The organism is Paraburkholderia ferrariae NBRC 106233 (assembly GCF_000685035.1).
Lineage (GTDB): Bacteria > Pseudomonadota > Gammaproteobacteria > Burkholderiales > Burkholderiaceae > Paraburkholderia > Paraburkholderia ferrariae.
Map to the genome: position 1 here is coordinate 55,779 of NZ_BAYB01000014.1, position 57,428 is coordinate 113,206.

A 57,428-nucleotide genomic window follows, 5' to 3' on the forward strand; every position below is an offset into this window, starting at 1 on the left:
CTTGCTTGAGCGTGGCCATGACCTGGTCGCTCTGCTGCGCGGAGCTCAGGCCCTGCTTGATCGGCAGGCGGATCAGCACGTCGCGCGAGGTGCCGAAGTTCTGCACCTGGGCGTCGCCGTAGCCGATCTTGCCGAGCGAGTCGCGCACCGGCTGGAGGTCGAGCGCATGCGGATACTGCACTTCGATCACCGTGCCGCCCGTGAACTCGATCGACAGGTGCAGGCCGCGGTGCACGAGGAAGAACACCGCCGCGATGAAGGTTATGAACGAGATCGCGTTGAAGATCAACGCGCGCTTCATGAACGGGATGTCCTTGCGGATGCGGAAAAATTCCATGATCTTGACTCCGTATCAGCGGGACGAACCCGGGTTGCCGGGACCGTTTCTGCGGCGCACGACAGGCTTCGCGCGCGCCGCACCCTTGGCGTTTTGCGCCGCGGCCTGAGCCTTTTCGCGCGGCTTCGCGGCATTGCCGGCGAGGGCGCGGCCCGTGTCGGTGCGGGCGTCGTCGTTTTCGAGCGCGGCCGTGCCGCCCGCGCCCGCGAGTTCCGGCTCCGGACGCCACACCTGGCCCACCGCCAGCGACTTGAGCTTCTTCTTGCCGCCGTACCAGAGGTTCACGAGGCCGCGCGAGAAGAACACGGCCGAGAACATCGAGGTGAGAATGCCGATGCAGTGCACGATCGCGAAGCCGCGCACCGGGCCCGAGCCGAACGCGAGCAGCGCGAGGCCGGCGATGAGCGTGGTCACGTTCGAGTCGAGAATCGTGGCCCAGGCGTGCGCATAGCCGTTCTGGATCGCCAGTTGCGGCGGCGCGCCGTGGCGCAGTTCTTCGCGCACGCGCTCGTTGATCAGCACGTTCGCGTCGATCGCCATACCGAGCGCGAGCGCAATCGCCGCGATGCCGGGCAGCGTGAGCGTGGCCTGCAGCATCGAGAGCACCGCGATGAGCAGCAGCAGGTTCACGGACAGGCCGATCATCGAGATCAGGCCGAACAGCATGTAGTAGGCGATCATGAACACGGCGATGGCGGCAAAGCCGTAGATCACCGAGTCGAAGCCCTTCTTGATGTTCTCCGCGCCGAGGCTCGGTCCGACCGTGCGTTCCTCGATGATGTCCATCGGGGCCGCGAGCGAGCCCGCGCGCAGCAGCAGCGCGAGGTCGGCGGCGGCTTGCGGCGTGGGCTGGCCGGTGATCTGGAAGCGGTCGCCCAGTTCCGACTGGATCGTCGCCACCGTCAGCACTTCGCCCTTGCCCTTCTCGAACAGCACCATCGCCATCGGCTTGCCGATGTTGTCGCGCGAGACGCTGCGCACCGAGCGGCCGCCCGCCGAATCGAGGCGGATGTTGACCGACGGGCGGTTATGCTCGTCGAAGCCCGCCGAGGCGTCGATAATGCGGTCGCCCGTGAAGATCACCTGCTTCTTGAGCCACACCGGGGCCTGGTTGCCCTGGGTGAAGAGCTCGTCGCCCGGCGGCACCGGCGCGCCGGGGTCCGGATGCAGGCCGAGCGGGTCGGCAAGACGCGCTTCGAGCGTTGCCGTGCGGCCGATGATGTCCTTCGCCTTCGCCGTGTCCTGCACGCCCGGCAGTTCGACCACGATGCGGTCGTCGCCTTGCTGCTGGATCACGGGCTCGGACACGCCCAGTTCGTTCACGCGGTTATGCAGCGTCTGGATGTTCTGCTTGAGCGCCGCTTCCTGAACCGCCTTCTTCACGGCCGGCGTGAAGGTGCCCACGAGCTGCACGCCGCCTTCGGGCGCATTCTGCGTGGACCACTGGAGCTCGCTCACGCCGGTGGCGAGCGCCTTCTGCGCGTCGGCGGCCACCGCCGGATCGGCGAAATTGATCACGACCGACTGATCGACGCGGTTCACGCCGCCGTCGCGGATGGTCTTGTCGCGCAGGAGCGTGCGGGCGTCCGAAGCGTCGGAGTCGAGCTTCTTGTCGAGCGCGCCGTTCATGTCCACCTGGAGCAGGAAGTGCACGCCGCCGCGCAGGTCGAGACCGAGGTACATCGGCAGCGCGTGCAGGGCCGTCAGCCAGTTCGGCGAGGCGCTCTGCAGGTTCAGCGCGACCACGTAGGCGGGGTCGCTCGGGTCGGGATTGAGCGCTTTGGTGAGCGCGTCTTTCAGGCGCAGCTGGGTGTCTTCGTCGGCAACGCGCACGCGGATGTTCGCGTTCATCTGCGAGTTATCGAACGTGACGTCGTCGGCCTTGATGTTGTTCGCGGCGAGCGCGGCTTCGACCTGCGCGAGCGTGTCGCTGTCGAGCCTGACAGTGGCCTTGCCGCTCAACACCTGGACCGCGGGCGCTTCGCCGAAGAAATTGGGCAATGTGTACACGAGGCCGATGGCGAGCGCCACGACCATCACGACATATTTCCAGAGGGGATAACGGTTCATTGGTTGGCCCAACGGGGGAGGGGAATGGCCTTCTCGATACGGGCGCGCGGAGCGGGAGCCCTGCGCGCGAGGCCGCCCGGTGCTGGCGGCGGCCCTCTCGGTGCGCTCGCGAGGGCTTACAGCGACTTGATCGTGCCCTTCGGCAGGATCGTCGAAACCGACGACTTCTGCACGGTGATTTCGGTGCCGTCCGAGATTTCGACGCCGACATACGCTTCGCCGACCTTCGTGATCTTGCCGACGATGCCGCCGCTGGTGATGACTTCGTCGCCCTTGGCCATGGCCGAGAGCATGTTGCGGTGTTCCTTCTGACGCTTCATCTGCGGACGGATCATGATGAAGTACAGCACTGCGAACATCAGGATCAGCGGCAGAAATTGCATCAGGCTGGATTCTGCGCTGCCTGCTGCGGAACCTTGTGCGAAGGCACTGGAAATGAACGACACGTTGGTCTCTCCGTTTATACGATCGGTACGATCAAAAATCGAGCCGGTTATTCTACCACCGGCGCCAGTCGGGACGGCGACACAAAATATGCTTTCCGATCAAGCTCTTAATGTAGCGCTGCCAGGTTCGGCGCTCGATCTCGAAGGGTTCGTCGGGGCGGTTGCGGCCGCATCCGACAGTACTCGTGCCGCCGTCATCGAAGGCAAATTGTAAGTTTTATTGCGCCGCCCGGTGCCTGCGGCTTCAATCCACCCCGCGCGCGCGGTTCTCGTGGAAGCGCTGGCGGAACGCCGCGAACGACTTCGTTTCGATCGCCGTGCGGATCTCGCTCATGAGCTCCAGGTAGTAGTGCAGGTTGTGGATCGTGTTGAGCTGCGCGCCGAGAATCTCGCCCACGCGGTGCAGGTGGTGCAGATAGCCGCGCGTGAAGTTGCGGCAGGTGTAGCAGCCGCACTGCTCGTCGAGCGGGCGCAGCGAGTTGCGGTGCGTCGCGTTGCGGATCTTGATGTCGCCGAAGCGCGTGAAGATCCAGCCGTTGCGCGCGTTGCGCGTGGGCATCACGCAGTCGAACATGTCCACGCCCGCAGCCACGCCCGCCACCAGATCCTCCGGCGTGCCCACGCCCATCAGGTAGTGCGGTTTGTCGGCGGGCAGCTTCGGCGCGATGTGTTCGAGCACGCGCATCATGTCTTCCTTGGGCTCGCCCACCGAAAGGCCGCCGATGGCGAAGCCGTGGAACGGCATTGCCGCGAGGCCGGCGAGCGATTCGTCGCGCAGGTCCTCGAACATGCCGCCCTGCACGATGCCGAACAGCGCATTCGGATTGCCGAGGCGCTGGAACTCGTCGATCGAGCGCTTTGCCCAGCGCATCGACATGCGCATGGAATCGGCGGCTTCCTGGTGGGTGGTCGGCACGCCGTTGGTCGCATAGGGCGTGCATTCGTCGAACTGCATGACGATGTCGGAATTCAGCACCTTCTGGATCTGCATCGACACTTCGGGCGAGAGAAACAGCTTGTCGCCGTTCACGGGCGAGGCGAAGCGCACGCCGTCTTCGGCGATCTTGCGCAGCTCGCCGAGCGAGAACACCTGGAAGCCGCCCGAATCGGTGAGGATGGGGCGGTTCCAGCCCATGAAGCGGTGCAGGCCGCCGTGCGCCTCGATCGTCTCCAGCCCCGGGCGCAGCCAGAGGTGGAAGGTGTTGCCGAGGATGATCTGCGCGTGCATTTCTTCGAGCTCGCGCGGCTGGGTGGCCTTGACCGTGCCGTAGGTGCCCACCGGCATGAAGATCGGCGTTTCGACCACGCCGTGGTTCAGCGTGACGCGGCCGCGGCGGGCGAGGCCGTCGGTGCCGAGGAGTTCGAATTTCAGGCCGTTTTGCGGGCGCTCGCCCAGGTAGGCGCCATGTTCGGCGCGTGCGTTGCTTTGATGACCGTCGGTCATGCGGGGACTCCTGTGCCACCGGAAAGTGCTTTGCATGGGACCGGAGTATGCGCTAAAGCGCCGACTCCGGATCGACAAGTCCGGCGCAGATGATGAAACGCCGTCGCGTTCGGCACGCGGCGGCGGGGAAAGCGTGCGCGGCAGGCCGTGCCGCGCACCGGTGCGTCAGTGCTTCAGCGATTCAGGGCGTCGTCGGTTCGGGTGAGCAGCATGGCGTCGCCGTAGCTGAAGAACCGGTAGCGCGCTTCGATCGCATGACGATACGCCGCGCGGATCGTCTCGATGCCCGCGAAGGCCGAAACGAGCATCAAGAGCGTCGATTTCGGCAGGTGGAAGTTCGTTACGAGCCGGTCCACCACACGGAACCGGTAGCCCGGCGTGATGAAGATGTCGGTTTCCGCCGAGGTGGCCGCGAGCGCGCGGCCCGCGTTTTCCGCGTCGCGCGCGGCCGCTTCGAGCGCGCGCATCGAGGTCGTGCCCACCGCGATCACGCGGCCGCCGCGCGCACGCGTGGCCGCGATCTTGTCCACGAGCGACTGCGGCAGTCGATACCACTCGCTGTGCATCTTGTGCTCGTCGATGTTCTCCACGCGCACCGGCTGGAACGTGCCCGCGCCGACGTGCAGCGTGAGCGTCGCGCGTTCGACGCCCATCGCGTCGAGCTGCGCGAGCAGCGCATCGTCGAAATGCAGGCCCGCCGTGGGGGCGGCAACCGCGCCGGGATTCTGCGCGAACACGGTCTGGTAGCGCGTTTCGTCGGTCGCGTCGGCGTCGTGCGTGATGTAGGGCGGCAGCGGCAGACGGCCGAACTGCTCGATGAGCGTGAGGCAGTCGTCGGGGAAATGCAGCGTGTAGAAGGGTTCCACGCGCTCGCCCACGGTGACGTCGAAGGCGTCGGCGAGGCGCAGCACCGTGCCCGGCGCGGGGCTCTTGCTCGCGCGGATCTGCGCGAGCGCCGTGCGCGCGCCGGTGAGGCGCTCGACGAGCACTTCGATCTTGCCGCCGCTCGCCTTCTGGCCGAAGAAGCGCGCCTTGAGCACCTTGGTGTCGTTGAAGACGAGCAGGTCGCCCGGGGCGATGCATCCGGGCAGCTCGGCGAAGCGGCGGTCGATGAGGCGCGGCGGTTGGCCCGGCAACGCACCCGGCGCGCCGGTATCGACTTCCAGCAGGCGGCTTGCGGTGCGCTCGGGCAGCGCGGTCTGCGCGATCAGCTCGGCGGGGAGGTCGAAATCGAAATCGGAAAGCTTGAACATGCGGCTGATAAAACGGAAAGGCGTGGGGGCCGGAATGGCCGCCGCGGTCTTGCGCGGCTATGATGGCGGGACGGCTCCCGCCGCAGCGGCAAGCGGTGCCCGTGCGGCGGCGCTGCCGGGCGGCTTGCCCATGGCATGCCGCGCCACGCCGGAAAGCCGTTATTGTACTTGTGAAGCTGCCTATGCCCCCAGCCGCCCGTTTGAAGTCCGAAACCGCAACGCCCGACGATCCGCGCGAGCGCGCCGCCGTGCGCGAAGCGGAGCAGGGCGCAACGGCGCGCAAGCGGGGGCCGTGCGCGGTGGGGGCGAAAGAGGGCGAAGCGGCGGGCGAGGCCGCGCCGGCCAGTGCCGGGGCGGCGCTGGAGCCGTCCGGGGGCAAGCAGAAGGGCAAACAGAAGAGCAAACAGAAGGGCAAGCAAAAAGAGCAGCAAAAGGACAAGCCCGCCGTCACGAAAACCGCCGACAAGCTCGCCAAACTCGGCCTCACACGCGACATCGACCTCGTGCTGCATCTGCCGATGCGCTACGAGGACGAGACTACGCTCACGCCCATCGGCGAACTCTTGCCCGGCGGCATCGCGCAAACCGAAGGCGTGGTGTTCGACAACGAAATCGCCTACCGCCCGCGCCGCCAGTTGCTGGTGAAGCTGCGCGACGACCATGGCGACGAGCTGATCCTGCGCTTCCTGAACTTCTACGGCTCGCAGGTCGCGCAGATGGCGCCGGGCAAGCGCCTGCGCGTGCGCGGCGACGTGCGCGGCGGCTTTTTCGGCATGGAGATGGTGCACCCGGCGGTGCGCGTGGTCGAGGACGACACGCCGCTGCCGCAGGCGCTCACGCCGGTCTACCCGTCCACGGCCGGCGTGACCCAGGCGTATCTGCGCAAGGCGATCGACAACGCGCTCTCCCGCGCGTCGCTGCCCGATCTGCTGCCCGAGGCCATCGCCCGCGAGTTCCTCGAACCGCTCGGGCTGCCGCCGCTCATGGAGTCGGTGAAGACGCTGCATCACCCGCCCATCGGCGCCGACGAAACCGGGCTCATGGACGGCACGGCTCCCGCGTGGACGCGCATCAAGTTCGAAGAACTGCTCGCGCAGCAGCTTTCGCTCAAGCGTGCGCATGCGGAGCGCCGCACGCGCGCCGCGCCGGCCATGCCCTTGCGCGCGACGGCGTTGGCCGGTGCCGAGGGTGCATCGGGCACCACCGCTGCCACCGATGCAACCGCTGCAACCACCTGCCCCGCTGCCCCGCTCGTCGAGCGGCTGCGCGCTTCGCTGCCGTTCCAGCTCACGAACGCGCAGCAGCGCGTCGTGGCCGAGATCGCGCGCGAGCTCGAACTGCCGCATCCGATGCAGCGGCTCCTGCAGGGCGACGTGGGCAGCGGCAAGACCGTGGTGGCGGCGCTCGCCGCCGCGCAGGCCATCGACGCCGGCTACCAGGCCGCGCTCATGGCGCCCACCGAAATCCTCGCCGAGCAGCACGCGCGCAAGCTGCGCGGCTGGCTCGAACCGCTCGGCGTGCAGGTGGCGTGGCTCGCGGGGAGCCTCAAGGCGAAGGAAAAGCGCGCGGCTATCGAAGCGGCCGCGCTCGGCACGGCGCAGCTCGTGATCGGCACCCACGCGATCATTCAGGACGCCGTCGAATTCGCGCGCCTCGGCCTCGTGATCGTGGACGAGCAGCACCGCTTCGGCGTCGAGCAGCGGCTCGCGCTGCGCGCGAAGGCGCAGAACGCGAAATCGGCCGAACATGGCGCGCGCGAGTTCCAGCCGCACCAGTTGATGATGTCGGCGACGCCCATCCCGCGCACGCTCGCAATGACCTATTACGCGGACCTCGACGTTTCCACCATCGACGAGTTGCCGCCCGGCCGCACGCCGATCCTCACGAAGCTCGTGTCCGACGCGCGCCGCGAAGAGGTGATCGCCCGCGTGCGCGCGGCGGCGCTCACGGGGCGCCAGGTGTACTGGGTGTGTCCGCTGATCGAGGAGAGCGAGACGCTGCAGTTGCAGACGGCCGTCGAGACCTATGAAACGCTCGTCGCCGCGCTGCCGGAACTGAGCGTGGGCCTCGTGCACGGCCGGCTTGCATCGACGGAGAAGGCCGCCGTCATGGACGCCTTCTCGCGCAACGAAGTGCAGTTGCTGGTGGCGACGACGGTGATCGAAGTGGGCGTGGACGTGCCCAATGCCTCGCTGATGGTGATCGAGCACGCCGAGCGCTTCGGCCTCGCGCAGCTTCACCAGTTGCGCGGCCGCGTGGGGCGGGGCAGCGCGGCTTCGGTGTGCGTGCTGCTTTACAGCGGGCCGCTCTCGCTCACCGGCCGCGCGCGTCTGCAAACCATGCGCGAGACCACGGACGGCTTCGAGATCGCGCGCCGCGACCTCGAGATCCGCGGCCCCGGCGAATTCCTCGGCGCGCGCCAGTCGGGCGCCGCGATGCTGCGCTTTGCCAACCTCGAAACCGACGGCTGGCTGATCGAACCGGCGCGCAGTGCGGCCGAGCGCCTGCTGCACGAGTGGCCGCACGTCGTCACGCAGCACCTGAACCGCTGGCTGGGCGCGCGCGAGCAGTATCTGAAGGCGTGAGCGAAAGGCGGGAACCTGCGCGCGCGGCAATCGTCTGAGCCATTCACTGTTCCCGCCCGAATATGGGCGTTGAATATTGGCGAATCGCCGCCATAGGTGTATAAGTACAAACTATTGATTCACCTTTTCTGATTGGTCCCTAAAGAAATGACGCTCACAGAACTGAAATACATTGTCGCGGTTGCCCGCGAGCGCCACTTCGGACGGGCCGCGGAAGCCTGTTTCGTGAGCCAGCCGACCCTCTCGGTGGCCATCAAGAAGCTCGAAGACGAACTGAACGTGCAGATTTTCGAGCGCGGCACGAGCGAAGTGAGCGTGACGCCCATCGGCGAGCAGATCGTCACCCAGGCGCAGCGCGTGCTCGAGCAGACCCTTGCCATCAAGGAAATCGCCAAGCAGGGCAAGGACCCGCTCGTCGGCCCCCTGCGCCTTGGCGTGATCTACACGATCGGGCCGTACCTGCTGCCTACGCTCGTCAAGCAGATGATCAAGCGCGTTCCGCAGATGCCGCTCATGCTGCAGGAGAACTACACGCTCAAGCTGATCGAACTGCTCAAGCAGGGCGAGATCGACGTGGCGATCATGGCGCTGCCCTTCCCCGAAACCGGCCTCACGCTGCGCCCGCTCTACGACGAACCCTTCGTGGTGGCGCTGCCCTCGGGCCACGCGTGGGAGCAGCGCGAGAAGATCGACCCGGACGATCTCAAGCAGGAAACCATGCTGCTGCTCGGCAGCGGCCACTGCTTCCGCGACCACGTGCTGGGCGTGTGCCCCGAACTCATGCGCTTCTCGCAGAACGCGGACGGCATCCAGAAGACCTTCGAAGGTTCGTCGCTGGAGACCATCCGCCATATGGTCGCGAGCGGCGTGGGCATTACCGTGCTGCCGCGCATGTCGGTGAGCGAGGTGAAGCCGCATGCGGGCGGCGCCGATTCGGGGCTGCTCTCGTACGTGCCGTTCGACGAACCGGTGCCCGACCGCCGCGTCGTGCTGGCCTGGCGCAAGAGCTTCACGCGCATGCCGGCAATCGAGGCGATTGTCGACGCCATCCACGCCTGCGAACTGCCGGGCGTGAGAAAGATCGAGGCGCCCGCCGAGGCGGCCTGACACACGCTTGCCCCAAGGCCGGCGCCGGTTTCCGACCGGCGCCGGCCGCCTTGCCTCTTTCCTGATCGACCATGGCTGGATTTTCGAGTCCGACCCTGAGAGTCAAAATCTATTCGATACATAAAATAAATCAAATTCTAGTTATCGATAGTCATTGATAAAGTCGCTTCTACCGACACCTAACGTGTTCATCTGGAGGAAGCGATGCAAACCAACGTTCCGAACGTCCCCTACGTTCCTTCTGCTGTGGCCCAGCCGGTCTCCTCCGCGCCTCTCGCTTTCGCCGGCCTGCGCACGGTGGCCTTTTCGCTGCTCGTCGATCGCGCGCTTTCGGCCTGACGCACCGCCGACGCCCCCGATTCGCTGCCACCGATCACAGAAACAAGGAATCCAGCATGTCCGAACGTACCCTCACCACGGCCTCAGGCGCCCCCGTCGTCGATAACCAGAACTCGCTGACGGCTGGTCCGCGCGGCCCCGTCATGCTCCAGGACGTGTGGCTCATCGAAAAGCTCGCGCACTTCGACCGCGAAGTGATCCCGGAGCGCCGCGTGCATGCCAAGGGCTCGGGCGCATTCGGCAAGCTCACGGTGACGCACGACATCTCGCGCTACACGAAGGCCCGCGTGTTTTCGGAAGTGGGCAAAGAAACGCCGCTCTTCATGCGCTTTTCGACGGTGGCGGGCGAGCGCGGCGCGGCCGACGCCGAGCGCGACGTGCGCGGCTTCTCGATCAAGTTCTATACGGAAGAGGGCAACTGGGACTTGGTGGGCAACAACACGCCCGTGTTTTTCATCCGCGATCCGCTCAAGTTCCCGGACTTCATCCACACGCAAAAACGCGATCCGCGCACGAACCTGCGCAACAACGTGGCCGCGTGGGACTTCTGGTCGCGTCATCCCGAGTCGCTGCATCAGGTCACGATTCTCATGAGCGACCGCGGGATTCCGAAGAACTATCGTCAGCAGCACGGCTTCGGCTCGCACACGTTCTCGTTCGTCAACGCCGCCAACGAGCGCTTCTACGTGAAGTTCCACTTCAAGTCGGCACAGGGCGTGGAGAACTACACCGACGCCGAAGCGGCGCAGGTGGTGGCGCAGGACCGCGAATCGGCGCAGCGCGATCTGTACGAGTCGATCGAGACCGGCAGCTTTCCGAAGTGGCATTTCCGCATCCAGGTGATGCCCGAAGCCGACGCCGCGAAGGTGCCGTACAACCCGTTCGACATCACGAAGGTGTGGCCGCACAAGGATTACCCGCTGATCGACGTCGGCACGATCGAACTCGACCGCAATCCGGAGAACTACTTCGCGGACGTCGAGCAGGCCGCCTTCACGCCGGCCAACGTGGTGCCGGGCATCGGTTTTTCGCCGGATCGCCTGTTGCAGGGACGCCTCTTTTCGTACGGCGACACGCAGCGCTATCGCCTGGGCGTGAACCATCACCAGATTCCGGTGAATGCGCCGCGCTGCCCGTTCCACTCGTTTCACCGCGACGGCGCATTGCGCACCGACGGCAACCTGGGCGGCACCGTGAACTACGAGCCGAGCCGCACCGGCGACTTCGCGCAGCGCCCGCAGGCCGGCGAGCCGCCGCTCGCGGCGGGTGCGGTCGATCACTACGATCACCGCGAAGACGACGACTACTACAGCCAGCCGGGCGCGCTCTTCAGGCTGTTCGACGCGGGCCAGCGCGAGCGGCTTTTCGCGAACGTCGCGCGCGCCATCGCGGGGGTGCCGCCGGAGATCGTGCAGCGTCAGATCGAGCATTTCCGCCGGGCCGATCCGGCCTACGCACAAGGCGTGATTGCGGCAATCGCGGAGCTTGCCGAAGCGAAGTAAGGCATGTGCGGCGTATTGCCGCGCAACGTTCATCCAACGAAGCAGGTAGGGCGGCGGGGCCGGTTCAGGGCGCCGCCGCCGTTCGAATCAAGGAGAGAGATCATGACCCGGGTAATGACGATGACGCTTCACGCAGCAGGCCTGGCCAGTGCGGACGATGCGGACAAGGCGCGCGCGCGCGCGACGTTCACGCTGCGCCGGGGCGCCGGTCTCGCCATCGCTGCGGGCGGCATCGCGGTGCTGATCCTGGAAGCGATCGTGCGACTTCACGGCGGCTGAACGCCGGGAACGCACGGCAGGTTTTCCATGTCCGACAGGCAGGGCCAGATGAACGGATCTGGACTGTTTTTCAAGATAAACTGACGGACATTCGAAGACCCGCGGGTCGCCGCAGGTGCGGGCGATGCAGCGGCATCTACGGTGCGTCTCACCGCTAACAAGGAGTGGTCATGGCCAAAAAAGCAACCGTGCAGCACGTGAATATCGGCATTAGCGACAAGGACCGCAAGAAGATCGCGGAAGGGCTCTCGCGCCTGCTCGCGGACACCTACACGCTGTATCTGAAGACCCACAATTTCCACTGGAACGTCACGGGGCCGATGTTCAATACGCTCCATCTAATGTTCGAGACGCAATACACCGAACTCGCGATGGCGGTGGACGCGATCGCCGAGCGCATTCGCGCGCTGGGCGTGGCAGCGCCCGGCAGCTACAAGGAGTTCGCGAAGCTCTCGTCGATTCCGGAGGCCGATGGCGTGCCGGCGGCGGAAGAGATGATCCGTCAGCTCGTGGAAGGCCAGGAAGCCGTGGTGCGCACTGCGCGGGCGATTTTCCCGGCAACCGAAGCTGCCCACGACGAGCCGACGGCCGACCTGCTCACGCAACGCATGCAGACGCACGAGAAGACGGCCTGGATGCTGCGCTCGATGCTGGCTTGAGCGGGCGGGGTTTGGGCGGGAGCCCGGCATGGCTGTAGCGGGGTTTGAAGGCTACGCGGCGCCGGGTCGCCGCGCTGGCCTACAATAGCGGCATCGTTTTTCCCGCCACGATCATGTTCGCCCGACTCCCGCTCTATTTGCGGCTCGTCCGCATGGACAAGCCGATCGGCAGCCTGCTGCTGCTGTGGCCGACGCTCAACGCACTCTGGATCGCCTCGAACGGCCATCCGTCGCTCTCGCTGCTCGTGATCTTCACCGTGGGCACCGTGCTGATGCGCTCGGCGGGCTGCGCGATCAACGACTACGCGGACCGCGATTTCGACCGCCACGTGAAGCGCACGGCCGAGCGGCCCATCACCTCGGGCCGCATTCGCGCCTGGGAGGCCGTGGCGATCGCGGCCGGCCTGGCGCTCGTTTCCTTCCTGCTGATCCTGCCGCTCAACACGCTCACGAAGCAGCTTTCGGTGGTGGCGTTGTTCGTGGCGGCGTCCTACCCGTTCACGAAGCGCTTTTTCGCCATTCCGCAGGCCTACCTCGGCATTGCGTTCGGTTTCGGCATTCCGATGGCCTTCGCCGCTGTGCAGGACCAGGTGCCGGCGCTCGCGTGGATCATGCTGATCGCGAACGTGTTCTGGTCGGTAGCCTACGACACCGAATACGCGATGGTCGATCGCGACGACGACATCAAGATCGGCATTCGCACCTCCGCGCTGACGTTTGGCCGCTTCGACGTGCTCGCCATCATGGTGTGCTACGCCGCCACGCTGGGCATCTACGTATGGGTTGGCGTCGCGCTGGGCTTCGGATTGCTTTACTGGATCGGCTGGGCGGCGGCAGCAGGCTGCGCCGTGTATCACTACACGCTGATCAAGGACCGCGAACGGATGCCGTGCTTCGCAGCGTTTCGCCACAACAACTGGCTGGGCGGCGCGCTGTTCGTCGGCATCGCCGCGCACTACGCTGTTGCGGCGATGTGAGGCGGCGCGGGCCGTTTCATTGGGCGCCGCATATGCCGCCGTACCTGCCGCCGCATCCGCCGCTTCACCGGCTGCTTCTCGGGCCGCTTCACCGGCTGCTTCTCAGGCCGCTTCTCCGGCTCGCTACTGCTTGCCGAACTCCTCGCCCATTTCCTTCGCGCGTTCGTCTGCGGCTAGTGCGCCGCGCACGATAGCGTCCTTGATGCCGGATGCCTCGAACGATGCGAGCGCCGCCGCCGTCGTGCCGCCCTTGGACGTCACGCGCTCGCGCAGCACCGAAGGCGGTTCGTCCGATTGCAGCGCGAGTTGCGCCGCGCCCGTGAACGTGGCGATGGCAAGCGCGCGGCCCTGCTTTTCGTCCATGCCGAGCTGGCGCGCGGCTTCTTCCAGCGCTTCGATGAAATAGAACACGTAGGCCGGCCCGCTGCCCGAGATGCCGGTGACCGCGTCGATCTTCGCTTCGTCGTCGAACCACACCGTCTGACCTACCGCGCCGAGCACGTCGGACGCCAGCTGGCGCCCCGCGGCATCGACGCCGCTGCTCGCGACGAGCCCCGTTGCCCCCATGCCGATCAGCGCGGGCGTATTGGGCATGGTGCGCACGATGCGCGCGTGGCCGCCCAGCCAGCGCGAGAGATCGTCGATACGAATGCCGGCCATGATGCTGATCACGACCTGATGCGGCGCGAGATGCGGCGCTAGCCCTTCGGCCACGGCCTTGGCGATTTGCGGCTTGACGGCGAGCAGCACCGCGTCGTATTGCGCGAGCGCCGCATCGGCGGCCGCACCCGTAGGCACTCCGAACTGATCGGCGTTGCGCTTGCGCACGTCTTCGTTCGGATCGACCGCGTACAGGTTGGCGGCGGGCACGCCTTTGCGGATCAGGCCGCCGATGAGTGCAGCGGCCATGTTGCCGCCGCCGATGAAGGCGATTTTCATGATGATGGAAAGAGTCCGGTTATCGAATGAGTGCGGGCAGTGCGATCCAGGTGGTGCAATCAGTGCGCGTAGTCGCGCGCACCGAAGATCGCGGTGCCGACACGCACGAGAGTAGCGCCTTCGAGCACGGCCGCTTCGAGGTCGGCCGACATGCCCATCGACAAGGTGTCCAGCGCGAGCCCGCCGGCGCGCAGCGTATCGAAGAGTTCGCGCAACTGCCGGTGGGGCGCGCGCTGGGCTTCGAGCGTGGCCTCCGGTTCGGGGATCGACATCAGTCCGCGCAGCCGCAGATTGGGCAGGGCCGCGATCGCCCGCGCGATCTGTGCGGCTTCCTCGGGCGCGACGCCGCTCTTGGTGTCTTCGCCGCTCACGTTCACCTGCAGGCAGACATTGAGCGGCGCCATGCCCGCGGGCCGTTGCTCCGAGAGACGCTGTGCGATCTTCAGGCGATCGACCGAATGCACCCAGTCGAAGCGCTCTGCCACGGGCCGTGTCTTGTTCGACTGCAGCGGCCCGATGAAATGCCATTCGAGGCTCGCGCGCAGGTCGGCGAGCGCCTCGATCTTCTCGATCGCTTCCTGCACGTAGTTTTCGCCGAAGGCGCGCTGGCCGGCGGCATGCGCCGCCCGCACGTTTTCTGCGGGAAAGGTTTTCGAGACCGCGAGCAGCGCGACCGAGTCCGGCTCGCGCCCGGCACTGCGGGCGGCGGCGGCGATACGCTGGCGTACGGCTTCGAGGTTGTGGGCGAGATCGGTCATGGGAGCGGCGGACACGGAAAACGAACCAGAAGGAACGAAGGCAATTATACGGATTGCGCCTCGCGCGAAACATAGGCCGAACGGCCAGCTATTTGCGCGCGGCGCATTTCGCTACGCTGGATTCGTGTTCGATTCCTGCGCGCCTAGTTCGCGGCCAGCATATGTTCCACGAGTTCGATCCAGTGCGTGACCGGCAGCGTCGTGCCGCTTTGCAGGTGCGCGATGCAGCCGATATTCGCGGAAACGATCAGTTGCGGCTCGAGTGCCTTGAGGCGGTCGAGCTTCTGGTTGCGCAGCGTGTAGGACAGGCGCGGCTGCGTGATCGAATAAGTGCCGGCCGAACCGCAGCACAGATGGCTGTCCGCGGGCAGGCGCACGTCGAGGCCCAGCGCGCCCAGCATCTTTTCCACGCCGCCGCGCAGTTGCTGGCCGTGCTGCAGCGTGCAGGGCGGATGCCACGCCACGGTATGGATGCCGCGCCGGCGCGTGGCGGCCACGAGTTGCTCTTCGAAGGCGGGCAGGATTTCCGAGAGATCGCGCGTGAGCGCCGCGATGCGTTGCGCCTTTTCCGCATAGGCCGGATCGTTGCGCAGCAGGTGGGCATATTCCTTCACCGTTGCGCCGCAGCCCGAGGCGTTCATCACGATCGCCTCCACGCCCTGTTCGACGTAGGGCCACCAGGCGTCGATGTTGGCGCGCACGTCGCCGAGCGCTTCGTCCACGTAGCCCATGTGCAGGCGAATCGCGCCGCAGCAGCCGGCCTCGGGCGCGACTACCGTCTGGACGCCGAGCGCATCGAGCACGCGCGCCGTCGCCACGTTGATGTTGGGCATCATCGAAGGCTGCACGCAGCCCGCGAGCATCAGCATCTTGCGCGCGTGTTGTGCGGTTGGCCAGGCGAGGGGGCGCTGGCGTACCGGCACCTTGTCGCGCAGTCGGCGCGGCAGGAGCGGGCGGATCTGCTGGCCAATGCGCATGGCGGGCGAGAACAGCGCGCGCCGCGGCAGGACGCTTGCGAGCAGCCGCCGCACGATCTTCTGGCGCAGCGGCCGCGACACCGTTTCTTCCGCGTGCTTGCGGCCGATCTCGACAAGCCGCCCGTATTGCACGCCCGAGGGGCAGGTCGTTTCGCAACTGCGGCAGGTGAGGCAGCGGTCCAGATGCGTGAGCGTGCTCTTCGTTACGGCCGCCCCTTCCACCATCTGTTTGATGAGGTAGATGCGCCCGCGCGGGCCGTCCAGTTCGTCGCCGAGCAACTGGTAAGTCGGGCAGGTGGCCGTGCAGAAGCCGCAATGCACGCACTTGCGCAGGATCGCGTCGGCTTCGTCGCCGTCTGCCGTGTTCCGGATGAAGTCCGCGAGGTTCGTCTGCATTGCCGCGTGCCGGTGAGATCAGAAGTCGGAATACAAGCGGCCGCGATTGAAGATGCGGGCCGGGTCGAACGCGGCCTTCAGGCCGCGGTGGATTTTCATGAGCGGCGCCGGCAGCGGCGTGAACACGCCGGCGCTGCGGTCGTACTCGCGGCCGGTGCGGAATATCGTTGCGTGGCCGCCGGCTTGTTTTGCCGTAATGCGCACGGTTTGCGCATCGGTTTCGGTGATCCACCAGCGCTGCGCGCCGCCCCATTCCATGAGCTGGGCGCCGGGCAACTGCAACGGCTCGGCGATCGAGGGCAGCGAGAGGCGCCAGAGCGCTGCGTTGGGCGCGATGGCCGCAAAGAACGGATCGGTCTGTTCGCGCAGGCCGGCCCAGAAGCGCTCGGCCTCCACCGCGTCCACCACTTCGCCGCCGAGCGAGGCGCGCGCGGACTTCACGGCCGCTTCCGCGCCCGCGAGGCGCACGGCCAGTGTGCCGTTGCGCCACGCGCTCGCCGTCATGGGCAACGGCCGGCCGCCCCATTCATTGAGCTTGCGCACGGCATCCGTGCCGTTCATGTCGAATTTGAGCGTCGTTTCGGCCTGGGGCGCGGGAAGCACCTTGACCGAGAGTTCGAGCATGAGCCCGAGCGTACCGAGCGATCCCGCGAGAAGGCGCGCCACGTCGTAGCCGGCGACGTTTTTCACCACCTGGCCGCCGAAGTGCAGCACTTCGCCGTGTCCGTTCATGATCGCGGCGCCCAGCACGAAGTCGCGCGCGGCGCCGGCGAATGCCCGGCGCGGCCCGGCAATGCCCGCGGCGATGCAGCCGCCGAGCGTGGCCGGCGGGCCGAAATGCGGCGGTTCGAACGCCAGCACCTGGTCGTGGGCGGCGAGCGCCGCCTCGATTTCGAGGAGCGGCGTGCCGGCGCGCGCCGTGATCACGAGCTCGGCCGGGTCGTAGGCCACGATGCCCCGGTGCGCGCGGGTGTCGAGGATCTCGCCTTCGAGGGCTTGCCCATACCAGTCTTTCGTGCCGCCGCCGCGCAGGCGCAATGGGCGTCCGTCGGCACTCGCCGCGCGTATGCGGTCGGACCAGACGGCGACGATATCGTCCTCTTCCATGGCTTGATTGTCGTTGTCGTTCGCTCGATTGTACCGGCCGGCTCCTTGCTGGCAACCCGGAGCGGACCCGTATCGCGCCCCGGGCGGAGGATTCGCCGGGGCGCGCCGATAAAGCCCGGAAGCATCCAGAAGCGATCAGAAGCGCGGCAGCTCGGGGTGGGGCAGCAGGTTGCCGCGCACGTGCATCTTGCCGTACTCGGCGCAGCGGGCCCGGGTGGGGATGCCCTTGTCGGGGTTGAGGAGGCCGGAGGGGTCGAACGCGCGTTTCACCGCGTGGAACGCATCGCGCTCCTGCGGCGAGAACTGCACGCACATCGAGTTGATTTTCTCGATGCCCACGCCGTGCTCGCCCGTCACCGTGCCGCCGAACTCGACGCAGGTTTCGAGAATATCGGCGCCGAAGGCCTCGGCGCGGTGCCATTCGTCGAGATCGTTGCCGTTGAAGAGAATGAGCGGGTGCATGTTGCCGTCGCCCGCGTGGAACACGTTGATGCAGCGCAGCCGGTAAAGCGCCTCCATCTCGTGAATGCGCGCGAGCAGGGGGCCGATGCTGCGGCGCGGCACGGTGCCGTCCATGCAGTAGTAGTCGGGCGAGATGCGGCCCGCGGCCGGAAATGCGTTCTTGCGCCCGGACCAGAAGCGCAGCCGCTCTTCCTCGGTGCGCGAGATCTGGATGCGCGTCGCACCGTGCTCGCGCAGCACGAGCACCGTGCGCGCGATCTCGTCGGCCACCTCCTCGGGCGTGCCGTCGGACTCGCACAGCAGGATGGCGGCGGCATCGAGGTCGTAGCCCGCCTTCACGAACTCTTCCACGGCTTGCGTCGCCGGCTTGTCCATCATTTCGAGGCCGGCCGGAATGATGCCCGCCGCGATGATGCCCGCTACGGCGTCGCCGCCTTTCACCACGTCGTCGAAGCTCGCCATGATGACCTGGGCGGTCTGCGGTCGCGGGATCAGCTTGACGGTGACTTCGGTCACGATCGCGAACATGCCTTCGCTGCCGATCATCACGGCAAGCAGATCGAGGCCCGGTGTATCGGGCGCGAGCGAGCCGAACTCGACGACCTCGCCGTCCATTGTCACGGCGCGCACGCGCAGGACGTTATGCACGGTGAGGCCGTACTTGAGGCAATGCACGCCACCCGAATTCTCGGACACATTGCCGCCGATCGTGCAGGCGATCTGCGAGGACGGGTCGGGCGCGTAGTAGAGGCCAAAGGGCGCGGCCGCTTCGGATACGGCGAGATTGCGCACGCCTGGCTGAACCGTGGCAGTGCGCGCGTAGGGATCGACTTCGAGAATGCGGCGAAAGCGGGCGAGCGACAGCACGATCCCGTGCCGGATCGGCATGGCGCCGCCGGAGAGGCCCGTGCCCGCGCCGCGCGGCACGATCGGCACGTCGAGGCGGCGGCAGATCTGCACGATGCGCTGGACCTGCGATTCGGTTTCGGGCAGCGCGACCGCGAGCGGCAGGCGCCGGTAAGCGGCGAGGCCGTCGCACTCGTAGGCGACAGTATCTTCTTCCCGATGCAGCAGGCAGTGCGCAGGCAGTACCGCCATCAAGGCCTGCACCACTTCGCGCTGGCGCTGCGCAAGCACTTCCGGCGACATCTCGGCCGGTGCGTTCATGTGTCCTCCCGCTCGTCTGCGCTGGTTGGGATACTGCGTCGGTGTGGGCGGGCGGCGCGCTTCAGGCCGCCGGGTTGGCGGCCGGCGCGCGTGCGCCGCGTGTATCACGTCCCGGCAATACGCTCATGCCGCCCACGAAAAGATCTTGCCCGGATTCATGAGGTTGTGCGGATCGAGGGCGTGCTTGATCGCGCGCATCGTATCGACGGTATCGGCGCCGTGTTCTTCCACGAGGAAGTCCATCTTGTGCAGCCCCACGCCATGCTCGCCCGTGCAGGTGCCGTCCATGGCCAGCGCGCGTTCGACGATGCGGCGGTTCAGGCGCTCCGCTTCTTCGATCTCCTCGGGCTTGCCCGCGTCGATCAGCATGGCCACGTGGAAATTGCCGTCGCCCACGTGCCCGACGATCGGGCAGGGCAAGGGCGACGCCTTGAGATCCGCTTCCGTTTCGACCACGCACTCGGCGAGGCGCGAAATGGGCACGCAGACGTCCGTCGTCACCGCCCGGCAGCCGGGCCTCAACTGCAGCATGGCGAAATACGCGTTGTGGCGCGCGTTCCACAGGCGGCTACGGTCTTCGGGGCGCGTCGCCCATTCGAAGCCTTCGCCGCCGTTTTGCGCGGCGAGTTCCTGCACGAGCTGCGCCTGTTCCTGCACACCCGCTTCGGTGCCGTGGAACTCGAAGAAGAGCGTGGGCGCTTCGCGCAGCGTGAGGTTCGAATGGCGGTTGATCGCGCGCACGGCGAGCGAATCGATGAATTCCACGCGTGCGATCGGCACGCCCATCTGGATCGTCTCGATCACGGTCCGCACGGCTTCGGCCATCGAATGAAACGTGCAGACGGCGGCCGAGACCGCTTCCGGCTGGGGATAGAGGCGCACGGTGATCTCGGTGATCACGCCGAGCGTTCCCTCGGAGCCCACGAAGAGCCGCGTGAGGTCATAGCCCGCCGAAGACTTGCGCGCACGCGTGCCGGTCTTGATGACGCGGCCGTCGGCCAGTACCGCGGTGAGGCCGAGCACGTTCTCGCGCATGGTGCCGTAGCGCACGGCGTTGGTGCCCGAAGCGCGCGTTGCGGACATGCCGCCGATGCTTGCATCCGCACCCGGATCGATCGGGAAGAAGAGGCCGGTGTCGCGCAGCGCCTCGTTGAGCGCCTTGCGCGAGATGCCGGGCTCGACGGTGGCGGTGAGGTCCTCGGCGTTGATCGAGAGCACGCGGTTCATCTGCGAAAGATCGATCGAGACGCCGCCCTGCACGGCCAGCAGGTGGCCTTCGAGCGACGACCCATTGCCATAGGGAATGATGGGTACGCCATATTGCGCGCACAGCTTCACGATGGCCTGGACCTCGGCGGCGCTCTGCGCGTAGACGACGGCGTCGGGCAATTGCGGATCGAAGCGCGACTCGTCGCGGCCATGATGGGCGCGCACGGCTTCGGAGGTGGAGACGCGCTCGCCGAACGCGCGCTCCAGATGGTCGAGGAGTTCCGGGGGAAACGGGCGGCGGGTGACAGTCGGCGGCGCGGGGTGATTCACGCGGGGTCTCCTTCATGTAGGCATGTCGTGCTGTGCGGCCCATTTTACGCTGAAGGATGGCAGCGGGGCGCGCGGCCCCGGGGAAGCCGCACCTGGGCCGCGCCTGCGCTGCCTGCGTAACTTTTTTGCCCGGTTTTGCTGCGTTGCATCAAACCTATAATGAGGCGCACGCGCCGCTGGTGCGCGACAGACCCGCTTCAGGAGGACACATCATGGGCAATCGGCTGAGCAGAATCGTCACGCGCACGGGCGACGACGGCACGACCGGTCTTGGCGACGGCAGCCGCGTGCGCAAGGACGGTTTGCGCATTGCGGCCATCGGCGACGTGGACGAGCTGAATTCCCAGATCGGCGTGCTGCTTTGCGAGACTTTGCCCGACGACGTGCGCGCGGCGCTCACGGCCATTCAGCACGACCTCTTCGATCTGGGCGGCGAGCTGTGCATGCCGGGGCAGACGGTCATGACCGATGCCCATCTGGCCCAGCTCGACGACTGGCTGGCCCACTACAACGCAACACTGCCGCCGCTCAAGGAGTTCATCCTGCCGGGCGGCTCGCGCGCGGCCGCGCTCGCGCACGTGTGCCGTACCGTCTGCCGGCGCGCGGAACGTGCCGTGGTGGCGCTGGGGGCGTCGGTGGCGCCCGGCGAGGCGCTGGCCGAAACGCCGAGGCGCTACGTGAATCGCCTGTCGGATCTGCTGTTCGTGCTTGCCCGCGTCCTCAACCGGGCGAACGGCGGCGACGACGTGTACTGGCGGCACGAGCGCGGGGCAAAGGCGCAGTAAAGGAGCCCTGACCGCGCGCCGGTGACGAAGGAAGTGCCCCGAATCCCCCGCACGAGGCCCATGCAAGCACCGGCCCGGCGGCGCCGACGTGGCAGCCCGCACCAGGGGCCAGAATACCGTCCCACCCGGTGCGACAAAATGCCTGGGCAGGTTCTCCGGCTCAAAGATGTATTGTTTGTGCATCTTTAAGCCGGAGAACCCGAATGACTGCGCTGACTCCCCAACAGATGGCCCTCGTCAAGGCCACGGCCCCCGTGTTCGCCGAACATGGCGCCACCATCACGACGCACTTTTACAAGCGCATGTTCAATGCGCACCCGGAACTCAAGAACCTCTTCAACCAGACGCATCAGCAAAGCGGCAGCCAGCCCGAAACGCTGGCGCGCGCCGTCTATGCCTACGCGGCGAACATCGACAATCTGGGCGTGCTGGGCGATGCGGTCGCGCACATCGCGCACAAGCACGCGAGCCTCAATATCCGTCCCGAGCACTATCCGATCGTGGGGCGCCATCTGCTGGGCGCGGTCGTCGATGTGCTGGGCGACGCGGTCGATCAGCCCACGCTCGACGCCTGGACCGTCGCCTACGGGCAGCTTGCGCAGATCCTGATCGGTGCGGAAGCGAAGCTGTATGACGCTGCGCCGTGGAGCGGCCTGCGGCCCTTCAAGGTGATCCGCAAGCAGGTGGAGAGCGCCGAAATCACTTCGTTCTATCTTGCACCCGCCGACGGCGCCCCGGCGGGCGGCTTTGAGCCGGGGCAATATGTGAGCGTCACGCGTTTCGTCGAGCGTCTCGGCGTCGATCAACCGCGTCAGTACAGTCTCTCGGATGCACCACATGGCCGCTGGCTGCGCATCTCGGTCAAGCGCGAAACGGGCCGTGACGAGGTGCAGCCGGGCCACGTCTCGAACCTGATGCACGATGGCGTCGAAGAAGGGGCGATCGTTCACGTGAGCGCGCCGATGGGCGAGTTCACGCTCGATCGCGGCAAGACCACACCGGTCGTGCTGATGAGCGGCGGCGTGGGCATTACGCCGATGGTGTCGATGCTTGCCACGCTGCTGGCGGCGCGCAGCGAACGCGCCGTGACCTTCGTCCATGCGTGCCGCGACGCGCGCGTGCATGCCTTCCGCGACTGGCTGCGCCGCACCGCTGCCGAGCATCCGAACCTGAAGCACGCGGTGTTCTACGAGCGCGTGGACGCGAGCGATCGCGCCGGCATCGACTACGACTTCGAAGGCCGTATCGACATCGGCCGCATCGAAGAGGCCGTGTTGCTGCCCGACGCCGATTACTACCTCTGCGGTCCGGTTGCATTCATGCGCGAACAGCGCGACGCGTTGCTCGCGCGCGGCGTCGACGAAGCGCGGATTCACACGGAGATCTTCGGCTCCGGCATGCTGTAACTCACGCGGGACCAACGCGTACGTGCCTCGCCGCGCGTGCCGCTTCGGCGCAGACGAGTCCTTACTCGCCCGGCCCGCGCCGGTTCACGGCACGATAGCCCGATGGCGATATCGACAGCCGGCGCCGGAAGATGCGCGCGAGCCGCTCGCCGCGCGGCACGCCGCAGCGTTGCGCGATCTCGCTGATCGGCAGGTTGGTCTGCGCGAGCAGCAGGCAGCTCGCGTCGAGCCGCGCGCGCAGCAGGTACTCGGAGGGCGTGAGGCCCGTATGCATCTTGAAGTGGCGCAGGAAGTTTCGCATGCTCATCTGCGCGACCCGTGCCGCATCCGCTACCGAGACCGGCTGGTGGTAGTTCTCGCGCAGCCAGTGCGCGGCGAGGCCGATCTTGCCATTGGCGCTGTCCGCCTCGCCGTCGTCGAGCATCGGGCCGAGGCGTCGCCACGCGCCCGGCATCGAGCCTTCGGAGACGCGCTGGGCCAGCGCGTCTCCGTGATTGCGCTTGACGACCTTGAGCGCCGCGACGAGCGCCTCGGGCGGCGCGACCACGGAAGCGCTCGCGTGACGCGCTTCGAGCGCACGGCGCAGACGCTGCGCCGAGGCGGCGGTGTTCAGGCCCATGCGCAGGAACGACACGTCCGCGGCGACGAGCAGCGCGCGCCCTTCGCCCAGCGCGCGGATCACCCGCACCTTCGGTGCGAGCGTCTGCAGGCGCGCGATGAGCCGCGCGTTGTCGCGGGCGTCGCTGGCGCCGGGGCCGCCGGCGATGAAAAGGGTATCGAAGCCGCTGCGCAACGGCCCGTAAAGGCTTTCTGTCCAGATGCGCAGCGCGCAGCTGCTGCTCACGCTGCCGCCCGCTTCGGAAAGCATCGCGACCGAGTAGGGGGGCGGTGCGCCAATGCTGGCGTCGTTGGCGAGACGAAACACGTCGGCAAGCAGGCTCACATCCCCGATCGGGAAGCCGTCGAAAACCAGAATGCCGATGCGCTTGGCCACGGGTCCGAACTTGAAGTGAACGCCGCGCGGCAGGAAGGCAGCTTGCCGGCAGACCACCCTATCGATGTGCATGGCCGGTTCCTCGCGCAGGAATGGATTTGCAGGAGTCCGTGACGTTCGCCATGAGGTCCAGGGCATACGCACGTATCTCGCCTGTGCGCTTCATCATAGGCCGCACGTTGCGAGCGGCAGGCGGCTCAGTCGGAAAATGCCGAGAAGTTGGCAGATTGGCTCGATATGCGCGCTGCCGAACGGTCATCGCGCTAGCGGAAGTAGTTCTTCGCGTTCTCATGCACGTCGTCGCGCGCGAGCAGCTCTTCCGGTGCGAGCCATGCATATTGGGAATGCTGGTCGAAGCGGCCCACCGGCACGGTGCTGTCCAGCGTCAAGGCGTAGGCCAGCACGACATAGTGCGTGCCGATGCCGTTCTCGGCGGCGAAGTTGTCGGGATACAGGTGCTCGTACACGCCGCAAAAGCGCGCCGCCGTCCGCTGCACGGCGGCGATGCCGAGCTCGGTTTCGACGATGCGGGTGAACGCGCTGTCCAGACGCTCGTCCTTGAGAATGCGCCCGCCCGGCACGAACCAGCTGCCGCGCGCGGGCCGGTTGCGCCGCCGGCCGACCAGCACGCGGCCATCGGCGTCCTCGACGATCAGGTCGATCGCGACGAGTGGCGCGAGCCGCACGACGTCGAGAAATTCCGTGGGCGACAGCATGGGCGGGCCCGTTCGTGGCAGGGAGAAAAGGTGGCCCGCGGCGCGGACGCGAATCACACGACGCACGCGGTGTACGCGAAAAACGGCGCACGAAGCAGCTTGCGCGTTCATGTGCAGTCTAGGCCGTGCGATATTGCACCGCACTGTCCTGAGCCGCCTAAGTCTCGCTGTCATGGGCCAAGATGTGCGCTGCGATGGGGCATGGCGGCGGTGGGAGCCTATAGTGATGGGGCCTCGGGGCGACGCTGCGAGGGGACGGCGCGAGCCGAAGAGGTCTTACGGCGCGACGTAGCCTGCCGGCGTGATGGCGTTGGCCTTGATGACGGCCGCGTTGCCCGAGACGACATAAACTGGCGATTCTGTCAGGTTGAGCGGCAGCGACCCGTCCTTGTAGGCCGTTTGGGTCTCGTTGCCCATCATGTCGAACACGCTGACCTCGCCCGAGCGGCCGCGAGCGTCCACGGGCAGCGTCCAGCTTGTGGCGCGCGTGGCGTCGAAGCCGGTCTTCGCGCTCCAGTGCGCGTTGTCGTGGCTCCATAGCGCGGTGATGACCTTGCCGTCGGGCCGCGCGAATGCATACGCGTAGACCCCTGGCGGCGTGCCGCGCAGCGGGCCGAGCGTAGCTGTCCCATCGATCAGGCGTGTCATGGCCGCGACCGCGAGCGCGGCCGGCTTCGGGCTGATGTTCGACGACCCATACGCCCCCTGCGGATGGTCGAGTTCGAAGAAGAGACCATAGCCCGGCGTGGTCTCCGGCATGTCCGCGCCATAGAAGACGAATGTGACGTTGGCACCCTCGCCGAGCAGGATCAGATGCGTGCGCGCCACGACCGCGCCCTGTGCGTAGAGCGTTTGCGCATCGGGATAGTGCGGACCGTAGGCGCTGCCGATGTCGTAGCTGATGCCGGTCTCCGTCACGAACAAGGGCGCGCCGGGTTTGAGCAGGTCGCGCATCGTCGCGCGCAGATCGCGCATGGCTTCGGGCAGCCCGGGCGTATTGCCCGGCGCATTGACGAGCCGCTCGGGAGGGTGCGAGGGGCTCGTGCCGAAGTCGTAATAGCCGTGAATGGTCACGCCGTCGAGATAGTGCGTAATGCCTAGTTGTGCGAAATGTTTGAGCCACTTCGTATTGTCGCCCACACCTGAATAGGTGAGTCCCATCACGACCGCGTTGGGATCGGTGGCATGAATGCCCTCCCAGACCGATCGATAGAGATCGACGAAATGGGCGTCGGTATCGCGCCAGGGCAGGCCGCCGTCCGGATCGGGTTCCCACGTGACCTGGTAATAGTTGCGCGACTGGCGCGGAAAAATCTTCGCACGCACGCGTGCCGAGTCGGTACCCACGCGCGTCATATAGTCGTGCAATGCTGCTTCGGAGACGGGCGCGTAGCTGTGCGTGTCCTGGCCGTTCGGGCTCGCCCACGACGGAATGCCGTCCAGCAGGATCAGCCGCATGATGTCGCCGGGGCGAAACCCGCTTGCGAGTTCGGCGGTGGCGGGCTCGAACGTGTTCGGGCCTTTCGGCTCTTCGATGTACCAGTTGCGGTTGTCGTTGGCCCACGCGAGACCGAGATCGGTATAGAGCGGGCGGAAGCCGTCGCCGCCGCAGCAGTGCTGCCCGGGCGCGAGGTAGGCGGTGCCCTGGCCGCCGAAGCGGTGCAGATCCTGGCGTGCGAAAGCCGGCGGCGGCAGGGCGGGCGAAACATCGGGCAGCACGCCGAAGGTGGCAATGCCCACCGGGCGCGTGCCGCGCTGGGGCAGCGTTGCCGCCGGCTGCGAAGCGAGCGAGGCCGAGAACGCGAAATAGCCGGCCTGCGGTATCGTGCAGGTGAGCGACGTGACGTGCGCACCGGCTGTCACCGGGAAGCTGCCGCTCGCTTGCGGGCGGCTCCAGGTATCGGCGATCTGCCATTGCACCTTGTCGTCGGCATGGGTTCGCGTGACGACTTCGATGCGTACGCTGCGGCCATGCGGGAAGAGGCGCGTGCCGTCGCTGCCCGGCGTGTCGGCCGAAATGGGCGAGTCGCCGGCGCCTGCGCCGTCGCGGCTCGCCGCGTTATGGCAGACGGCGTCGTCGGCGGCGTGGCAAGGGGCCGAGGCAAGCAGCGACGCGAGCAGCACGCCGGCCGCGCGCGCAGCGAACGCGAGGCGAGCGCTGCCCCGGGGCTTCGATGCGGAAGCAACGGTGGCGGGCGGAATCATCGGCGCGGTTACGGTTACGAGAGGATGAAAAGGCCAGACTAGTAGTTTTCGGCCTTCGCGTCGCGCCAGGGTCCAGTCTTTTCGCGCAATGCCAGGCAATGCCAGGCCTGCCGGGTGCGTGCGATTCCCCGCGACTCCCCGTGCGCGCGCATGCGGCCATTCTTATAAACGCATGCATACCTTATTTGATTTTGTGCGATGCAAAATTCCTTTAGGAGATTTAATATCTGTATTGCGCGCACCGGAACGGCGCTTAAACCTGCTTTAACGTCTTTTGATCAGACGAATGGGGGCGCCGTTTTCTCCCTTCCCTATCATCCGTTTCTTCTTTCATCCTGAAAAAAATGCACTGATCGAAAGGCAGTCCGGAATTCATCGTATTAAAGCCGAAAATACTGATCGGGCCGTATCGACGGGCAGTTTTGTCTCATCAAAGTAATCGAATGATTTGCGGTTTTCAATCAATTGCTTTTTGGTGCAAACCGTAACGTGCGTGCTTCAAAATGGTCCGCGACCGGACTGAATGCGCCAATGTCTCGGCAGTTTCGGTCAGTCGTCGCTACGCCGGATTTTATACGCATATGATGCACTGCACACGGAATGCTATTACCAGGACTTTTCACTTTGGACGGGGGACGTTTAGGGGAAAAGCATGGCGTACGCAAGTCTGGATTTGCCATCGTTCACTCACCCGCATCTCGTCACCGCGGGCATTAGTCGGGAGATTCGTCATATCGCAATTCTCTTGTTCGACGGTTGTTCGCTGCTTGGGGCAGGAATCGTGGCCGAAGTCTTTCATATGGCCAATGAACTTTCGTCGGACACAGATCGCCGTTTTCCCTATGACGTAAGCATTCTTTCCGCCGATGGCGGCAATGTCACATGCTCGTCATCGGTCAGGGTCTGGACGGACGGACTTGATGCGCGTCACTACGTCGGCTTCGACGCGCTGTTTGTAGCAGGTGGCAAGGGCGCTTTCGCGGCCGCCAACGACGAGCGCCTGATCGCGTGGCTTCGTCATGTGCATGCGAATACCGGCACGATCCGCCCGATCGGCGAAGGACGTTCGCTGCTGGAGGCCGCGAGTCTTTGCGGCCAGCGCGTGCCGCGCGAATTCGGCACTTACGGAATGGCCGGCATGCCCAACGGGCGCGAGGATGCCGTTGGCGACTCCGGCGACCGGCTCGAATCGATGAAAAGTGCGCTGACTCTCGTCAAGCGCGACCTGGGTGTCGATGTGGCGCGCGCGGTGACCGAACGGCTGATGCCCGACTCGGGCGGCAACCTGATGCCGTTTCTGGGCGACGCGCTGGGCAGCGCACCGGCCGACAAGGTGCGGGCTGCCGCGCGCTGGCTGCAGGAAAACTGCCAGCGTGCCATTTCGATCGCGGACGCCGCGCAGGTCGCCGCGATGAGCGAGCGTAATTTTCTGCGCCGTTTCAAACTGGAGATGGGCATTACGCCTTCGGATTACCTCCTGCACGCGCGCCTCGCGATTACGTGCAGTCTGCTGGCCGATTCGGAATTGCCAGTGGACAAGATCGCGCGCCGCACCGGCATGGGCAATGGCGACCGCCTTGCCAAGATCTTCCGCAAGCGCATGATGATTTCACCCACCGAGTATCGCGAGCAAAGCCGGCGCGAAGCCGGCGCCTGAGGGCGCCGCTTCGCAGGACCTGGGGGTCGTGTATCGAAAGACAGGCGATCTGTCGCGATATGAAGGAGTGCTAACATGATTGAAAAATCTGCGTTACCGCCACAAGATCCGCTCCCGCGTGCGGCGGAACAGGAAGGGGCCAAGGCGTCGGCCTGCACGCGTATCGTGCCGGTCGTGCTGGCGGGCGGGTCCGGTACGCGGCTGTGGCCGATGTCCCGCGAGCATTTCCCCAAACAGCTAATTGGCGTGGTGGGTTCCGACACGCTGCTGCAGGCCACGGTCCGGCGGCTCGACGGGTTTGCCCCCGAGTGGCAGGTAGCGGGTGCGCCTGTCGTCGTATGCGGAGAGGAGCACCGCTTCGTCATTGCCGAGCAGTTGCGTGCGAGCGGCGTGGAAGCCCGGCTCGTGGTCGAGCCGGCGCGGCGCGATACGGCGCCGGCCCTCACGCTTGCCGCGGCGCATGCCTGCGCCAACGGCGACGATGCGATCCTCGTCGTGATGCCTTCCGACCACGCCATTGCGGATATCGACGCCTTGCAGCGTGCGCTCGAATGCGCGGCCCGCCACGCGCAGCGCGGTGCGATCGTCACGCTGGGCGTGCCGCCGCGCTCGCCCGAGACGGGCTTCGGCTACATCCGTGTCGGCGAGCCGCTTGGCGACGGTGCGCATCGCATCGGCGGATTCGTCGAAAAGCCCGCCCTCGAACTTGCCACCCAATATATCGCGCAGGGCGGCTACTGGTGGAACAGCGGCATCTTCGTGATGCGCGCGAGCGTGTGGCTCGACGCGCTGCGCACGTTGCAGCCCGACATGCACGCGGCCTGCCTTGCTGCGTTCGTGGACGGCGAGCAGGACGGCGCCGTGTTCCGGCCAGCCGCGGCGGCATTCAAGGGTTCGCCCGCGGACTCGATCGACTACGCGGTGATGGAGCGGCTCTCGGGCAGCAGCGGCTGGACGTCCGAAGGCGTGGTCGTCGCGCTCGATGCAGGATGGTCCGACCTCGGTTCGTGGGACGCCGTCTGGGCCGCGATGGAAAAAGACGAAGCCGGCAACGTGGGGCGCGGGCGCGTGCTGTTCGAAGGCGCCGTGGCCTGCTATGCGCACTCGGACGGTCGCCTCGTGGCGTGCGTGGGCACCTCGAATCTGGTGGTCGTCGAAACCGCCGACGCGGTACTCGTGGCGGATCGCTCGAAAGTGCAGGACGTGAAGGGGCTGGTGGCGCGCATCAAGGCACAGCATGCGCCCGAGGCCGAATCGCACCGCAAGGTGCAGCGTCCCTGGGGCTTCTACGATTCGATCGACCAGGGCGAGCGTTTTCAGGTCAAGCGCATTGTCGTGACGCCGGGCGCCCGGCTCTCGCTGCAACTGCATCACCATCGCGCCGAGCACTGGACGGTCGTGCGCGGCACCGCGCTCGTCACACGTGGTGAGGAATCCTTTCTGTTGACCGAGAACGAATCGACCTATATTCCGCTCGGTGTGCGCCACAGGCTGGAAAATCCGGGCAAGGTTCCGCTCGAGATCATCGAGGTGCAATCGGGGGCGTACCTGGGCGAGGACGATATCGTTCGTTTCGACGACACGTACGGCCGCTGCAACTGAGCAGCCGAAAAGAACGGCCTGAAGCGGGCGGCAGGGTGACAGTCATGCGCGAACTACAAAATCTGATAGCGAGGGTGCTGGACGTGTCCGCCGTAATGCTCGGCGCGAGCGTCGCGTCGGAGATCCGCTTCGACGACATCGCACCGCACGGGATCGACGAGGCGTTCGTCCTGCTCGCCGCCGCGTTTGCGCTCGTCATTTTTCCGGCGTTCGAGCTCTATCAGTCGTGGCGCGGCCGCTCCAAGGTGCTGCTGGCAAGCCAGGTATCGCTCGCATGGCTCGTGGTGCAGGGCTGCGCGCTGATCGCCATGTACTCGACCATGCATCACGTGGATCTGGTTTCCCGCCTCTGGTTCGCCTACTGGACCGCCATTGCCGGCGGCCTCCTCATCGCCTGGCGCATCGGCGCGCACGGCGTGCTCGCACACGTACGGCGCGCCGGTCACAACCTGCATCAGGTCGCCATTGCCGGCTCGTCCACGCAGTGCGACGAAATCGTGCGCCGCATCGACGCGGACCCGGGCGCGGGCTTTCGTGCGAGCGTGCTCTACAGCACGAAGCCGGACATGTTGCCGGCCAGCGCCGCCCGCACCGCGACCCGCGAAACCATCGAAGGCTTTGCGCAATACATCCGCGACTACGACGTGCACGAACTCTGGCTGGCCTTGTCGCTCGCCGACGAACGCACGGTGGCGCGGCTCGTGACCGAATTCCGCAACGACCTCGTGAACATCCGTTTCATTCCCGACGTGCGCTCGCTCGCGCTCTTCGACACCAGCAGCGTGATCGAATTGTTAGGTGTGCCGGCGATCAATCTCGTCGCCTCGCCGTTGACGGCCAGCGCCCAGTTCAAGAAGGCGGTATTCGACCGTGTCTTCGCGAGCGCCGCGCTCGTGAGCCTCGTGCCGATCCTGTTCGCGATTTCGATTGCGGTGAAGCTGTCCTCGCCGGGGCCGGTGCTCTTCAAGCAGCGCCGCAAGGGCGCGGACGGCCGCGTGTTCACCATCTACAAGTTCCGCACGATGCGCCTGCATGCCGAAGCGCCGGGCAAAGTCAGCCAGGCCACGCGCGGCGATCCGCGCGTGACCCGCGTCGGCGCCTTTCTGCGCCGCACGAGCCTCGACGAACTACCGCAGTTCTACAACGTGCTGCGCGGCGACATGTCGGTGGTCGGGCCGCGTCCGCACGCGCTCGAACACGACGATCTCTACCAGCGCGTGGTGACGGGCTACATCCACCGCTACCGCATCAAGCCCGGCATTACCGGCTGGGCGCAGATCAACGGCTTTCGCGGCGAGACCGACCGCCTCGAAAAGATGGAGTTGCGCGTCGCGCACGACCTGTATTACCTCGGCCACTGGTCGTTCTGGCTCGACATGCGCATCATCGCGGCCACCATCGCCCACGGTCTCGTCAGTCCCAACGCCTACTGAGCGTGCGCACGGCATCGTCCGGGCGCGAAGCAGTGGACCCGCCGCTCGCGGGCGCGGGTTTAGGCCGCTACATGAGGCGACATGAGCCGCTTCACCAGCTTGAGGGAGAGCGAAGATGGCGATCAACTATGACAGCGGCTACGCCATGGCGGGCGCCGACGAACGGTTTCTGGGCGAGTATCTGCAGACGCTGGTCGCGAACTGGCGCACGATCGCTTACGTGACGCTCGCGTTCGCGCTGCTCGGCACCACCTATGCATTCCTTGCCCCGAAGACTTATCGTGCCGACGTGCTGTTCCATGTCATGGAGAAGTCCGACACGAGCAAGAAGGACAACAGCCTGCCGCCGCTCACCGGCATGTTCGACACGAAGACCTCGGCCAACGGCGAGATCGAGATGCTCAAGTCCCGTCTCGTCACCGAGGAAACCGTGCGCCGCCTGCATCTCGACATCGCGGCGCATCCGCGCGAGATGCCGCTCGTCGGCGGCCTGATGGCGGGGCTCGTGAACGGCAACTGGGGGGTGAAGCTGCCGTCCTTCCTCACGCCAGCCGGTTATGCGTGGAGCGGCGGCGAGATCGCGGTATCGCGCTTCGATACGCCGGAGGCGCTTTACGAGCGCGCGTTCACGCTGGTCTCGGGCGCCGACGGCTCATACGTGCTGCGCGATCCGGACGGCATTGCGATTCTGCAGGGCCGCGTGGGCGAGGACGTGACGGCGAACACCGCGGATGGACCGATCGCGCTGCACGTGGACCGCCTGAGCGGCGCGCCCGGCACGCCGTTCGCGCTCACGCGCGCGTCCACGCTCACGACCGTCGAGCGGCTGCAGCGCTCGCTCGACGTCTCCGAAGTGGGGCTGCAGTCCGACGTGATACTCGCGAGCCTCGAAGGCCACGACAGCAAGCTCACCGCGGAGATCCTGAACAACATGGCGCGCGAGTTCATCGCGCAGGACGTGGAAAGCCGTTCGGCGGAAGCCGAGCACATGCTGGCCTTCCTCGACGACCAGTTGCCGCAGGCCCGCGCGCAACTCGACGCGGCCGAGCAGCGCTACAACAAGTTCCGCAACGAGCACGGCACGGTCGATCTGGGCGAAGAAAGCCGCTTGCTGCTTCAACAGGTGGTGGACAACAAGACGCGGCTCGAAGATCTGCAACAGCAGCGCGCCGAGCTCTCGCAGCGCTTCACCGAACACCACCCCGCAGTGGCCGCGCTCGACGCGCAGATCGCGAACCTGCAGGGCGAGCAGGCCACGCTCACGCGCAACGTCGCCTCGCTGCCCGATACCGAGCAGACCGCGGTGCGCCTGCTGCGCGATGTGCACGTGGACACGGAGCTGTACACGAGCCTTCTGAACAGCGCGCAGCAACTGCGTGTCGCGAAGGCGGGGCAGGTGGGCGACGTGCGCATTGTCGATTACGCCCAGGCGCCCGACGACCCGGTGCGCCCGAAGCGCCTGCTCGTGATCGCGCTGTCCATCGGCGCCGGGCTGGTGGTGGGCATCATCGCCGCGATCGTGCGCAAGTCGCTGTATGGCGGCGTGGAGCGTCCCGACGAGCTCGAAGCCGCGCTCGGCGTGCCGGTTTTCGCCGTGGTGCCGCGCAGCCCGCAGCAGTTGCGCCTGCAACATCATGTTTCGGCGCGCCGGCGCGGGTTGCACGTGCTTGCGCAGCAGGCGCCGCAGGACGTGGCGGTGGAGGGCGTGCGCAGCCTGCGCACCTCGCTGCAACTCTCGCTGAGCGAAGCGAGCAACAACATCGTGATGCTCACCGGCTCGCGGCCCGACATCGGCAAATCGTTTCTCTCGGTCAATCTCTCGGCGCTCGTCGCTTCGGTGAACAAGCGCGTGCTGATTGTCGATGGCGACATGCGGCGCGGCGACGTGCATTCGCACTTCGGCATTCCGCATCAGCCGGGGCTCTCGGACGTGCTGCTGGGCGCCGACCTGAATTCGGCGATCCAGCGCGACGTGCTGCCGGGTCTCGACGTGCTCGCGAAGGGTACGCTGCACTCGCATCCCTCCGAACTCCTGATGAGTTCGCGCTTCGAGGCGCTGCTCGAAGAGCTAAAGGCGAAATACGACGTCGTGATCGTCGATACGCCGCCGGTGCTCGCGGTGACCGATTCGACCGTGATCGGACGCTATGCGGGCACGACGCTGCTTGCGATCCGCCATGGCCGCCACCCGCTCTCGGAGCTCGAGGAAACGGTGAAGCGCCTGCGCATCGGCGGCGTGAACCTGCGCGGCGTGCTGCTTACCGATGTGCCGAAGACCGGCGCGTTCATCGGCGGCGGCTATCGCGGCGGTTACTACGGATACGAAAGCATTGCAGGGTAGTACGAGGACGTGCCGTCCGCCTCGGGCCGAAACGCGACAACACAAGGCCAACACAAGGCCAACGCAAGGCCAACACCGGGCGGACGGCGACACCGCCGAATCCATTTCGCTACGCGCGAGGAGAGAACGATGGCTCGTAAGGTTGCTTTGATTACCGGCATCACCGGGCAGGACGGTTCGTATCTGGCGGAACTGCTATTGGAAAAGGGCTACGAGGTGCACGGCATCAAGCGGCGTTCCTCGCTTTTCAACACCGACCGGATCGATCACCTCTATCGCGACGTGCACGACCCGGAACCGGGCATCCAGTTGCACCACGGCGAACTCACCGATTCGACGGCGCTTCTGCGCGTGATCCAGCGCGTGGCGCCCGACGAGATCTACAACCTCGCCGCGCAAAGCCACGTGGCGGTTTCGTTCGAAGAGCCCGAGTACACCGCGAACGCGGACGGCCTCGGCACGCTGCGGATTCTGGAGGCGATCCGCATTCTGGACCTCGCGAAGAAGACGCGCTTCTACCAGGCCTCCACCTCCGAACTCTACGGGCTCGTGCAGGAGGTCCCGCAGCGCGAGACCACGCCGTTCTATCCGCGCAGCCCCTATGCCGTTGCGAAGCTGTTCGCGTACTGGACCACGGTCAACTACCGCGAGGCGTACGGCATGTACGCGTGCAACGGGATTCTCTTCAACCACGAGTCGCCGCAGCGCGGCGAGACCTTCGTCACGCGCAAGATCACGCGCGCGATTGCGCGCATTGCGGTGGGGCTGCAGAAGGATTTGTACCTCGGCAATCTCTCCGCGCTGCGCGACTGGGGCCATGCGCGCGATTACGTCGATATGCAGTGGCGCATGCTCCAGCAGGACGCACCCGAAGACTACGTGATCGCCACCGGCGTGCAGTACAGCGTGCGCGACTTCGTGCGCGTGGCGGCGGCCGAGCTAGGCGTAACCGTGCGCTTCGAAGGCAGCGGCCTCGACGAGGTGGGCATCGTGGAGCAGGTGGAAGGGCGCGAGACGCGCCTCGAACCCGGCAACGTGATCGTGCGCGTCGATCCGCGCTACTTCCGGCCGACCGAGGTCGAGACCTTGCTCGGCGACGCTTCGAAGGCGCAGCAGAAACTCGGCTGGAAGCCGGCAACCTCGTTTCACACGCTCGTGAGGGAAATGGTGCGGGCGGACTATCAGATTGCCCGTCGCGACGCGTTGGTCACGCTGGCCGGTTTCAAGGCCCTCGAACATCACGAGTGAAGAACATGGATACGAATTCCCGCATCTTTGTTGCCGGCCACCGCGGCATGGTGGGCTCGTCGCTCGTGCGCGCGCTTCAGGCGCACGGCTACTGGAACCTCGTGACGCGAACGCACGTGGAGCTCGATCTGACCGACCAGCACGCCGTGGACGACTTCTTCGGGCACGAGAAGATCGACGCCGTGCTGCTCGCGGCGGCGCGCGTAGGCGGCATCATGGCGAACGCGACGCAGCCCGCGCAATTCGCTTACGACAACCTCGCGATCGAAACCAACGTGATTCGTGCCGCGTATCGCGCAGGTGTTGCGCGGCTCGTCTTCTTCGGCTCGTCGTGTATTTATCCGCGCGAGTGTCCGCAGCCGATCCGCGAATCCTACTTGCTCACGGCGCCGCTGGAGCCGACCAACGAAGCCTATGCGATCGCGAAGATCGCGGGCCTGAAGCTGTGCGAGGCGTACAACAAGCAGTACGGCACGCATTTCGTCTCGCTGATGCCGACCAATCTCTACGGTCCCAACGACAACTACGACCTCGCGAGCGGCCATGTGTTGCCCGCGCTGCTTCGCAAGGCCCACGAGGCGCGCGTGAGCGGTGCGCGCACGCTCACGGTCTGGGGCTCGGGCCGGCCGCGCCGCGAGTTCATGCATGTGGACGACCTCGCCGATGCGACGCTCTTCCTGCTCGAACACGAGGTGGACGACGGCGTCTACAACGTGGGCGTGGGCGAGGACCTGTCGATCCGCGAACTGGCCGAGCGCGTGTGCGAGGTCGTGGGCTTCGGCGGCGAACTGGTGTTCGATTCGAGCAAGCCCGACGGCACGCCGCGCAAGCTGCTCGACGTCTCGCGCCTGGGCGGGTTGGGCTGGCACGCGCATGTGGGCCTCGGCGAGGGGCTCGCGCGCACCTACGACGATTTTCTCCACTCGTCGCATGCGGTGCCGGCCCGCGAGGCGGCCGTGAGAGCGTGAAGCCTGCGCAACCGGGCGCTCGATGGCTCGCGGGTTCAAGGTGCCCACAGGGCAAGCGGTTTGTTGGCGGCGGGCGTCGGGAGAGGACCGGCTGGACGGCGCTCGCTTTTTTTCTGCCGGCGCGGCCGGCTTGCAGCCATGCGTACGACGGGCGACGACGCAGGGCAACGCAAGCCGGCCAGGCCTTCCGTGCGGCAATTCGACAAGAGTCCAGCGATGAGAATCCTGATCTACGGATTGAACTACGCGCCGGAGGTGGCGGGCGTCGGCAAGTACACGTCCGAAATGGCGGAGCTGCTCGCAGCGCGGGGACATGAGGTGCGCATGGTTTGCGCGCCCCCGTACTACCCGCAGTGGCGCGTGCAGGAGGGCTACCGGGCCTGGCAGTATCGGCGCGAAAACTGGCGCGGTGTGCCGGTTTCGCGCGCGCCGCTGTGGGTGCCCGCGCGGCCGCGCGGGCTCACGCGGATCGTGCATCTGGCGAGTTTCGCGCTTTCTTCGCTGCCGCTGCTCGTTCGGGAAGCCTTCTGGCGGCCGCAGGTGGTGATGCTGATCGTGCCCACGCTCCTGTGCGCACCGGGCGCGCTGGCGCTCGCGCGTGCGACGGGCGCCAAAGCGTGGCTGCATATTCAGGACTTCGAAGTGGATGCCGCGTTTGGCCTCGGCCTGCTGCAAGGCGGCGGCGCGTCGCGTGGCGCGCGCGTGGCGAACGGCACGGAACGCCTGCTCCTGCGCCGCTTCGATGTGGTCTCCTCGATCTCGCCGCGCATGGTGGAGCGGGCGATCGACAAGGGCGTCGATGCGTCGCGCACGGCTTGTTTGCCGAACTGGGTCGATACGAAGGCCATCTATCCCCTGCGGGTGCCCAGTGCGTACCGCCGGCGGCTCGGCATTGCGCCGGGTAACACCGTCGTGCTGTACTCCGGGAGCATGGGCGCGAAGCAGGGCATCGAGATTCTCGCGGATGCGGCGGCGGCATTGGCAGGGCGGCCCGATATCAGCTTCGTGTTCTGCGGCGACGGCGCCGCGAAACACGAACTCCTCGCGCGCTGCGCGTCGCTTGCGAACTGCCACGTGCTCCCGCTGCAACCCGCCGAAGAATTGAACGAACTCCTCAACGTTGCCGACATCCACGTACTGCCGCAACGCAACGATGCAGCGGACCTGGTGATGCCGTCGAAGCTGACCGGCATGCTCGCGAGCGGCCGCGCGGTGGTCGCCATGGCGCGGCCCGGCACGAGCCTCAGCGATGTCGTGGCCGAAACCGGGATCGTGGTGCCGCCCGAGGACCGCGATGCGCTCGCGGCCGCCATCGTCGAACTGGCCGCCGATCCGGAGCGGCGCGCGGCGCTGGGCGCCGCCGCGCGCCGCTATGCGCAGCAGCGGCTTTCGCCGGAGGCGATCTTTGCTGCGTTCGATGCGAGGCTGGCCATGCTCGCGGGCACCGCAGCCGAAGCCCACGCCGCGGCGCAGGCGCTGCAAAGCGCGGCCGAGGGCACCGCAGCACCGGATCGCGCCAGCACGAGCCAATCGCGATTGCGCGAGGCGGAGCAGTCGGACGTGTGAGGGCTTGCGAGGACGGCGTTCAGGCCGGACCGGCGCACCTACCAGGGCGAACGGTACAACTGCGCAGCAGCCGAGTGTTGCGGCCCGGTGTACGGGTTGCCATAAACGGGCGCGGTAGGTGAGGTTGCACTCGCGCCGTAGTCGTAGGCGGCTTTCGTACTGTCGCTGTCCGATTGCGCGTTCTTGACTGCCGCTGCGTGTCCCAGGCTGCGGCGTATGCCGTTCGTGGCGGTTCCAGCGGCGCTGCTTCCCATGCTCCCCGCCGCACTCCCGGCGCGCGTGCGGGTTCCCGACGCACCGCTCGCCGCATAAAAATCGGACGGACTGATGATGCGCATGCGCGTTTCCTTCGTCAGTGCGTCTTCCTGCGCGGCTGGCGAGGCGCCGTCGCTGCTGTACGCGCCGCCGCCATACGGATTGTCCTGCTCTGAAGGACCGCCGAGCATGCGGTCCTCGTCGGACTGCACGCGGTGTGTCGTCGGGGCGCCCGTGCCGTTCTGTTCGTCCTGATCGGTGCCGCCCCGGTCGTCCGAAGACGCGGACGAGGTGGGCGGCGCATCTTGCTGTGCATGCGCGGCAAGCGGCCATATGCAGCACGTGACCTGCAGCGCAGCGGCGAGCGCATACGGCGCCGCGCTGCGTGCCATGCACGGCAGCCTGGCGGGCCGGGGCTCAGTAGCGGTCATGGACATGATTCGAAACCTGGCATGCGATGCTTCTTCGATGCGCATTCGACGTTCATTCGACGTTCGCTCGCAACATTGCGCCGCGAATCCTCGCGCAGCGATGCCTTCATGGTGCGCACACGGCGCCGCCTGGCCGCGCCAAAACACCGGCCGTGTCGGCCATCCGTGCGAAGCGCCGGGGGGCGCGCCGGATAATCGAGTCGGATGGCACCGTTACCCGCAGTCGTGTCGCCGCGCCTGCGGGACAAGAACGTGCAAGGGAGCGCTCATGTCGGAAGCAGTCGAAAGCATCGGCGGCCCAGGCGTTGCCGGGCTGGCTGGCAGGGAAAGGGAACGCGAGAGGGAAGGCGAGGCGGCGCCCCAGGCGCCCGCCGCGGGCGCGCGCGCATCGGCGCTCCCGCCCGCCTGTGCGGACATCCCCGTGATCGACCTGAGCCGGGCCGGCAAGGGCAACTACGCGGCGCGCCGCGGAAAGCTCGTACAGGCGCTCTGGTACGTGGTGGAGGTCTGTGTACTCGACAACCGGCTGCTGCCCTTCTCGGGGCTGCGCGTGGCCTTGCTGAGGCTCTTTGGCGCGAAGGTGGGCAGCGGCTGCCGCCTCGTGCATCCCATGCGCGTGAAGGCGCCCTGGAACCTCGAACTCGGCGAGCGCTGCTGGATCGGCGTGGATGTCTGGATCTACAACCAGGCGCCCATCCGGATCGGCTCGAACGTGTGTCTTTCGCAAGGCGCGTTTCTGAGCGCCGGCTCGCACGACATGCGCACGAACATGGATCTGCGCGTCGCCCCCATCGTGATCGAGGACGGCGCGTGGGTCTCGTCGAAATGCGTCGTGCAGATGGGCGTGACGATCGGGCGCTCGGCCGTCGTCACGCCGCTTTCGGTCGTGCATCGCTCGCTCGAAGCGGGCGGCGTGTATGGCGGCAATCCCTGCCGCTTCATCCGCTGGCGCTTCGAGACGCACCAATCGTGAATAGTCCTAATAACCGTAGCTGACCACGCGGCCCGCTTCGGCGGCCTCCGTGCCCGGCAGGATCAGGCTCACGACCCGGCTCCACTTGACCAGCGCCGAAGCATCCACGAACACCACGTCGCTCGGCTTCAGTTCGAACTCGTCGGCCGTGGCCATGGCTTCCGGCGACGATGCGTTCAGATGGAACACCGTGCGGTGGCCTTCCGCCTGCCCGCGCACGACGTAGACCTGCGAAGCGTCGCCCGACCCCTGGCTGATGCCGCCCGCCGAGCCGAGCGCCTCGTTCAGCGTGAGACGCCCGTTGTTGAGCACGACGCTGCCCGGGTGTCCCACTTCGCCCAGCACGTACACCTTGCTGTCGTTTTGCGAATAGACGCGCACCAGGTCGCCGTTTTGCAAAATGATGTTGTCCGGGTTCACGCCTTTCTTGATCATGTCCGGAATGTTTACGAACACCGTCTGCTTGCCGCGCGTGATGCTCACCCGCGAACGGTCGCCCGCCGCCGTGAAGCCGCCCGCGCGGTTGATCGCTTCGGGCAGCGACATCGTCATGTCGTTGAGCACGAGGAGGCCGGGCGTGCGCACTTCGCCGTCCAGATACACCCGGCGGCTGCGGTAGGCTTCGATCCTGAGCGTCACCTGCGGGTTGTGCAGGTAGTAGCCGAGCTTGTCCGCCACGAGGTCGCGCGCCTGCAGTTCGGTCAGGCCGGCCACGTGGATCGGCCCGACGTAAGCCACCTGGATCACGCCCGCCGAATCGACCGTATAGCCCGAGATCACCTGGCTCGTGCTCTGGTCCTGCTGGCCGGCCATCGGGGTCGTGGTGGGCAGGTTCATTTCGGGGTGGTCCCACACGACGATGCTCAGCACGTCGCCGGGCCCGAGCGTATAGGGCGACGGCTCGCCGAAGAGCTTCTCGACGTCGGTCGGCACCGAGGTGGGCCGCGCCGCCTGCTCCTTCGCGATCAGGCTGTTGTCGATCTCGACGAGCGCGCCGGCGGGCGGCTGGTCGTCCGTTGCCACGGTGCCCGGGGCATGGGCCTTGTCGCTCGCGGCCTTCGCCTCCGACACGCTGGGCGGCGTATACGCCATGCCCGGCGCCATCCCGCAGCCCGCGAGCAGCGCCGTCATGGCCACCACGACCACCGCGGCCGCCATCGCCGCCGTTGCCGCGGTGACGGCACCCGCGCGGCGTGCCCTTGCTGCGCTCGAACCAACAGATACGCTGTGTAACATGGCCTTGCCCCTTCAGTTTCAGGTCGGCTGTGCCGGATCGCTCCGGTTGCTTCGGTTTTCCTCAGTTATCCTCAATTGCGCACCGACGCCGTGTGCTCCGGCTGCTCCGACGCAGGCTCGATGCGCATTGCCAGTCCCGCACGGGAACGCGCCCCCGGCGCGGCCGATGCCGAAGCTTGCGCGGCACCTGCCGGCTGCTCGTGCAGCAAGGCGGTGAGCGCTCTCACCATGCCGTCCATCGCAAAGCGCGCCTCGAAGGTTTTGCGCGCCTGGGTGCGCATGGCGTCGCGCGCGGTCTCGTCGAGCGCCCGCCACGTGGCGAGCAGGCGCTGCGTGCCCGCCACCGTATCCGGTGCGACGATGCCCGCGCCGTCCGATTCGATCTCGCGCCACACGTTCACCTTGTCCGAGACCAGCACGGGCAGCCCGCACGCCAGCGCTTCGGCCACCGAAACGCCGAAGTTCTCCTGATGCGAGGGCAGCACGAACACGTCGCTCGCGTAGAACGCGCCCCACTTGAGATTGCCTTGCAGCATGCCCGGCCAGCTGATGCGGTGCGCGATGCCGTGCGACTGCGCAACGGCCTGCAAGGCGCTCTGCCAGTTGCCCTGGTCGGGGCCGGCCATCAGCAGATGGGCGTCGGGCGTTTCGCGCGCATGTTCGGCAAAGGCGCGCACCAGCATGTCGCAGCCTTTCTTCGGATGAAGGCGCCCGAGAAAGAGCACGATGCGCTTGTTCTGCAGATGCGGCGAGGCGCGCAGGAACGCTGCGCGCAGCATCTCGGGCTCGTCGCGCGGCGCGTTGGTGCCGAACGGCACGACGCGTTCGTTCGCGCGGTAGAGCCAGAACGATTCGCGCGCGAGCAGGCGTTCCTCGTCGGTCGTGAAGATCACGGCGGCCGCGTCGCGCAGCACACGGTATTCGGCCCACGGCCAGTAGGCCCACTTCTTCAGATGCTTGAGCGGATAGGTGAGGCGGAACCACGGGTCGAGCATGCCGTGCGCGTACACGTAGTAGGGCACGTCCATCTTGCGCAGGGCGCACCACGCGCCATAGCCGTGGTACTGCCATAGCCCGTGGACGATCACCGCGTCGAAGCGCACCGCGTGCGCGCGCAGCCACGGCACGTAGTCGGGGCAATAGCCGTAGTGGCCGTGCGCGGGGCCCAGCACGTGCAGCGGCAGCGGGAAATCGCGCACGTAGGGGACGTCGATGGGGTCGAGCGTTGCCACTTCGATCTGATGGCCCGATGCCGCCATGGCGAGGCCGCTCTGGCGCACGCCTTCGATCGGGCCGCCCGAGCGCGGATCGACGGTCGAAACGAGGTGCAGGATCTTCATCGGGGCTCCGGGGTCGCGTACGTGTTGAGCGGCGCCGCTGCGGGCGCCGGTGGCCGGAAGGTCGGCTCGATGGGGGGCCGCACGAAGGGTTCGCGCAGAATGGGTTCGAGGGGTTCGCGCCGGCGTGCGAGGTCCAGCCGGTAGTGCAGCCGCGCATACAGCGACACCACGAGGCCGAGCGCGATCCCGTAGACGAGGCCCGAGAAGCGCGGCCCGAGCGGGTTGCCGCCGATCGAGGCGCCCGGCAGGGCGGCGAGCACGAGGAGCGCCATGCTGAGCGGCATCAGCAGCGGCTCGCGCGGAGCGATGCGGTGCCAGCGCCGGAACGCGGTGCCGCCCCACACGAGCGCGACGATCACCGCGAGCGGCATGCAGGCCCCGAACACGAGGCCTTCGGCGTAGAACTGGTACACCCAGAAGTTATGGCCGGCCACCCAGTCGCTGATCGCGAAGTAATCCTCCTTGCTGAAGGTTTCCTGCACATAGGGGTAGTAGATCGGCGAGTAGCGGTACTCGTGGCCATAGCCCTTGCCGAACAGCAGCGACTCCGCCGAGGCGCTCACCTGGTCGTACTGATCGCGGATTTCGGCGATCCGCGTGACGGTGGTCGGATCGCGGTCGGAGTCGCTGTTTTGCGCGGCGTCGATGCGCTGCGTCCAGTGGTTGGTGATGGACGGAAAGAGCCAGGCAGTGCCGGCGCCGAGCGCGGCGACGCACAGCAGCGCCGCGGTGACGCGCGTGATCGCGCGCAGCATGTGGCGCAGCGAAGGCGCCGCGAGCCACGCGGCGAAGAGCGCGAGCAGCACGGTGGCGAGCAGGAGGCTGCGCGTGACGCTCAGCAGTTCGACCACGAGCGTGCCGATGAACACCGCCACCATCGCCGGGGAAAAGCGCCGCGCGACGATGAACTGATGCAGCAGCATGCCTTGCAGTGCGAGCATGGTGGGCGAGACGATCCGAAAGCGGATGTCCGAGAGCGGACCGCCCACGGCCATCAGGCCGAAGAAGAAGGTGAACACGAGCCCGATCACGTTCGCGTAGTACAGCGCGCGCTCGATCTGCCCGAGACGATACGGGTGCCACGGACGGCACATGGCCGCATAGCCGAGCCCGAACAGCAGAAACGGCAGCAGCACGCGCAGATAGTTGCCGAAGGGATTGTGCTGCAGCACCTGCGCGACCAGGCTGCCGCAGATGCTCAGCACGATTGCGCCCGTCACGAACGTGCGCAGGCGCGACGCGCGCGTGAAGCGCGGGCCGATCATCGCGAGGACGACGGCGCCTGCCAGTGCCGGAAAGACGACTGCCCATTGCGCGCCGTGACCGAACTGGGCGTCGGGCGCCTTGTAGTCGAATGCGAGCGGCACGAAGCACATCCAGATCCACAGGACGGTAGTTTTGTTTCGCATCGGCAGTTCTCCCGGTGCGGTGCGTCGGTTCGCACGCAGCAACGCGCCGCATGCGAAGGTTCGATTCACTATAAAACGCGGGAAGCCGGGGGCGGGCAGCGGTGGCGCGAAGCACCTGGGTTGTGGCGGCAAAAGGCATAAGGAGACGCTGCGGGGCCCGTCTCGCCGTGCGTCCGGACGCTGGCGGGAGCGGCCTTTGCGGGCTGTCCGAGAACGCTGGCAAGTTGGCGTGCGCAGACAGGCGGCGATGAGCATGATGAGGACGGCATCGGTATGATCTGCCGCCGGCTAAAAGCGAGGTGGGCGTCATGAACTTATTGCACGGCGCGCGATCGACGGCGCGTGGGCGGTCCGTCGAGCTCGACTTCGTGCGGGGCATTGCGATCCTCGCGGTGATGGGCTTTCACTTTCATACGGTGAATACGGGCCATGCCTGGGTGTCCTTCATCGAGTACCCGCTTAAGAGCTTCGGCCATGAGGGCGTCAATCTTTTCTTTACGTTAAGCGGTTTTCTCGTGGGCGGCCTGCTGCTGCGCCAGTACGCGCAAACGGGCCAGATTGCCGCGCGGCGCTTCATCGTGCGGCGGATCTTCAAGATCTGGCCCGCGTACTACGTGCTGATCCTCTTTCACGTGATCGCGGGGCGCCATCCGCGCGACACGTTTCTCTGGCAAAACCTCACGCACCTGCAGAACTACTTCGGCACCTCCATTACGCAGACATGGAGCCTGGCCGTTGAAGAGCATTTCTATCTGTTTTTGCCCGCGTTCCTGATCCTGCTCGCACATTTCCGGCTGCGCGCGAATGCGCTGATCGGCGTGATGGCCGTGATCTGCGCGCTCGTGCTCGGCGCGCGTTGCGCCGCCGTGGTGAGCGGCAATCTGGAAGCCGCGTTCGCTTTCACGCAGTACCGCATCGACAGCCTGCTGATCGGCGTCATGCTCGCCACCCTCTACTGGATGAAGCCCGAAGTCTGGCGCAGCCTCGCCGCGAAGCGCAACTGGCTGATCGGCGCCGTGGCGCTGCTCATGGCCTGGCTCGCGCTCGCGACGCGCGACGTCGCGCTCGACGAGAGCATCGGCTTCACGCTCCAGGCCATCGGTTTTTGCGCACTGATCGTGCTCGTGGTCGAGCACTCGGGAGATTTGCGAACGTCGTGGGCGTATCGCGGGATTGCGTGGCTCGGGCTGTACTCGTATGGCATCTACCTCTGGCATTCGCTCGCGCTCGCGCCCGGCGACTATCTGATCCACAAGGCGAGTGCGCTCGGCGTGCCGCCGCTACTCGCGTGGCCCGTCGTGCTGGGCGCGCAGTACGTCATTGCCGTGGTGCTGGGTTACGCCACCACGCGCGCGATCGAGTTCCCGTTCCTGCGTTTGCGCGATGCCGTGTTTCCGGATCGCCGCGCGCCGGTTATCGTGCCGCCGGCACCCGACGACGACGTTCCTGCTGTCGATGGCAAGGTGGCTTGAGTCGGTATTCGTTCGGAACGGATTTATTAAGCTATGCCTGGTATCGCCTGGTTTTCATAGAGCACTGGATAGTACGAGGCGTGGCAACGTTCAATCGAGCGTTGCCTGCAACGTGCGCTTGAACTGGTCAAGCGTGTTGCGCGCGAGCAGATGGTCGACCGGGAGCGAAAGCGGCGCTGCGCCGCTGCGCCAGCGTTCGCACAGGATGTCGATCGCGCGCGCGATCGAGTCCGGCTCCAGGTCGTCGATCAGCGGGCCGAGCGCGCCGTCGCGGCAAAACCAGCCGATCAGGCCGCCCGCGATTGCGATCACCGGCTTGCCGAAGCGGTACGCCTGCACGAGCACGCCGCTCATGCCGTAGTGATGCCGGTAGCCAAGCCAGACGGCGTCGCAGGCGGAGAAGAGATCGCGCTCCATGTCCTCGGGCACGAACCGGTCGAAGATCACCGGCGCGGGCGAGAGGTGCGGCGCGTGCGCGGCGATGAAGGTGCGCGTCTCTTCGTCCTGTTCGCCCGCAATCACGAGGCACGGTGCATCGCCCTTGCGCATGAGCACCTGCATCAGTTCGCGTATGCCCTTGCGTTCGCTGATCGCGCCGTAGACGAGCAGATAGCGCGTGCGCGCGGCGAGCCCCAGCCGTCTGCGTGCGACCTGGGTATCGGCCGCGGGCGTCTGCGGAAACGGATCGGCAACGTAGGCGAGCGGCGCGGCGCGCGTGGGGTGGGTGCCTGCGAACCAGTCGGGCAGCGTGGGATCGATGGTGAAGAGCGTGCGCAGTCCGCGCGCGCGCATGCCGAGCCTGAAGAGCATCGACTTCACCGGATCGACGAGCGGGCGGCGCGGCGTGCGCAGGCCGATGCCCGCATGATGGAACGTCATGCCCATGACGATGGCGATCCAGGGCGTCTTGCCGAACGGCGAGCCGAGGCCCGCGAGCGTATAGAAGAAGTAGTCCGCGTAAGGCGCCACGACGAGCCGCACGTTCATGGTGCGGTTGAGTTCGGCAAGCGCGCGTGCATAGAAGTTGTGAAAGCGCGCATGGACGCTCAGGTCGCGCAGCAAGCCGCGCGGGACCGTGTGCAGGTCGGTGAGCACCAATGCGAGGTCGGGCCGCGCTTCGCGCGTGACGCGCTGGGCGAGCGGATGAGCCGCGTATTCCGTGTCCGTGACGATGACACAACGATGCCCGGCCTCGATGCAGGCCTGGGCGATCCAGTCGACGTAGCGCCAGCGGTGGCCGGTGAAGTTCGGCTCGATGATGGCGATCCAGCCTTCGCTCGCCGCAGGTTCGGCGCGCGGCGCCGCGGGCGCTTCGGCGAGGCTCGCCGGCGCCTCGCCGGGAAGCGCGGCAGAGTCCGGGGAGTCGGCGGACGCGGGGGCGGTGCGGCGGTATCCGGGGATCGACGCAGTTTCCATGGCGGCAACGAGGCGTTGGGCGTTGCGACCAACATAGCAGTGCGGCACGTGCGATGCGCGCCAATTTGCGCTTTGGGCTGGCTGAAAATGCCTGGAGCAGAAGTCTCCCGGCCCGGATCGCCGCCGTGACCGAATCCGCCTGGCAGATGGCGCTTCGTGACATGCCGGCCGCGGTAACGTGATCCTCGACTCCGACCGCTGCGTTTCCGGCGACGGCGATCCAACCACGGGAGGCCCCGATTGCGCGCGATGCGGCTGCCGGCATGGTCGGTGAAAGCGGGCTTCGGCCCGGGCGCGGCGACCTGGGTGTTGCTGCAGCAGGTCGTCGTGCGCGGTCTAGTGGCCGTCAAATTTCTGCTGATCGGCCGCATCCTCGGACCTTCGGCAATCGGGCTCGCGAGCGTCGCGCTGCTCGCCGTCACGATAGCCGAAGCGCTCTCCGACACGGGGCTCGCACAGGCCGTGATCCAGGGGCCCGCGCCGCCCACCCGCGACCAGTTCGGCGCGGTATGGACCACGCTCGCCACGCGCGGCCTTCTGATCGCGCTCCTGCTCGTCGCGTGCGCGCCGCTCATGAATGCGCAGTTCCATCTGGGCGGGGCGCTCGGGCTCGTGCAGCTCGCGGCGCTGCTGCCGCTCTTGCGTGGGCTGGCCTCGCCGGCCTACTTCATCGCGCAGCGCGAGCGCCGCTTTCAGCACGTTGCGGGTATCGAGATTTCGTCGGCCTGCGTGGATTGCGGCGTCGGTGTCGGGCTCGCGCTGGCCGGCGCGGGGCCCTATGCGCTCCTGCTGGGCATGATGACGGGCGAAGCCTTCAAGGGCATGCTCACGTGGACGACGCTTTCGCCGCGTCCGCCCGTGCGGCTCTCGTGGGCCGGCATTGGCCACTACATCGGTTTTAGCCGCTGGATCTGGGCGAGCAGCGTGATCATTCTCGTCTCCAACCAGTTCGACAAGGTCGTAGTCGGCAAGCTGCTCGGGCCCACGCAACTGGGCGCCTGGCAGATGTCGTCGAAGCTCGCGCAGATGCTGCTCGCCGATGCGGCCATCGCCATGTCGCAGTATCTCTTTCCCACCTTCGCCGCGCACCATCGCGGCGGCCCGCAGACGGCCGCGCGCCTCTTCCGGATCTATCTGGGCGTGGCGGCGCTGGGCCTTGCCGCCGTGGTCGTCGTGCTGCGCTTCGCCGCCGAGCCGCTCTTTCTTTTCGTGCTCGGCGCCGCGTGGCTGCCGGCCGTGCCGCTCTTTCGCATCTTCGTCATCAACATGGCGGTGGCCGCGCTGAACACGGTGCTGGCTTCGTATCTGCGCGCGGTAGGCGATGCGCGTGCCGTCACGGTGGCTTCGCTGATCCAGGTGGTCGTACTGCTCGCGGCCGTGCCGCTCGCGATGCATCGCTGGGGTGTGATGGGCATTGCGTGGGCGATGACGCTCGGGCTTGTTTCGGGCGCCGCGTGGATGCTCTATCGCGTGTGGAAGCAGCGCTGAACGCGGGACCGCGCGACGCGTCACAACGCGCGCCGTTGCGCGCATTGCTTCGGGCGGCAGGCTCAACGCGAACAAGTGCACGACGCTCAGTCCCGCCGATCCCGGATAGCAGCCCACCCGGCAACGCAGGCTGATGGCCGCGATGGCCTCGTCGTCGAAGCGCGCGCGGTACCAGACCGCTCCGACTGAAAGCGTCGTCATGCTGGCGCAATGTGCCTGTAGCAGTTTTAGGCGAGGCGCGGCCAAAACGTAACCCCGCAATTTCTATGGAACGAATGACGCCGGTCGCGCCGCGCTATGGGTCATGCGGATTGCATTGCCGGTTCGCGTCGATCCCGTATCCGTCCCGTATCGATCAGTCGATGAATAGACTGTTTCGGACATCTGAATCGATCGGCGCCGGATGCGCGCAGAGGCCGTGCTAACCTCGAAACGTGCTGGAGTGCCATTCGATGCGCCGCGCGCGGCGGCCAGACGGTGCGCACAGGAACGCGGAGAAACCGATGACGACTCTTGCAGCCGATGATCGACCGTTGCTCACCGCGGCGCAAACTCAGAGGGCGGCCTTGCGCGTCGCGGTGGTGATCGCAACGAAGGGGCGTCCCGCGGCAACCGCATGGGCCGTGCGCCTGCTCGCGCAACAAACGCAGCGTCCCGACCAGGTCCTGCTCTCGGCAACGAGCGCCGCCGACCTCGGTCCCTACGACGCGCACGGCCTGCGTATCGACGAACTGGTGGGCACCGCGGGTTCGAGCGTGCAGCGCAATCGCGCACTCGATGCGCTCGCACCGGAGATCGACGTCGTGATCTTCTTCGACGACGACTTCGCACCCGAACGCCACTGGGTCGAACAGTGCGCGGCGCTCTTCGAAAACGATTCCACGCTGATGGGTCTCTCGGGCCGAACGTTGCGTGACGGCGCAACGGGGCAGCCCGTGGCATGGGAAGAAGCCGTCGCGCTCGTGGACGGCGCGCAGCATACCGTGCTCGAGGCCGCGCCGCTGCGCGCCGGCGTCGATCTCTACGGCTGCAACATGGCGTGCCGCGCTGAGGCGATTGCCGATCTGCGTTTCGACGAACGTCTCGTGCTCTACGGCTGGATGGAAGACAAGGACTTTTCGCGGCGGCTCGCGCGGCGCGGCCGGCTCGCGTATAGCGACAGCCTGCTCGGCGTGCACCTCGGCATGCAGGGCGGGCGCGTGTCGGGGCGCCGCTTCGGCTACTCGCAGGTGGTCAATGCGATGTATCTGTGCCGCAAGGGCGTGATGTCGAAGAAGGAAGCGGCCAGCAACATCGTGCGCGCGCTCTGCATGAACTGCGTGAAGTCGGTGCGCCCCGAAGCGCATCTCGACCGGCGCGGGCGCCTGATCGGCAACGTGATCGGGATTGCCGAGATGTGCCTCGGATCGGTGAAACCGGAGCGCGCCGCGCGGCTCTGAGGCTCCAGGCCCGCGGCGCGCGCTCCCTGCATAGACCGGTTCGAAGCGTCAGTTGCCGCTGCCGCGCGCGACGCGGCGCTGCTTGACGCTTTCCGCGAGCCCTTCGAGCACGCCCACGCTTTCGTCCCAGCCGATGCAGCCATCGGTGATGCTCTGGCCGTAGGTGAGTGCGCAGCCTTCCTTGAGGTCCTGGCGGCCCGCCACGAGATGCGATTCGACCATCACGCCGATGATGCGTTCGTCGCCGGCGGCAAGCTGGCGGCCGATGTCGGCGCACACGGGAATCTGGTTCTCGTGCTTCTTCTGGCTGTTTGCGTGGCTCGCGTCGATCATCAGGCGCGCGGCGAGGCCGGCCTTGCCGATGTCGGCGCACGCGGCGTTTACGCTTTCGGCGTCGTAGTTCGGCGCTTTGCCGCCGCGCAGAATTACGTGGCAGTCCTCATTGCCGGCCGTCGAGACGATGGCCGAGTGGCCGCCCTTCGTCACCGAGAGGAAATGGTGCGGCTGCGAAGCGGCCTTGATCGCATCGACGGCGATCTTCACGTTGCCGTCCGTGCCATTCTTGAAGCCCACCGGGCACGAGAGGCCCGAGGCCAGTTCGCGGTGCACCTGCGACTCCGTCGTGCGCGCGCCGATGGCGCCCCACGAAACCAGATCGGCGATGTACTGCGGGCTGATCATGTCGAGGTACTCGGTGCCGGCGGGCAGGCCCAGTTCGTTGATGGCGACGAGCAACTCGCGCGCGGTGCGCAGGCCGTCGTTGATCTTGAAGCTGTTGTCGAGGAACGGGTCGTTGATGAGGCCCTTCCAGCCCACCGTCGTGCGCGGCTTTTCGAAGTACACGCGCATCACGATTTCGAGCTCGCCCGCGAAGCGCTTGCGCAGCGGCTGCAGCTTCTGCGCGTATTCGATGGCGGCCCGGGTGTCGTGGATCGAGCACGGGCCGATGATCACGATCAGACGGTCGTCCATGCCGTGCAGGATGCGGTGCAGCGCCTGGCGCGTTTCGTAGATCAGCGTCGAGGCGGCTTCCGAGCACGGGAATTCGCGGATCAGGTGCGCGGGCGGCGTGAGTTCTTTCAGTTCCCGGATGCGGACATCGTCGGTATTGTGCGGGGGCATGGTCGTTTTCTCCTGATCCTGTCGTGTAGCGTGTCGGCGTCGATCAACGGTGGCGGCGCGGACGGGGCCTCAAAAAGCGGTTAGATGAAAATTGCGGCTCGAAAGTCGGTGTGGGTGTCGGTGTGGACGGCAATAAGGACGAAAAAAAACCGCCAGGCTTGGCTGGCGGTTTCTCGTGTATTCGGGGTCCTGCGCGTGCTATCAACCCTCTCGATCCGCCAGCGGTCTGAGATACCAAAAGAAGTAAAAGTAAAACTTCGTGGCGGTGGTCATGGCAAAAGCGATGGCGATGGTAAAAACGCTGGCTGAGACGGTAAGAGTGCCCGGAAACCGGAGTTTCGTCGCAAAGGGTGATTGCCTTTATAACCCGATCAAGCTGGCGCTGGCAAGCGCTGCGCGGCGAAAACGCGTGACATCCGCGCAAAAAATGACCTGGATGCAGAAACCCTGCATGGCGATGCGGGATTTCCGCATCACCATGCACGAAATCAGACAGTGCCCCCAACGGTCATGCGGTCGATGCGCAGCGTCGGCTGGCCCACTCCCACCGGCACGCTCTGCCCCTCTTTCCCGCATACGCCCACGCCGGAGTCGAGCTTCATGTCGTTGCCGATCATGCTCACGTACTTGAGCGACTCCGGGCCGCTGCCGATCAGCGTGGCGCCCTTCACCGGGTAGGCGATCTTGCCGTTCTCGATCATGTAGGCCTCGGAGGCCGAGAACACGAACTTGCCGTTCGTGATGTCCACCTGGCCGCCGCCGAAGTTCACGGCATAAAGGCCGTTCTTCACCGAAGCGATGATTTCCTGCGGGTCCTTGTCGCCGTTGAGCATGTACGTATTGGTCATGCGCGGCATCGGCAGGGCGGCATAGGATTCGCGGCGCGCGTTGCCGGTCACGGGCATCTTCATGAGGCGGGCGTTCAGCGAGTCCTGGATGTAGCCCTTGAGGATGCCGTCCTCGATCAGCGTGGTGCACTGCGTGGGGTTGCCTTCGTCGTCGATGTTGAGCGAGCCGCGGCGGTTGGGCAGCGTGCCGTCGTCCACCACGGTGACGCCCTTCGCCGCCACCCGCTCGCCGATGCGTCCCGCGAACGCCGACGAGCCCTTGCGGTTGAAGTCGCCCTCGAGGCCGTGGCCGATGGCCTCGTGCAGCAGCACGCCGGGCCAGCCCGGCCCGAGCACGACGGTCATCGCGCCGGCGGGGGCGGGGCGCGCCTCCAGGTTGACGAGCGCCGAGTGCACAGCGTCGTCCACGTACTTCGCGAGCACGTCGTCGGTGAAATAGCCGTAGTCGAAACGACCGCCGCCGCCGCCGTTGCCGATCTCGCGGCGGCCGTTCTGCTCGGCGATCACCGTGACCGAAACGCGCACGAGCGGGCGGATGTCCGCGGCGAGCGCGCCATCGCTGCGCGCGACGAGCACGACGTCGTATTCGCCGGCGAGCGCCGCCATCACCTGGGTGACGCGCGGGTCGCGGCCCTTGGCCATCTGCTCGATGCGCTCCAGCAGCTTGACCTTTTCGGTGGCGTCGAGCGAGCCGAGCGGGTCCGAAGGCAGGTACAGATCGCGGCCGGCGATGCCCTTGAAGGCGCTCGCCACCTTGATCTTCTGCTTGCCGCCGCCCGCCTTCGCGATCGAGCGCGTGGCGATGGCCGCCTGGCGGATCGCCTCGGGCGAGAGGTCGTCGGAATAGGCAAACGCCGTGCGCTCGCCGGATACGGCGCGCACGCCGACACCCTGGTCGATGCTGAAGCTGCCCGACTTCACGATGCCTTCCTCGAGGCTCCAGGCTTCGCTGCGCGTGGTCTGGAAGTAGAGATCGGCGTAATCGACGCGGTGCGTGAAGATCTCGCCGAGCGTGCGCGTGAGCACTGCCTCGTCGAGGCCGTAGGGCGCGAGGAGCAGGTCCTTCGCGGTCGCCAGATTGCGAATGCCGGGTTCGATGATGTTCATGCGTGCAGTAGGGAGAGTCCGTGGGTGCTGTTGGGTGCTATTCAGGGCTATTCGGTGCTATTTCGGTGCTGCTTGCGGTGGCTACCCGGTAGTTTCGGGCGGGCGTGGGGTTTATCAAGCGGCGGCCCGGCCGCTCAGCCGCAGTCGAGCACGCGATGCCGCCACGCGGGCAGGCTCGCGCGCACCGACGCGATGCGCTCGGCTTCGATCTCGCCGGCCACAACGCCAGGGCCTTCGTCGAGCACGTCCATCACTTCGCCCCATGGGTCGATCAGCATGCTGTGGCCCCAGGTGCGGCGGCCGTTCTCGTGCTGTCCGCCTTGCGCGGCGGCCAGCACGTAGCACTGGTTCTCGATCGCGCGGGCGCGCAGCAGGATCTGCCAGTGGGCGCGCCCGGTGGTGTAGGTGAAGGCGGAGGGCACCACCATCAGCGCGCAGTCGCCCATGCGGCGGTAGAGCTCGGGAAAGCGCAGATCGTAGCAGACCGAGAGGCCCACCCGGCCGAACGGCGCCGCGAAGGTGCGCACCTCGGTGCCGGGGCGGATCGTGCGCGCTTCGTCGAACGATTCCGCACCTTTTTCGAAGTTGAAGAGGTGGATCTTGTCGTAGCGCGCCACTTCCTCGCCGCGCGGATCGAACACGAGCGTCGTGTTCAGGACGCGGTTTTCCTCGGGGGCGACCAGCGGCAGCGTGCCGCCGATGATCCAGACATCGTGCCGGCGCGCCGCATCGGCGAGAAAGCGCTGGATCGGGCCGTCGCCGTAGGGTTCGCGGATGGCGAGCTTGTCGCTGTCCTTGTGGCCCATGAAGCAGAAATATTCGGGCAGCAGCACGAGGCGCGCGCCGTTGCCGGCGGCCTCCTCGATCAGGCGCCCGGCTTCGGCCAGATTGCGCTCGCGATCGGGCGTGCTGACCATCTGCACGGCGGCAATGCGAAAGGGCGGGTTCGGGGAATCGCTCATCGACGGATCGTGAATGGGCCCGGAAAGCGGGCGGCGGGTTTCGGCCCGGCGCGCAAACACACACGGTGCGTACGCCTGCGCACGGGCTCAATGCGCCGCGGCCGGCGCCTGTGCGCCCATCTTACCCTGATCGCCGTGCAGCCGCTCGACGTGCGGTTTGGACCACGAGCCCGTGATGGCGTAGTCGAGCGCGAACGCCGATTCGACGGTGTGCGAGAGCGCAAAGTCGGCGACGAGGGCGCCCAGACCCAGCAGCGGGTTGATGACGGCCGCGGCGATCACGCCGGCGCCCACGCTGAGCGTGGGCACCACGTGCACGTGCAGGTCCTGGGTTTCGTGGGCCAGATCGACGGTGCCGGTCATCTGCGCGCGCGCGGGCGCCGTGACGAGCTTGAAGTCGTTCGTGCGGGCGAGGCCGTCGGTGATCTGCCCCGTGCCCGTGATGCTCGTGAACGGCAGCCCTTCGCCGATCACGTCGCGAAAATCCATGCTCGCGTAACGCGCGAGGCTTTGCAGGCTCAGCACGCCGAGCAGCTTCGCCACGCCCGGGTCCACCTTGAGGATCTGGCCGTGGTGCAAATCGACCGCGAGGCTGCCGTTGAGCGTCGGGTAGTCGAGCTTCGCCGGGCCGCCGTGCCAGTCCATCTTGCCCGAGAGCGTGCCTTCGCCGCCCTTGAGCGTGCGCGGCATGCCGGCGCGTTCGAGCAGCGCACCCGCGTCCTTGATGTCGAGACGGAATGCGAGCGCCGTGCGGCGCGGCGTGGTGGGTTCGTCGCCCACGCCCACGTCGCCGATGGTGCGCCAGTTGCCGGTTGCGCTCAGGTGCGCGGCCGGATTGCTGATGTCGAGCGCGTCGAGCTGCCAGACCGGCACGCCGTTCTCGTCGAAGTTGTGCGCATTGACCTGCAGGCGGCCGAAGTCGCGGCCGCGCACGATCAGCTGGTTCACGACGAGGTCGATGGCCGGCATGTTCTGCACGGGCTGCGAAATGGCCTGGCCGAGCAGGTCGTTTTCGGTGGCGGCGGGCACCACGAGGCGCGCGAGGCGCGCTTCGAGGGTGCCGGGCGTGCCCGCAACGGCGCCCGGTTTCCAGGAGAGGTGGCCGGACACCTGGCTCGACGCGAGGTTGGCCTGCCAGTCCTTGCCGCTGCGCGTCGCGCCGACGACCACGTTTTCCCAGTGGCGCTTGAGCAGCGTGAGCGTGCCGACGTGGACGGCGAAGCGCGACGGCAGGTACTGGGCGAACACGCCGCCGGGCATGGCTTCGGCGGCGGCTGCGGCCGAAGCTGTCTCGGCGGGGGCGGCTGCGGTTGCCGCGGAGGCGCCTTGGGCAGGTGCCGCTGCGGCGGTGGCCGGGGTACTGGCCGATGCCCCCGAGGCGGCGACGACGTTGGCCGAAGCCGGGGACGAGGCCGCCGCTGCCGCCGGTGACGAAGCAGGCGCCGCAGCGGGTGCAGAAGCGGGCGCGGAAGCCGGCGCCGCAGCCGCACGCGCTTGCGAAGCCCCGGGCGCCGAAGCCGCCGCTGCCGCGCTTGCCGCCGCGCTGCCGCGGATCTGCTGCACGACGAGCCGCCACGCATCGGCGTCGAAGGTCGGCATCTCGATGGCGGCCGTCACGCCCTCCGAGGGCAGGTCGGCCGGCCGGTTCATCGCAATCGCGCCGCGCACCACGTCGGGCACGTGCCCCGGCTGGCGCCGCAGCACGTAGCGCGCGGTGAGCGGCCCGAGCGTCATGTCCGCGTGCTGGAGGACGCTGGCTTCCGTCGCCGGGGCGCCGGCGTCGCTGCCGTCGCCCGCGCCCGGCTGGATCTCGAAGCGCAGCGGCATGGGCGTGCCCGCGGCCTTGCCGAACGGCGCGGGCAGGTCGAGCGCGAGGTCGGTGAGGTCCGACGAAGCCTTCAGGTCCGGCAGATGGCCCTTCGTGCCGCGCACCGAGAGCGAGTAGGGGGCGGTGCCGCTCATGCGGCCGAGCACCGCCGCCGCCGTGCCGTGCAGATTGAGCCCGCGCGCCGCATCGACGGCGAGGTTGCCCGAAACGTCGAGCGCATAGCGGCCGTCCTCGCTCAAGCCGCCGTCGGCGCGCAGCGGCCCGCCGAGGAAGGTCGCGCCCAGTTGCTCGACCTGCGCGCTGCGGTTGGTGAAATGCACCTTGCCGGTGAGGTCCGAGACGGGCGGAACGTTGTCGGTCACGAGCTGGTCGCCCTCGAAGCCGATCGTGCCCGCCAGCAGTACCCTGGGCTTGGGCACGCGCGGGATCGTGAGCTTGAGCGCGAGCGTGGCCGGTCCTTGCGCGCGCACCCTGGCCGTGGCGTGCTTCGAGACGTAGCCGATCGAGCTGTTGTCCGCGTAGTCGAGCAGGTCCGCGAGCGGCCCGCGCCCGGCCCCGCTGATGAAGAGGTTAGAGCCCTTCGTGCCGAGGTCGTCGATGCGGCCGCTCACGTCGTGCAGCACGAAGTCGCGGTAGTGGCCGCGCGCGACGTCGAAGCGCAGCTTGTTTTCATGGAGCGTGAACACGCCGTCGATGCCGTCGAACGCGGGCCAGACATTCGGCGCGCCGTTCTTGAGCGTCTTGGGCGGGAACGGCGACGGGTCGAAGCGGCCGCCCGTGAACGGCGCGACGATGCGGAACTGCCCGGCGTCGGGCGCGCGCGTGTAGGGGAAGAGCGTGAGGTCGCCGTGGATCTCGATCGTCGCGCCCTTCGAGATGCCGGCCTGCAGCCCGTGGCCGAGGTAGGTGCGCACCTTCTCGGAAAGGCTCGTCGGCAGGTAGCGCGGGATCGCCTTCACCTGGGCCGACTCGAAGTTCGCCGTGAGGTCGAGCGCGCCGCGCCCGTGTCCCGGGTTCGAGTAACGGGCCGTCATCTTCGCCCGGGCGTCTTCGTTGGCGACGCCCAGTTCGGTGACATCGACTTCGAAGGCCTTGTGCGTGTCGCCCGGCCCGCGCTTCGCCGCCACGGTCCACTTGCCGGCGCCGTAGAGCCGGTCGAACGTGAGGCGCGGGTTGTCGAACACGCCCGGCAGCGTCACGGCCGCCTTGGCCGTGTCGAACTGGATGGTGCCGTGCGCCTCGTCCGCGTCGATGTGGCCCCAGAGGTTCTCGAAACCGGGCAGGCCCGCGCGCGGATGGCCGCGCGGCGTGAGGCCCGGCCCCGGCTCCTGCGCGGCCACGCTGATGCCCTGCAGGTCGCCCTTGAAGCGGTAATGGATGATCGGCTCGGCAACGGGCGTGTGCTGCTCGGTGGCCGCCTCGCTCGCTTCGGGCGCCGCGCGCTCCAGCGCCAGCTCGTAGTTCGCGACGACTCCCTGCGGATTGAAGCGCACGAGCGCGCCCTGCGCGCGGCCCGGCAGCGGCAGCGCGCGCATGAATTCGGCGAGGATGCCGAGGTCGATGCGATCGCCCGTCACGCTGAAAAGCTGACCGTGCTGGAGCGACTGCTGCCTGAAGCGCGCGTCGAGCGTCGTGAGCGCGAGCGTGCGCATGAGCGGCGTGCCGTCGTCGAGCGGCGGCTCGCCGAGGTCGGCGTGAAAGTCGCGCAGCGCGAGCGTGTAGTCGCCGGGCTGCACGCCCACGCGCCACTGGAAGTGCGCGATGGGCAGCATGAGTTGCGGCTGCGTGGGCCGCACCTGCAGCGCGATGCCGGTGCCGTCGAGCACGCCGTTGGCCGAGAGCAGGCGTCCCGAAGCGAAGTGCGCCCAGATCGCGTTGTCGATGCGGCCGGCATACGTGGCGATCGGCAGCTTCACGTAGCGGGCGAGCGTGGGCAGATCGACCGGGCCGGTAGAGAGATAGGCGTTGCCGCTCCAGTCGGCGGGCTTGCCGGCCTGCGAGAAACGCGCATGCGTGAAGTGCGCGCGGAAGTCGAGCGGGCCGTCGAGCACGGTGCCCTCGCTCGGCGCCTGGAGCGCGACGCGGTGGTCGTAGCCGTCGTTGAGGATCGCAAGGCGAATGTCGTGGAGCCCGAGATCGGGCACGTCGCGGGTGGCGTCGTGCCAGCGCAGCGTGCCGCCGCGCAGCACGATGGCCTGCTGGCGCATGAACCAGGTCGTGAAGGTGGCGTTGCCCGTGTGGGTGGTGGGCACGGGCACGCCGGCCACGGTGAGCGTGCCGTCGTCTTCGCGGGCGATCAGCACGTCGGGGCGTTCGACGAGGACGCTCGAAAGCAGCAGTTCCCACGAGACGAGCGAGCGCCAGGAAACCGTGGCCGTGGCATGCGGCACGTTCAGCGCGAGATTGCCGTGGCGGTCGCGGATCGTGAGGCCGGTCACGTCGATGCCGGGCTGAAAGCCGAGCCAATGCGGCCCGAGCTTGCCGATGCGGAACTCGGCGTGGATCTTCGAGGAGACGAGGGTTTCGATGCGCGGCCGCAGATCGTCGATATGCGGCAGCACGACGTAGCGCAGCCCGAGCAGGAGGGCGGCCACGATGAAGTAGAGGACCAGCGCGAAGGCGGCGAGCACGCGCAGCGTGTGTCGCAGCACCGGATGGTGGTGCCCCGGCGCATCCGGGGCTTCCCGGGTGGCATGTCCGGCTGGATGCGGACCGGCGGGATCGTTTCGCTCGGACATGCTGCTGCGGGTGGGGTATGGTAGCGTTGCGTTCTGACCACGAAATGTATCACATGGGGCCGCGGCGCCGGCCATCCGGAGATGCCTGGATGACCGGCGC

At 67.0% G+C, this 57,428-nt stretch carries 45 protein-coding genes (1 of these 45 only partly in view); 22 read left to right on the forward strand and 23 right to left on the reverse strand.

Going from position 1 to position 57,428, the window contains the following annotated elements:
• The 3 genes from secF to yajC all read right to left on the reverse strand — a co-directional run.
• Nucleotides 1–337 carry the beginning of a protein translocase subunit SecF gene (gene secF / locus BFE01S_RS16990; protein WP_028226548.1) on the reverse strand. The gene continues 614 nt to the left of window position 1, outside the view, so 337 of the gene's 951 nt are visible here — the first part of the coding sequence; its start codon is at nt 335–337; the stop codon falls past the left edge of the window.
• Between the two features lie 15 nt (nt 338–352).
• Nucleotides 353–2,407 carry a protein translocase subunit SecD gene (gene secD / locus BFE01S_RS16995; RefSeq protein ID WP_028226549.1) on the reverse strand — a complete coding sequence of 685 codons (2,055 nt, stop codon included), beginning with the start codon at nt 2,405–2,407 and terminating at the stop codon, nt 353–355.
• 116 nt (nt 2,408–2,523) lie between these two features.
• Nucleotides 2,524–2,853 (reverse strand): preprotein translocase subunit YajC, encoded by a 330-nt coding sequence (gene yajC, locus BFE01S_RS17000; RefSeq protein ID WP_028226550.1) that lies wholly within the window; start codon nt 2,851–2,853, stop codon nt 2,524–2,526.
• On the opposite strand from yajC, the gene BFE01S_RS44360 reads away from it, so the two are divergent.
• Complete coding sequence (locus tag BFE01S_RS44360) at nt 2,843–3,067, forward strand: hypothetical protein (RefSeq protein WP_156967046.1); 225 nt, start codon at nt 2,843–2,845, stop codon at nt 3,065–3,067. The two genes, yajC and BFE01S_RS44360, sit on opposite strands and share 11 nt — an antisense overlap.
• Before the next feature lie 30 nt (nt 3,068–3,097).
• On the opposite strand, the gene tgt is transcribed toward BFE01S_RS44360, so the two are convergent.
• Both tgt and queA read right to left on the reverse strand, forming a co-directional pair.
• Nucleotides 3,098–4,297 carry a tRNA guanosine(34) transglycosylase Tgt gene (gene tgt / locus BFE01S_RS17005; protein WP_028226551.1) on the reverse strand — a complete coding sequence of 400 codons (1,200 nt, stop codon included), beginning with the start codon at nt 4,295–4,297 and terminating at the stop codon, nt 3,098–3,100.
• Nucleotides 4,298–4,470: 173 nt separating this feature from the next.
• Nucleotides 4,471–5,550, reverse strand: a complete 1,080-nt coding sequence (gene queA / locus BFE01S_RS17010; RefSeq protein WP_028226552.1) for a tRNA preQ1(34) S-adenosylmethionine ribosyltransferase-isomerase QueA — start codon at nt 5,548–5,550, stop codon at nt 4,471–4,473.
• Between the two features lie 182 nt (nt 5,551–5,732).
• Between queA and recG the strand changes: the two genes are divergently transcribed.
• From recG to ubiA, 7 genes are all read left to right on the forward strand, one after another.
• The gene (gene recG, locus BFE01S_RS17015) at nt 5,733–8,135 is read left to right on the forward strand and encodes an ATP-dependent DNA helicase RecG (RefSeq protein ID WP_042337850.1); all 2,403 of its coding nucleotides are present in this window, start codon (nt 5,733–5,735) and stop codon (nt 8,133–8,135) included.
• A gap of 147 nt (nt 8,136–8,282) precedes the next feature.
• Complete coding sequence (locus BFE01S_RS17020) at nt 8,283–9,242, forward strand: hydrogen peroxide-inducible genes activator (RefSeq protein WP_028226554.1); 960 nt, start codon at nt 8,283–8,285, stop codon at nt 9,240–9,242.
• Nucleotides 9,243–9,446: 204 nt separating this feature from the next.
• Complete coding sequence (locus tag BFE01S_RS46255; protein ID WP_281177402.1) at nt 9,447–9,581, forward strand: hypothetical protein; 135 nt, start codon at nt 9,447–9,449, stop codon at nt 9,579–9,581.
• Between the two features lie 56 nt (nt 9,582–9,637).
• Nucleotides 9,638–11,083, forward strand: coding sequence for a catalase (locus BFE01S_RS17030; RefSeq protein ID WP_028226555.1), 1,446 nt, complete (start codon nt 9,638–9,640; stop codon nt 11,081–11,083).
• A gap of 102 nt (nt 11,084–11,185) precedes the next feature.
• The gene (locus tag BFE01S_RS44365; RefSeq protein WP_156967047.1) at nt 11,186–11,362 is read left to right on the forward strand and encodes a hypothetical protein; all 177 of its coding nucleotides are present in this window, start codon (nt 11,186–11,188) and stop codon (nt 11,360–11,362) included.
• 170 nt (nt 11,363–11,532) lie between these two features.
• On the forward strand, nt 11,533–12,021 hold the full coding sequence (locus tag BFE01S_RS17040) for a Dps family protein (RefSeq protein WP_028226556.1): 489 nt from the start codon (nt 11,533–11,535) through the stop codon (nt 12,019–12,021).
• A gap of 113 nt (nt 12,022–12,134) precedes the next feature.
• The gene (gene ubiA, locus BFE01S_RS17045) at nt 12,135–12,998 is read left to right on the forward strand and encodes a 4-hydroxybenzoate octaprenyltransferase (protein WP_028226557.1); all 864 of its coding nucleotides are present in this window, start codon (nt 12,135–12,137) and stop codon (nt 12,996–12,998) included.
• 123 nt (nt 12,999–13,121) lie between these two features.
• Here ubiA and proC read toward each other — a convergent pair whose 3' ends face one another.
• The 6 genes from proC to BFE01S_RS17075 form a co-directional block, all read right to left on the reverse strand.
• On the reverse strand, nt 13,122–13,937 hold the full coding sequence (proC, locus tag BFE01S_RS17050) for a pyrroline-5-carboxylate reductase (protein ID WP_028226558.1): 816 nt from the start codon (nt 13,935–13,937) through the stop codon (nt 13,122–13,124).
• A gap of 59 nt (nt 13,938–13,996) precedes the next feature.
• The gene (locus BFE01S_RS17055) at nt 13,997–14,695 is read right to left on the reverse strand and encodes a YggS family pyridoxal phosphate-dependent enzyme (protein ID WP_028226559.1); all 699 of its coding nucleotides are present in this window, start codon (nt 14,693–14,695) and stop codon (nt 13,997–13,999) included.
• A gap of 143 nt (nt 14,696–14,838) precedes the next feature.
• Nucleotides 14,839–16,068 carry a glycolate oxidase subunit GlcF gene (gene glcF, locus BFE01S_RS17060; protein ID WP_028226560.1) on the reverse strand — a complete coding sequence of 410 codons (1,230 nt, stop codon included), beginning with the start codon at nt 16,066–16,068 and terminating at the stop codon, nt 14,839–14,841.
• Between the two features lie 18 nt (nt 16,069–16,086).
• Nucleotides 16,087–17,175 carry a glycolate oxidase subunit GlcE gene (gene glcE, locus BFE01S_RS17065; RefSeq protein WP_028226561.1) on the reverse strand — a complete coding sequence of 363 codons (1,089 nt, stop codon included), beginning with the start codon at nt 17,173–17,175 and terminating at the stop codon, nt 16,087–16,089.
• Nucleotides 17,176–17,310: 135 nt separating this feature from the next.
• Entirely contained in the window at nt 17,311–18,804 is a 1,494-nt protein-coding gene (locus BFE01S_RS17070) for an FAD-linked oxidase C-terminal domain-containing protein (RefSeq protein WP_028226562.1), read from the reverse strand.
• Between the two features lie 123 nt (nt 18,805–18,927).
• Entirely contained in the window at nt 18,928–20,343 is a 1,416-nt protein-coding gene (locus BFE01S_RS17075; protein ID WP_028226563.1) for an FAD-binding oxidoreductase, read from the reverse strand.
• A 212-nt stretch (nt 20,344–20,555) separates the two neighbouring features.
• Between BFE01S_RS17075 and BFE01S_RS17080 the strand changes: the two genes are divergently transcribed.
• Both BFE01S_RS17080 and hmpA read left to right on the forward strand, forming a co-directional pair.
• Entirely contained in the window at nt 20,556–21,128 is a 573-nt protein-coding gene (locus BFE01S_RS17080; protein WP_028226564.1) for a cob(I)yrinic acid a,c-diamide adenosyltransferase, read from the forward strand.
• Between the two features lie 203 nt (nt 21,129–21,331).
• Nucleotides 21,332–22,534: an NO-inducible flavohemoprotein gene (gene hmpA / locus BFE01S_RS17085; protein WP_028226565.1), complete on the forward strand. Its 1,203-nt coding sequence runs from the start codon at nt 21,332–21,334 to the stop codon at nt 22,532–22,534.
• A 61-nt stretch (nt 22,535–22,595) separates the two neighbouring features.
• On the opposite strand, the gene BFE01S_RS39005 is transcribed toward hmpA, so the two are convergent.
• The 3 genes from BFE01S_RS39005 to BFE01S_RS39010 form a co-directional block, all read right to left on the reverse strand.
• Entirely contained in the window at nt 22,596–23,600 is a 1,005-nt protein-coding gene (locus BFE01S_RS39005) for a GlxA family transcriptional regulator (RefSeq protein WP_084169989.1), read from the reverse strand.
• 191 nt (nt 23,601–23,791) lie between these two features.
• Nucleotides 23,792–24,244, reverse strand: a complete 453-nt coding sequence (locus tag BFE01S_RS17095; protein WP_028226566.1) for a GDP-mannose mannosyl hydrolase — start codon at nt 24,242–24,244, stop codon at nt 23,792–23,794.
• 276 nt (nt 24,245–24,520) lie between these two features.
• Nucleotides 24,521–26,449, reverse strand: coding sequence for a hypothetical protein (locus tag BFE01S_RS39010; RefSeq protein WP_052420914.1), 1,929 nt, complete (start codon nt 26,447–26,449; stop codon nt 24,521–24,523).
• A gap of 652 nt (nt 26,450–27,101) precedes the next feature.
• Between BFE01S_RS39010 and BFE01S_RS17105 the strand changes: the two genes are divergently transcribed.
• The 7 genes from BFE01S_RS17105 (at nt 27,102) to BFE01S_RS17135 (ending at nt 37,264) form a co-directional block, all read left to right on the forward strand.
• Nucleotides 27,102–28,106 (forward strand): GlxA family transcriptional regulator, encoded by a 1,005-nt coding sequence (locus BFE01S_RS17105; protein ID WP_028226567.1) that lies wholly within the window; start codon nt 27,102–27,104, stop codon nt 28,104–28,106.
• A gap of 75 nt (nt 28,107–28,181) precedes the next feature.
• Complete coding sequence (locus BFE01S_RS17110) at nt 28,182–29,708, forward strand: mannose-1-phosphate guanylyltransferase/mannose-6-phosphate isomerase (protein WP_028226568.1); 1,527 nt, start codon at nt 28,182–28,184, stop codon at nt 29,706–29,708.
• 44 nt (nt 29,709–29,752) lie between these two features.
• Nucleotides 29,753–31,141 carry an undecaprenyl-phosphate glucose phosphotransferase gene (locus BFE01S_RS17115; RefSeq protein ID WP_028226569.1) on the forward strand — a complete coding sequence of 463 codons (1,389 nt, stop codon included), beginning with the start codon at nt 29,753–29,755 and terminating at the stop codon, nt 31,139–31,141.
• Nucleotides 31,142–31,256: 115 nt separating this feature from the next.
• Nucleotides 31,257–33,482, forward strand: coding sequence for a polysaccharide biosynthesis tyrosine autokinase (locus BFE01S_RS17120; RefSeq protein ID WP_028226570.1), 2,226 nt, complete (start codon nt 31,257–31,259; stop codon nt 33,480–33,482).
• A 129-nt stretch (nt 33,483–33,611) separates the two neighbouring features.
• Nucleotides 33,612–34,730 (forward strand): GDP-mannose 4,6-dehydratase, encoded by a 1,119-nt coding sequence (gene gmd / locus BFE01S_RS17125; RefSeq protein WP_028226571.1) that lies wholly within the window; start codon nt 33,612–33,614, stop codon nt 34,728–34,730.
• A 5-nt stretch (nt 34,731–34,735) separates the two neighbouring features.
• On the forward strand, nt 34,736–35,698 hold the full coding sequence (locus tag BFE01S_RS17130; protein ID WP_028226572.1) for a GDP-L-fucose synthase family protein: 963 nt from the start codon (nt 34,736–34,738) through the stop codon (nt 35,696–35,698).
• Nucleotides 35,699–35,914: 216 nt separating this feature from the next.
• The gene (locus BFE01S_RS17135) at nt 35,915–37,264 is read left to right on the forward strand and encodes a glycosyltransferase WbuB (protein WP_028226573.1); all 1,350 of its coding nucleotides are present in this window, start codon (nt 35,915–35,917) and stop codon (nt 37,262–37,264) included.
• Nucleotides 37,265–37,302: 38 nt separating this feature from the next.
• Here the strand turns inward: BFE01S_RS17135 and BFE01S_RS17140 are convergent, their stop codons facing one another.
• Entirely contained in the window at nt 37,303–37,911 is a 609-nt protein-coding gene (locus tag BFE01S_RS17140) for a hypothetical protein (RefSeq protein ID WP_028226574.1), read from the reverse strand.
• A 307-nt stretch (nt 37,912–38,218) separates the two neighbouring features.
• On the opposite strand from BFE01S_RS17140, the gene BFE01S_RS39015 reads away from it, so the two are divergent.
• Entirely contained in the window at nt 38,219–38,923 is a 705-nt protein-coding gene (locus tag BFE01S_RS39015; RefSeq protein ID WP_245621125.1) for an LbetaH domain-containing protein, read from the forward strand.
• 6 nt (nt 38,924–38,929) lie between these two features.
• Here the strand turns inward: BFE01S_RS39015 and BFE01S_RS17150 are convergent, their stop codons facing one another.
• The 3 genes from BFE01S_RS17150 to BFE01S_RS39025 form a co-directional block, all read right to left on the reverse strand.
• Nucleotides 38,930–40,159, reverse strand: coding sequence for a polysaccharide biosynthesis/export family protein (locus BFE01S_RS17150; protein WP_042337851.1), 1,230 nt, complete (start codon nt 40,157–40,159; stop codon nt 38,930–38,932).
• A gap of 71 nt (nt 40,160–40,230) precedes the next feature.
• Entirely contained in the window at nt 40,231–41,499 is a 1,269-nt protein-coding gene (locus tag BFE01S_RS39020; RefSeq protein ID WP_174464458.1) for a glycosyltransferase, read from the reverse strand.
• Nucleotides 41,496–42,908, reverse strand: a complete 1,413-nt coding sequence (locus BFE01S_RS39025) for a hypothetical protein (RefSeq protein WP_042337852.1) — start codon at nt 42,906–42,908, stop codon at nt 41,496–41,498. The genes BFE01S_RS39020 and BFE01S_RS39025 overlap by 4 nt, the downstream gene beginning before the upstream one ends.
• Before the next feature lie 308 nt (nt 42,909–43,216).
• Between BFE01S_RS39025 and BFE01S_RS17165 the strand changes: the two genes are divergently transcribed.
• On the forward strand, nt 43,217–44,380 hold the full coding sequence (locus BFE01S_RS17165) for an acyltransferase family protein (RefSeq protein ID WP_028226576.1): 1,164 nt from the start codon (nt 43,217–43,219) through the stop codon (nt 44,378–44,380).
• A gap of 90 nt (nt 44,381–44,470) precedes the next feature.
• Here BFE01S_RS17165 and BFE01S_RS17170 read toward each other — a convergent pair whose 3' ends face one another.
• Entirely contained in the window at nt 44,471–45,796 is a 1,326-nt protein-coding gene (locus BFE01S_RS17170) for a glycosyltransferase (RefSeq protein WP_084169992.1), read from the reverse strand.
• A gap of 240 nt (nt 45,797–46,036) precedes the next feature.
• Between BFE01S_RS17170 and BFE01S_RS17175 the strand changes: the two genes are divergently transcribed.
• Complete coding sequence (locus BFE01S_RS17175) at nt 46,037–47,284, forward strand: oligosaccharide flippase family protein (protein ID WP_028226578.1); 1,248 nt, start codon at nt 46,037–46,039, stop codon at nt 47,282–47,284.
• Between the two features lie 503 nt (nt 47,285–47,787).
• The gene (locus tag BFE01S_RS17180) at nt 47,788–48,723 is read left to right on the forward strand and encodes a glycosyltransferase family 2 protein (RefSeq protein ID WP_042337853.1); all 936 of its coding nucleotides are present in this window, start codon (nt 47,788–47,790) and stop codon (nt 48,721–48,723) included.
• 48 nt (nt 48,724–48,771) lie between these two features.
• Here BFE01S_RS17180 and aroG read toward each other — a convergent pair whose 3' ends face one another.
• Nucleotides 48,772–49,845 carry a 3-deoxy-7-phosphoheptulonate synthase AroG gene (gene aroG, locus BFE01S_RS17185; protein ID WP_028226580.1) on the reverse strand — a complete coding sequence of 358 codons (1,074 nt, stop codon included), beginning with the start codon at nt 49,843–49,845 and terminating at the stop codon, nt 48,772–48,774.
• 84 nt (nt 49,846–49,929) lie between these two features.
• On the opposite strand from aroG, the gene BFE01S_RS44370 reads away from it, so the two are divergent.
• Nucleotides 49,930–50,154 (forward strand): hypothetical protein, encoded by a 225-nt coding sequence (locus BFE01S_RS44370; RefSeq protein ID WP_156967048.1) that lies wholly within the window; start codon nt 49,930–49,932, stop codon nt 50,152–50,154.
• A gap of 179 nt (nt 50,155–50,333) precedes the next feature.
• Here the strand turns inward: BFE01S_RS44370 and tldD are convergent, their stop codons facing one another.
• The 3 genes from tldD to BFE01S_RS17205 form a co-directional block, all read right to left on the reverse strand.
• Complete coding sequence (tldD, locus tag BFE01S_RS17195) at nt 50,334–51,800, reverse strand: metalloprotease TldD (protein WP_028226581.1); 1,467 nt, start codon at nt 51,798–51,800, stop codon at nt 50,334–50,336.
• Between the two features lie 134 nt (nt 51,801–51,934).
• Entirely contained in the window at nt 51,935–52,762 is an 828-nt protein-coding gene (locus tag BFE01S_RS17200; protein ID WP_028226582.1) for a carbon-nitrogen hydrolase family protein, read from the reverse strand.
• Nucleotides 52,763–52,849: 87 nt separating this feature from the next.
• Complete coding sequence (locus BFE01S_RS17205; protein WP_028226583.1) at nt 52,850–57,328, reverse strand: YhdP family phospholipid transporter; 4,479 nt, start codon at nt 57,326–57,328, stop codon at nt 52,850–52,852.
• Nucleotides 57,329–57,428: the final 100 nt, after the last annotated feature.

Bases quoted from the DNA above. Each gene is read 5' to 3' on its own strand.
- secD (WP_028226549.1), bottom strand. From the start codon at position 2,407: ATGAACCGTTATCCCCTCTGGAAATATGTCGTGATGGTCGTGGCGCTC.
- BFE01S_RS44360 (WP_156967046.1), top strand. From the start codon at position 2,843: ATGAACGACACGTTGGTCTCTCCGTTTATACGATCGGTACGATCAAAA.
- tgt (WP_028226551.1), bottom strand. From the start codon at position 4,297: ATGACCGACGGTCATCAAAGCAACGCACGCGCCGAACATGGCGCCTAC.
- queA (WP_028226552.1), bottom strand. From the start codon at position 5,550: ATGTTCAAGCTTTCCGATTTCGATTTCGACCTCCCCGCCGAGCTGATC.
- recG (WP_042337850.1), top strand. From the start codon at position 5,733: ATGCCCCCAGCCGCCCGTTTGAAGTCCGAAACCGCAACGCCCGACGAT.
- BFE01S_RS17020 (WP_028226554.1), top strand. From the start codon at position 8,283: ATGACGCTCACAGAACTGAAATACATTGTCGCGGTTGCCCGCGAGCGC.
- BFE01S_RS46255 (WP_281177402.1), top strand. From the start codon at position 9,447: ATGCAAACCAACGTTCCGAACGTCCCCTACGTTCCTTCTGCTGTGGCC.
- BFE01S_RS17030 (WP_028226555.1), top strand. From the start codon at position 9,638: ATGTCCGAACGTACCCTCACCACGGCCTCAGGCGCCCCCGTCGTCGAT.
- BFE01S_RS44365 (WP_156967047.1), top strand. From the start codon at position 11,186: ATGACCCGGGTAATGACGATGACGCTTCACGCAGCAGGCCTGGCCAGT.
- BFE01S_RS17040 (WP_028226556.1), top strand. From the start codon at position 11,533: ATGGCCAAAAAAGCAACCGTGCAGCACGTGAATATCGGCATTAGCGAC.
- ubiA (WP_028226557.1), top strand. From the start codon at position 12,135: ATGTTCGCCCGACTCCCGCTCTATTTGCGGCTCGTCCGCATGGACAAG.
- proC (WP_028226558.1), bottom strand. From the start codon at position 13,937: ATGAAAATCGCCTTCATCGGCGGCGGCAACATGGCCGCTGCACTCATC.
- BFE01S_RS17055 (WP_028226559.1), bottom strand. From the start codon at position 14,695: ATGACCGATCTCGCCCACAACCTCGAAGCCGTACGCCAGCGTATCGCC.
- glcF (WP_028226560.1), bottom strand. From the start codon at position 16,068: ATGCAGACGAACCTCGCGGACTTCATCCGGAACACGGCAGACGGCGAC.
- glcE (WP_028226561.1), bottom strand. From the start codon at position 17,175: ATGGAAGAGGACGATATCGTCGCCGTCTGGTCCGACCGCATACGCGCG.
- BFE01S_RS17070 (WP_028226562.1), bottom strand. From the start codon at position 18,804: ATGAACGCACCGGCCGAGATGTCGCCGGAAGTGCTTGCGCAGCGCCAG.
- BFE01S_RS17080 (WP_028226564.1), top strand. From the start codon at position 20,556: ATGGGCAATCGGCTGAGCAGAATCGTCACGCGCACGGGCGACGACGGC.
- hmpA (WP_028226565.1), top strand. From the start codon at position 21,332: ATGACTGCGCTGACTCCCCAACAGATGGCCCTCGTCAAGGCCACGGCC.
- BFE01S_RS39005 (WP_084169989.1), bottom strand. From the start codon at position 23,600: ATGCACATCGATAGGGTGGTCTGCCGGCAAGCTGCCTTCCTGCCGCGC.
- BFE01S_RS17095 (WP_028226566.1), bottom strand. From the start codon at position 24,244: ATGCTGTCGCCCACGGAATTTCTCGACGTCGTGCGGCTCGCGCCACTC.
- BFE01S_RS39010 (WP_052420914.1), bottom strand. From the start codon at position 26,449: ATGATTCCGCCCGCCACCGTTGCTTCCGCATCGAAGCCCCGGGGCAGC.
- BFE01S_RS17105 (WP_028226567.1), top strand. From the start codon at position 27,102: ATGGCGTACGCAAGTCTGGATTTGCCATCGTTCACTCACCCGCATCTC.
- BFE01S_RS17110 (WP_028226568.1), top strand. From the start codon at position 28,182: ATGATTGAAAAATCTGCGTTACCGCCACAAGATCCGCTCCCGCGTGCG.
- BFE01S_RS17115 (WP_028226569.1), top strand. From the start codon at position 29,753: ATGCGCGAACTACAAAATCTGATAGCGAGGGTGCTGGACGTGTCCGCC.
- BFE01S_RS17120 (WP_028226570.1), top strand. From the start codon at position 31,257: ATGGCGATCAACTATGACAGCGGCTACGCCATGGCGGGCGCCGACGAA.
- gmd (WP_028226571.1), top strand. From the start codon at position 33,612: ATGGCTCGTAAGGTTGCTTTGATTACCGGCATCACCGGGCAGGACGGT.
- BFE01S_RS17130 (WP_028226572.1), top strand. From the start codon at position 34,736: ATGGATACGAATTCCCGCATCTTTGTTGCCGGCCACCGCGGCATGGTG.
- BFE01S_RS17135 (WP_028226573.1), top strand. From the start codon at position 35,915: ATGAGAATCCTGATCTACGGATTGAACTACGCGCCGGAGGTGGCGGGC.
- BFE01S_RS17140 (WP_028226574.1), bottom strand. From the start codon at position 37,911: ATGGCACGCAGCGCGGCGCCGTATGCGCTCGCCGCTGCGCTGCAGGTC.
- BFE01S_RS39015 (WP_245621125.1), top strand. From the start codon at position 38,219: ATGTCGGAAGCAGTCGAAAGCATCGGCGGCCCAGGCGTTGCCGGGCTG.
- BFE01S_RS17150 (WP_042337851.1), bottom strand. From the start codon at position 40,159: ATGTTACACAGCGTATCTGTTGGTTCGAGCGCAGCAAGGGCACGCCGC.
- BFE01S_RS39020 (WP_174464458.1), bottom strand. From the start codon at position 41,499: ATGAAGATCCTGCACCTCGTTTCGACCGTCGATCCGCGCTCGGGCGGC.
- BFE01S_RS39025 (WP_042337852.1), bottom strand. From the start codon at position 42,908: ATGCGAAACAAAACTACCGTCCTGTGGATCTGGATGTGCTTCGTGCCG.
- BFE01S_RS17165 (WP_028226576.1), top strand. From the start codon at position 43,217: ATGAACTTATTGCACGGCGCGCGATCGACGGCGCGTGGGCGGTCCGTC.
- BFE01S_RS17170 (WP_084169992.1), bottom strand. From the start codon at position 45,796: ATGGAAACTGCGTCGATCCCCGGATACCGCCGCACCGCCCCCGCGTCC.
- BFE01S_RS17180 (WP_042337853.1), top strand. From the start codon at position 47,788: ATGACGACTCTTGCAGCCGATGATCGACCGTTGCTCACCGCGGCGCAA.
- aroG (WP_028226580.1), bottom strand. From the start codon at position 49,845: ATGCCCCCGCACAATACCGACGATGTCCGCATCCGGGAACTGAAAGAA.
- BFE01S_RS44370 (WP_156967048.1), top strand. From the start codon at position 49,930: ATGAAAATTGCGGCTCGAAAGTCGGTGTGGGTGTCGGTGTGGACGGCA.
- tldD (WP_028226581.1), bottom strand. From the start codon at position 51,800: ATGAACATCATCGAACCCGGCATTCGCAATCTGGCGACCGCGAAGGAC.
- BFE01S_RS17200 (WP_028226582.1), bottom strand. From the start codon at position 52,762: ATGAGCGATTCCCCGAACCCGCCCTTTCGCATTGCCGCCGTGCAGATG.
- BFE01S_RS17205 (WP_028226583.1), bottom strand. From the start codon at position 57,328: ATGTCCGAGCGAAACGATCCCGCCGGTCCGCATCCAGCCGGACATGCC.